General features: G+C 73.8%; 44 protein-coding genes and 2 pseudogenes (1 of these 46 cut by a window edge). 21 read left to right on the top strand and 25 right to left on the bottom strand.

Features of this window, described 5'->3' with window-relative positions:
• The 4 genes from E4U92_RS09070 to E4U92_RS09085 form a co-directional block, all read left to right on the top strand.
• Window positions 1–561, top strand: partial view of an Rv1733c family protein gene (locus E4U92_RS09070; protein ID WP_137299784.1) — the 3' portion only. The gene continues 27 nt to the left of window position 1, outside the view; the window shows 561 of its 588 coding nt (coding positions 28–588); its start codon lies beyond the left edge, outside the window; it ends in the stop codon at window positions 559–561.
• Window positions 562–660: 99 nt separating this feature from the next.
• On the top strand, window positions 661–1,629 hold the full coding sequence (locus tag E4U92_RS09075) for an acetylxylan esterase (RefSeq protein ID WP_137299785.1): 969 nt from the start codon (window positions 661–663) through the stop codon (window positions 1,627–1,629).
• 463 nt (window positions 1,630–2,092) lie between these two features.
• Window positions 2,093–2,785, top strand: a complete 693-nt coding sequence (locus E4U92_RS09080; protein ID WP_137299786.1) for a TNT domain-containing protein — start codon at window positions 2,093–2,095, stop codon at window positions 2,783–2,785.
• A gap of 14 nt (window positions 2,786–2,799) precedes the next feature.
• The gene (locus E4U92_RS09085; protein WP_137299787.1) at window positions 2,800–3,048 is read left to right on the top strand and encodes a hypothetical protein; all 249 of its coding nucleotides are present in this window, start codon (window positions 2,800–2,802) and stop codon (window positions 3,046–3,048) included.
• A 50-nt stretch (window positions 3,049–3,098) separates the two neighbouring features.
• Here E4U92_RS09085 and E4U92_RS09090 read toward each other — a convergent pair whose 3' ends face one another.
• Window positions 3,099–4,553, bottom strand: a complete 1,455-nt coding sequence (locus E4U92_RS09090) for a hypothetical protein (protein ID WP_373311500.1) — start codon at window positions 4,551–4,553, stop codon at window positions 3,099–3,101.
• A gap of 292 nt (window positions 4,554–4,845) precedes the next feature.
• Here E4U92_RS09090 and E4U92_RS09100 point away from each other — a divergent pair, with 292 nt between their 5' ends.
• On the top strand, window positions 4,846–5,946 hold the full coding sequence (locus tag E4U92_RS09100; protein ID WP_229862433.1) for a serine hydrolase domain-containing protein: 1,101 nt from the start codon (window positions 4,846–4,848) through the stop codon (window positions 5,944–5,946).
• Window positions 5,947–5,958: 12 nt separating this feature from the next.
• Here the strand turns inward: E4U92_RS09100 and E4U92_RS09105 are convergent, their stop codons facing one another.
• Window positions 5,959–7,368 carry an MFS transporter gene (locus tag E4U92_RS09105; RefSeq protein WP_229862431.1) on the bottom strand — a complete coding sequence of 470 codons (1,410 nt, stop codon included), beginning with the start codon at window positions 7,366–7,368 and terminating at the stop codon, window positions 5,959–5,961.
• Window positions 7,369–7,462: 94 nt separating this feature from the next.
• On the opposite strand from E4U92_RS09105, the gene E4U92_RS09110 reads away from it, so the two are divergent.
• Window positions 7,463–8,098: a helix-turn-helix domain-containing protein gene (locus E4U92_RS09110; protein ID WP_137299791.1), complete on the top strand. Its 636-nt coding sequence runs from the start codon at window positions 7,463–7,465 to the stop codon at window positions 8,096–8,098.
• Window positions 8,099–8,153: 55 nt separating this feature from the next.
• On the opposite strand, the gene E4U92_RS09115 is transcribed toward E4U92_RS09110, so the two are convergent.
• Window positions 8,154–10,838 (bottom strand): tetratricopeptide repeat protein, encoded by a 2,685-nt coding sequence (locus tag E4U92_RS09115; protein WP_137299792.1) that lies wholly within the window; start codon window positions 10,836–10,838, stop codon window positions 8,154–8,156.
• Between the two features lie 275 nt (window positions 10,839–11,113).
• Here E4U92_RS09115 and E4U92_RS35845 point away from each other — a divergent pair, with 275 nt between their 5' ends.
• Both E4U92_RS35845 and E4U92_RS09125 read left to right on the top strand, forming a co-directional pair.
• Entirely contained in the window at window positions 11,114–11,356 is a 243-nt protein-coding gene (locus tag E4U92_RS35845; RefSeq protein WP_168725073.1) for a hypothetical protein, read from the top strand.
• A gap of 473 nt (window positions 11,357–11,829) precedes the next feature.
• Window positions 11,830–12,573: a GntR family transcriptional regulator gene (locus E4U92_RS09125; protein WP_137299793.1), complete on the top strand. Its 744-nt coding sequence runs from the start codon at window positions 11,830–11,832 to the stop codon at window positions 12,571–12,573.
• Between the two features lie 50 nt (window positions 12,574–12,623).
• Here the strand turns inward: E4U92_RS09125 and E4U92_RS09130 are convergent, their stop codons facing one another.
• Together E4U92_RS09130 and E4U92_RS09135 are read right to left on the bottom strand one after the other, a co-directional pair.
• Window positions 12,624–13,349: a class I SAM-dependent methyltransferase gene (locus E4U92_RS09130; protein ID WP_137299794.1), complete on the bottom strand. Its 726-nt coding sequence runs from the start codon at window positions 13,347–13,349 to the stop codon at window positions 12,624–12,626.
• Window positions 13,350–13,358: 9 nt separating this feature from the next.
• Window positions 13,359–13,922: a PadR family transcriptional regulator gene (locus E4U92_RS09135; RefSeq protein ID WP_137299795.1), complete on the bottom strand. Its 564-nt coding sequence runs from the start codon at window positions 13,920–13,922 to the stop codon at window positions 13,359–13,361.
• An 80-nt stretch (window positions 13,923–14,002) separates the two neighbouring features.
• Here E4U92_RS09135 and E4U92_RS09140 point away from each other — a divergent pair, with 80 nt between their 5' ends.
• From E4U92_RS09140 to E4U92_RS37145, 4 genes and pseudogenes are all read left to right on the top strand, one after another.
• On the top strand, window positions 14,003–14,401 hold the full coding sequence (locus tag E4U92_RS09140; RefSeq protein ID WP_137299796.1) for a nuclear transport factor 2 family protein: 399 nt from the start codon (window positions 14,003–14,005) through the stop codon (window positions 14,399–14,401).
• 41 nt (window positions 14,402–14,442) lie between these two features.
• Window positions 14,443–14,979 carry a kinase gene (locus E4U92_RS09145; protein ID WP_174863767.1) on the top strand — a complete coding sequence of 179 codons (537 nt, stop codon included), beginning with the start codon at window positions 14,443–14,445 and terminating at the stop codon, window positions 14,977–14,979.
• A gap of 386 nt (window positions 14,980–15,365) precedes the next feature.
• Entirely contained in the window at window positions 15,366–16,508 is a 1,143-nt protein-coding gene (gene rho / locus E4U92_RS09150) for a transcription termination factor Rho (RefSeq protein WP_137299798.1), read from the top strand.
• 267 nt (window positions 16,509–16,775) lie between these two features.
• Window positions 16,776–17,447, top strand: a pseudogene (locus E4U92_RS37145) (D-alanyl-D-alanine carboxypeptidase family protein); the annotation flags it as partial.
• Window positions 17,448–17,530: 83 nt separating this feature from the next.
• On the opposite strand, the gene E4U92_RS37150 reads toward E4U92_RS37145, so the two are convergent.
• From E4U92_RS37150 to E4U92_RS09215, 12 genes are all read right to left on the bottom strand, one after another.
• The gene (locus E4U92_RS37150) at window positions 17,531–18,904 is read right to left on the bottom strand and encodes a glycosyltransferase family 87 protein (RefSeq protein WP_137299800.1); all 1,374 of its coding nucleotides are present in this window, start codon (window positions 18,902–18,904) and stop codon (window positions 17,531–17,533) included.
• Window positions 18,901–20,295 (bottom strand): polyprenol phosphomannose-dependent alpha 1,6 mannosyltransferase MptB, encoded by a 1,395-nt coding sequence (mptB, locus tag E4U92_RS09165; protein WP_137300135.1) that lies wholly within the window; start codon window positions 20,293–20,295, stop codon window positions 18,901–18,903. Before mptB ends, E4U92_RS37150 begins: the two co-directional genes overlap by 4 nt.
• A 111-nt stretch (window positions 20,296–20,406) precedes the next feature.
• A complete protein-coding gene (locus E4U92_RS09170; protein ID WP_168725074.1) occupies window positions 20,407–21,345 on the bottom strand; it encodes a glutaminase in 939 nt (312 codons plus the stop codon).
• A gap of 48 nt (window positions 21,346–21,393) precedes the next feature.
• Complete coding sequence (gene aspA / locus E4U92_RS09175; RefSeq protein ID WP_229862429.1) at window positions 21,394–22,872, bottom strand: aspartate ammonia-lyase; 1,479 nt, start codon at window positions 22,870–22,872, stop codon at window positions 21,394–21,396.
• A gap of 62 nt (window positions 22,873–22,934) precedes the next feature.
• Window positions 22,935–23,981, bottom strand: a complete 1,047-nt coding sequence (locus E4U92_RS09180) for an asparaginase (RefSeq protein WP_137299802.1) — start codon at window positions 23,979–23,981, stop codon at window positions 22,935–22,937.
• 136 nt (window positions 23,982–24,117) lie between these two features.
• Entirely contained in the window at window positions 24,118–24,849 is a 732-nt protein-coding gene (locus E4U92_RS09185; protein WP_137299803.1) for a FadR/GntR family transcriptional regulator, read from the bottom strand.
• A gap of 128 nt (window positions 24,850–24,977) precedes the next feature.
• Window positions 24,978–25,814: an undecaprenyl-diphosphate phosphatase gene (locus tag E4U92_RS09190; protein ID WP_137299804.1), complete on the bottom strand. Its 837-nt coding sequence runs from the start codon at window positions 25,812–25,814 to the stop codon at window positions 24,978–24,980.
• 77 nt (window positions 25,815–25,891) lie between these two features.
• On the bottom strand, window positions 25,892–26,248 hold the full coding sequence (gene crcB / locus E4U92_RS09195) for a fluoride efflux transporter CrcB (RefSeq protein ID WP_137299805.1): 357 nt from the start codon (window positions 26,246–26,248) through the stop codon (window positions 25,892–25,894).
• Window positions 26,245–26,667 (bottom strand): DUF190 domain-containing protein, encoded by a 423-nt coding sequence (locus E4U92_RS09200; RefSeq protein ID WP_137299806.1) that lies wholly within the window; start codon window positions 26,665–26,667, stop codon window positions 26,245–26,247. The genes crcB and E4U92_RS09200 overlap by 4 nt, the downstream gene beginning before the upstream one ends.
• Complete coding sequence (locus E4U92_RS09205) at window positions 26,664–27,116, bottom strand: fluoride efflux transporter FluC (RefSeq protein WP_137299807.1); 453 nt, start codon at window positions 27,114–27,116, stop codon at window positions 26,664–26,666. Before E4U92_RS09205 ends, E4U92_RS09200 begins: the two co-directional genes overlap by 4 nt.
• Before the next feature lie 198 nt (window positions 27,117–27,314).
• Complete coding sequence (locus E4U92_RS09210) at window positions 27,315–28,274, bottom strand: SMP-30/gluconolactonase/LRE family protein (protein ID WP_137299808.1); 960 nt, start codon at window positions 28,272–28,274, stop codon at window positions 27,315–27,317.
• 63 nt (window positions 28,275–28,337) lie between these two features.
• A complete protein-coding gene (locus E4U92_RS09215; protein ID WP_137299809.1) occupies window positions 28,338–28,625 on the bottom strand; it encodes an ArsR family transcriptional regulator in 288 nt (95 codons plus the stop codon).
• Between the two features lie 241 nt (window positions 28,626–28,866).
• Between E4U92_RS09215 and E4U92_RS09220 the strand changes: the two are divergent.
• From E4U92_RS09220 to E4U92_RS09230, 3 genes and pseudogenes are all read left to right on the top strand, one after another.
• Window positions 28,867–29,043: pseudogene (locus E4U92_RS09220) on the top strand (substrate-binding domain-containing protein); the annotation flags it as partial.
• A 147-nt stretch (window positions 29,044–29,190) separates the two neighbouring features.
• On the top strand, window positions 29,191–29,544 hold the full coding sequence (locus tag E4U92_RS09225; protein WP_137299810.1) for a VOC family protein: 354 nt from the start codon (window positions 29,191–29,193) through the stop codon (window positions 29,542–29,544).
• An 87-nt stretch (window positions 29,545–29,631) separates the two neighbouring features.
• The gene (locus E4U92_RS09230; protein WP_137299811.1) at window positions 29,632–30,036 is read left to right on the top strand and encodes a MarR family winged helix-turn-helix transcriptional regulator; all 405 of its coding nucleotides are present in this window, start codon (window positions 29,632–29,634) and stop codon (window positions 30,034–30,036) included.
• 20 nt (window positions 30,037–30,056) lie between these two features.
• On the opposite strand, the gene E4U92_RS09235 is transcribed toward E4U92_RS09230, so the two are convergent.
• The 6 genes from E4U92_RS09235 to E4U92_RS09260 all read right to left on the bottom strand — a co-directional run bounded on the left by E4U92_RS09235 (window position 30,057) and on the right by E4U92_RS09260 (window position 38,271).
• A complete protein-coding gene (locus E4U92_RS09235; RefSeq protein WP_137299812.1) occupies window positions 30,057–30,449 on the bottom strand; it encodes an SseB family protein in 393 nt (130 codons plus the stop codon).
• 173 nt (window positions 30,450–30,622) lie between these two features.
• On the bottom strand, window positions 30,623–32,671 hold the full coding sequence (locus E4U92_RS09240; RefSeq protein WP_137299813.1) for an RICIN domain-containing protein: 2,049 nt from the start codon (window positions 32,669–32,671) through the stop codon (window positions 30,623–30,625).
• A 119-nt stretch (window positions 32,672–32,790) separates the two neighbouring features.
• Window positions 32,791–34,833, bottom strand: a complete 2,043-nt coding sequence (locus E4U92_RS09245; RefSeq protein ID WP_137299814.1) for a beta-galactosidase — start codon at window positions 34,831–34,833, stop codon at window positions 32,791–32,793.
• 93 nt (window positions 34,834–34,926) lie between these two features.
• Window positions 34,927–36,273 (bottom strand): ABC transporter substrate-binding protein, encoded by a 1,347-nt coding sequence (locus E4U92_RS09250; RefSeq protein ID WP_137299815.1) that lies wholly within the window; start codon window positions 36,271–36,273, stop codon window positions 34,927–34,929.
• Window positions 36,274–36,386: 113 nt separating this feature from the next.
• On the bottom strand, window positions 36,387–37,337 hold the full coding sequence (locus E4U92_RS09255; protein WP_137299816.1) for a carbohydrate ABC transporter permease: 951 nt from the start codon (window positions 37,335–37,337) through the stop codon (window positions 36,387–36,389).
• A gap of 7 nt (window positions 37,338–37,344) precedes the next feature.
• Entirely contained in the window at window positions 37,345–38,271 is a 927-nt protein-coding gene (locus tag E4U92_RS09260) for a carbohydrate ABC transporter permease (protein ID WP_137299817.1), read from the bottom strand.
• 560 nt (window positions 38,272–38,831) lie between these two features.
• Here E4U92_RS09260 and E4U92_RS09265 point away from each other — a divergent pair.
• Window positions 38,832–39,830 carry a LacI family DNA-binding transcriptional regulator gene (locus E4U92_RS09265; protein WP_168725087.1) on the top strand — a complete coding sequence of 333 codons (999 nt, stop codon included), beginning with the start codon at window positions 38,832–38,834 and terminating at the stop codon, window positions 39,828–39,830.
• A 58-nt stretch (window positions 39,831–39,888) separates the two neighbouring features.
• On the opposite strand, the gene E4U92_RS09270 is transcribed toward E4U92_RS09265, so the two are convergent.
• Window positions 39,889–41,463, bottom strand: a complete 1,575-nt coding sequence (locus E4U92_RS09270; RefSeq protein ID WP_137299819.1) for a purine-cytosine permease family protein — start codon at window positions 41,461–41,463, stop codon at window positions 39,889–39,891.
• Window positions 41,464–41,590: 127 nt separating this feature from the next.
• Between E4U92_RS09270 and E4U92_RS09275 the strand changes: the two genes are divergently transcribed.
• Window positions 41,591–41,905, top strand: a complete 315-nt coding sequence (locus E4U92_RS09275; protein ID WP_137299820.1) for a hypothetical protein — start codon at window positions 41,591–41,593, stop codon at window positions 41,903–41,905.
• 37 nt (window positions 41,906–41,942) lie between these two features.
• On the opposite strand, the gene E4U92_RS09280 is transcribed toward E4U92_RS09275, so the two are convergent.
• Entirely contained in the window at window positions 41,943–42,731 is a 789-nt protein-coding gene (locus E4U92_RS09280; protein ID WP_137299821.1) for an IclR family transcriptional regulator, read from the bottom strand.
• A gap of 215 nt (window positions 42,732–42,946) precedes the next feature.
• Here E4U92_RS09280 and E4U92_RS09285 point away from each other — a divergent pair, with 215 nt between their 5' ends.
• The 4 genes from E4U92_RS09285 to E4U92_RS09300 all read left to right on the top strand — a co-directional run.
• Window positions 42,947–43,765 carry an AraC family transcriptional regulator gene (locus E4U92_RS09285; RefSeq protein ID WP_229862425.1) on the top strand — a complete coding sequence of 273 codons (819 nt, stop codon included), beginning with the start codon at window positions 42,947–42,949 and terminating at the stop codon, window positions 43,763–43,765.
• Between the two features lie 523 nt (window positions 43,766–44,288).
• On the top strand, window positions 44,289–44,555 hold the full coding sequence (locus E4U92_RS09290) for an acyl carrier protein (RefSeq protein ID WP_137299823.1): 267 nt from the start codon (window positions 44,289–44,291) through the stop codon (window positions 44,553–44,555).
• Window positions 44,539–45,396, top strand: a complete 858-nt coding sequence (locus E4U92_RS09295) for a thioesterase domain-containing protein (RefSeq protein ID WP_137299824.1) — start codon at window positions 44,539–44,541, stop codon at window positions 45,394–45,396. The genes E4U92_RS09290 and E4U92_RS09295 overlap by 17 nt, the downstream gene beginning before the upstream one ends.
• Before the next feature lie 365 nt (window positions 45,397–45,761).
• The coding region (locus tag E4U92_RS09300; protein WP_137300136.1) for a type I polyketide synthase at window positions 45,762–49,896 on the top strand (4,135 nt) is incomplete at its 3' end.

A 49,896-nucleotide genomic window follows, 5' to 3' on the forward strand; every position in this document is an offset into this window, starting at 1 on the left:
TGGCGGAGCAATCCGCTGCGGCGCCGGTCGGATGTCGTGGAGGCGTGGACGGCGCTGGTGGTCGCCGTGCTGCTGCTGGTGGGCGCGCCCCTGGCCGGGTCCCTCGCGGGCCGCTGGGCGCACGACGAGGCCCGCGCCGTGGCGCTGGCCCAGCGGGCCGACCGTCACCGGGTGCGCGCCGAGGTGGTGGGCGACCTCCCGGACACCCTGCCGGTGATGGAGGACGGGCGTCGGCGGAGCTACCTGGTGACCGTGCGCTGGACCCCGCCCGGCGAACGGCCACGGCTGACGGCGGCGCGGGTGCCGGCGGGCACGCGCACCGGCGACACGGTGGCCGTGTGGCTGGACTCCCGGGGGCGTGGTGTCACCGCGCCGCCCGACGACACGGCGGTGTGGCAGCACACGCTGACCATCGGCACCTGCGTCGCCCTGGGCAGCGGGACCGCGGTGCTGCTGGGGCACGCGCTGGTGCGCCGGGCGGCACTGCACCGGCGGCTGGCCGAGTGGGAGCGGGACTGGGCCCGCACCGAACCGCGGTGGACGCGGCGGCACAACGCCTGAGCCGCGGTCCCCGTTCGCGCGTCACGGGTCTGGTGAGCGCTGTCCCGGGCACGTACGGTGTGCTGGTTCGTTCAGTCCGTTGACAAAAGGCGGTCCTGCATGGCCCTGTTCGACCTCTCCCTCGACGAACTGCGCGCGTACCGCAGCGCGTCCACCGAGCCGGAGGATTTCGAGGCGTTCTGGTCCAAGACGCTCCAAGAGGCGCGCGCGCACGACCTCGGCGCCCGCTTCGAGCCGGTCGACACGGGCCTGTCGACGGTCGAGGTGTTCGACGTGACGTTCGCCGGATTCGGCGGGCACCCGGTCAAGGGCTGGCTGACGCTGCCCGCCGGCGCCACCGGACCGCTGCCGCTCGTCGTGGAGTTCGTCGGCTACGGCGGCGGGCGCGGGCTGCCCCACGAGCACCTGCTGTGGGCGTCGACGGGCCGGGCCCACTTCGTCATGGACACCCGCGGCCAGGGCAGCACCTGGGGCGGGGGCGGCGCCACGGCGGACCCGGTGGGCGGCGCCCCCGCGTACCCGGGCTTCATGACCCGGGGCCTGGACGCGCCCGAGAACTACTACTACCGGCGGGTGTTCACGGACGCGGTGCGTGCGGTGGAGGCGGCCCGGTCGCACCCGCTGACCGACGCCTCGCGCACGGTGGCGGTGGGCGCCAGCCAGGGCGGCGGCATCGCGATCGCCGTGGGCGGCCTGGTGCCCGACCTGGTGGCGGTCGCGCCGGACGTGCCGTTCCTGTGCGACTTCCCGCGGGCCGCGGTCCTGACGGACCGTCACCCGTACCGGGAGATCGGCCTGTTCCTCAAGACGCACCGGGGCCGCACCGAGGACGCGCTGCGCACGCTGTCCTACTTCGACGGGGTCCACTTCGCGGCGCGCGGCTCGGCGCCCGCGCTGTTCTCGGCGGCCCTGGAGGACCAGACCTGCCCGCCCTCGACGGTGTTCGCCGCCTTCCACGCGTGGGCGCACGAGGACAAGGCGATCGAGGTCTACGACTTCAACGACCACGAGGGCGGCGGCCCCTACCAGGAGGCGGCGAAGCTGCGCTGGCTGCGGTCCTACGCCTGACCCGTCCCGGCGCGGCGGCCGCGACCGCCGCGCGGGCGTGACCTTCCCGGCGGTCCGTTCCTCACGGCTCGTCGAAGGCATCGAGTCTCCACCTGGGCACGGCGACGGCATGCCCTGCGGTCGAGCCCTGTGACCGCCTGTGCCGGGCAGCCACAGCCGCTCGCCGAGCCGGCTCTCGCTCCAGTCGACCCGTTCCCCCTGCCGTCCGGGCATGGGTGTCGTGCCTCATCGGCTGCACACGAGCGGCGCGGAGGAACAAGTGTCCTGCCGGTCCCCCGATCGTTGATCTCCGTCTCGGCGGGTCCGGCCCGTCTGCATCCTGGGATCGGATCACGGCGACCTCACGTCTCGCCGTCCTCGGCCCCGGCCGGGCCACTCCTCCGGCCTCCTGGCGGACCAGCCTGTTCCAGCCACGCACGCCTGGGCCGGCTTCGCCTTCGACCGAGCCACCGGAGTACGACACGTGAACCACCGCACTCGCAGCACTCTGTCCGCCCTGGCCCTGACCGCGGCTGCCGCTCTGGCACCGACCGCGGCCACCGCCGCCGAGGACGCCGGCCTCCGCGCGGCACCGACTGAGTCCCTGCCCGCCCCCTGCACCGGCGAGTACCGGGGAGACGCGCGACTGGGACCGCGGAACCTGCCCCGCTCGTGGCAAGCGCCGGTCGGGCCGCTGCTGAGGAACTACCAGCGCACGGGCGGACTGTCCCCCCGGGCTTTCCTGGCCAAGTACTGGAAGGACGACACCCCGCAGGGACCGGGCGGGTGGAAGTACCCGCCGAACGACGGGTTCGCCGAGACCAACACCGGCGAGGTCGACAAGCACGTCGAGGTCCTCGAGCCCGGTGAGGACCTCGACCGCTTCGGCTCCGAGTACGGCTCCTACCTCGCTCCCGCCGGCGACCCCTACGCCAAGCGGGCCCTGCCCCCGCAGAACCTCAACACCCGCGACCCGAAGTACCCCTGCGACTACCACCGTTACACCGTGAAACAGCCCTTCCTCGTCTGGCAGGGCCGCATCGCTCCCTGGTTCGAACAGCCCGGCGGCGGCCGGCAGATCAAGCTCGACCCGGCCCTCCTCGCCCCTGGCACGGGTGAGCGGCTGAACGTGAAGTGGCTGCTCGACCACGGCTACCTCGCCCCTGCCGCCGGCTGAACCCGGGCCGGCCGGTGGACCGCAGAAGTCTGCTCACCGTCCTGCGCGCCCGGGGCGTGCAGGACGGCCACTACTACATCGAGGACGTCCACCAACCCTCCCCGCTGCCCACCGACTTCCTGTATCTGCGCCGGTCACCTGCCCTTTCCGGCAGGTGGGAGACGGGAGCCTACGAGCGAGGCACCTGGGAGACCATCGCCCGGCACACGCGCGAGGAGGACGCCTGCATCCATCTGCTGCGGCTGCTGACCGCAGACGACTGAGGTGCCGGGCCCGCGGCCAGGCACCGGACGGATGGGGTCCTCGAGGGCGCTCAGGGCGCGATGCCCACCATGGGCAGGCGGCTCCACTTCTTCTCCTGCCGTGCCGTCAGGGCGGGCCAGTCCAGGCCGCCGGGGCGGGCGTTCACGCGCGTCGCGTACGGCTGGGAGGCGTAGGACGGACGGTAGAAGCACCCGGTGCCGTAGCGGGCGTCGAGAGCGGGGCAGGAGGCCGCGATCGAGGCCGCGGTGGGCTTCTTGCCGCTGCGCACCCACGCGTCGAGGGCCGAGAGGGAGTTGGCGTACTCGGACGTGCTCAGCCCGCTGTGCTCGTGCTCATCGGTGAAGGTCTGCACGAGGTACTTGTCGCGCTTGGCGCCGTACAGGGTGGCGCGGTAGGCGGCCTCGTGCTCCACGAACGCCGTCGGGTCGTCGATGGCGTGGAGCGTGAGGACCGGGATCGACACCTTGCCGGTGAGGTCGCTGTCGTAGGACAGGTCCCGGACCGCGGTCGGGTCAGCCGAGAAGCGCTCGACGCCCGCGTTGAGGGCGGCGTCGTCGTGGGAGCCGGAGTAGACGACTCCCACGTCGGAGAACGGGTTCCGGTCACCGAGCCGGTTGTGCACCATGTCCCGGAAGGTGAACGTGGCGAACCTCAGGTGCGACTCCAGTGTGCGCTCGGGGATCCTGGTGACGGCGAGGATGTCGTCGAGATTGCGCTGTTGCGCCGCTGTGCGCTCCCCGGGGGGCGAGGAGAATCCGGTGCACTCCTCGAGCCGTGCGCGCAGACCGGCCGTCGTCATCGTCGAGCCCGGGCGCAGGCCCTGCCACAGCGGGTACGGCACTTCGTCCGGCCGCGGGTGGTTGTGGCAGTAGTACTGGTAGACCACGCGCAGGTCCACCCGGTAGTCGTATCCGCGCGAGCCGCCGCCGAGGACGCCGTTGGTGAGCAGCACCCCGTCGTACGGCCCGTTCTTCTTCGCGCCGTACACCTCGGCGGTCTTGGCGGCGACGTCGCCGCCCCAGGACTGCCCGTGGAGATACGTCCTGCGCGGCTGACGAAAGTTCTCCACGAAGAGCCGTCGCACACCTTCCGTGTCGGCGGCTGCCATCCGCGTTCCGTAACCACCGCGGCGGTACGAGGAACCGGCCCATGCGTAGCCCTGCTTCACCATGACCGACCACCGCCCGAGGTCCCCGACGCTGCGCTCGGGGTCGGACTCCTCGCCCAGGTCCGGCCCGCCGTGGGCGTGCACGACCAGGGAACCGTTCCACTCCTTCGGAACGGCGATCGCGTAGAAGGCGCCGTCCGCGCTCCGCCCGGTGTAGCAGGTCGCCGCATCCGCGAGATCCGCCGGACAGGGCGCGGTCACCGGTACACCGGCGGCGGTGGGCGCGGAGAACGCGGGAACGGCCAGCGTCGCGATGAGGGCGAGGGTGAGCCCGCCCGTGAGGGGCACACTTCGGCGGACGGCCGGGGCGGACGTGGAATTCCTGCCCCAGGGCATGTTCGACGACACGGTCTGTTCGTGCCCTCCGGCTCACTGCCCGGCCAGCTCCGCGCGACGCCGGCCCCCCTCGCGCCGGCGCTCGACGCCGCCGAGCGACACACGCAGCCGTGACGACCGGCACACCCGTCGGACCGACCCGGGTACCCCGGGTCCCTACGGGGGCCAGCCGGAGGCCAGGAGGGAGGACAACAGGATGGGCACGCTCTCCCGGCGCTGGTGGGATGGAGGAGACCGAAGGGGGATCATCATGCGTACACCCGTGTCACGCCGGGCCGTTCTCACCGCCGGTATGGCATCGGCCCTGGCGGGCTCGGCCAAGGGGCAGGCGGCGGCTTCCGCACCCGCCTCCCGGAACCCGGTCACGCCCGCGTCCACGTCGGCGGACGGCGATCTTCAGCGGCAGGTGGACGCGATCCTGGCCACCGGCGTCGCGGGAGTGGGCGCGGAGGTGATGTCGCCGTGCGGCAGACGCCACGCGTTCGCCGGGACACCGCACGACGGCCGGTTCCGGATCGGAAGCCTCACCAAGACGTTCACGGCGGTGGTCGCACTCCAGCTCCCCGACCTGGCGGTGGACACTCCCGTACGACACTGGCTGCCGGAGGTGACGCGGGACATCACCGTACGCGACCTGCTGCGCCACACCAGCCGCCTGCTCGATCCCGGGATCCCGGCGCTGACCAGCGCGCAGGGCTACCGGGCGCAGCGGCTGCGCGGTTACGCGCCTCAGGAGCTGGCGAGGGCGGCTCTGCGGCTCGGGACAGCGCCCGAGGCGTGGTCGTACGCCAACACCAACTACCTGCTCACCGCAATGATCATCGAGCGGATCACCGGCCGGAGCTGGGCCGAGGAGATCACCGACCGGATCATCCGCCCCCTCGGCCTCGACGCCACCCGTGCCCCCGGTGAGTCACCCTTCGTCACCGGCCCGCACGCACGGGGCTGGGCGTCGTTCGGCACCGGGACGCCGATCGACGTCACCCTCCTCAACCCCAGCATGGCTGTCGGCTCCGGCGCTCTCCTCAGCAGCGTCCGCGACCTCGGCTCCTTCTACTCCGCCCTGCTCGGCGGCGAACTGCTGACTCCCCCGCGGCTCTCCGAGATGACCGCCACCGTCCCGGCGCCCGGGATCGGCATCGACGGCGCACGGTACGGCCTCGGCCTCGCCGAACTGCCGCTCCCCGGCGGCGGCAGCTTCTACTCCCACTTCGGCGAACTCCTCGGCTACCACGCCTGGGCCGGCGCCACCGCGGACGGCTCACGGACGGCGATCGTCTACGTCACCGGGGATGTCACGCGGGCGACCATGAGCGCGATGTCCGCGCTGATCGAGGACGGTGTACGTAGCGCCGGCAGCGCGGCGGCCGGCAGGGCCTGCCACGCGAACTGAGCGGCAGGAGCGTCAACGACGGCGACGCGCAGCGGAGGCTGTCCTCCGCCCTGCTGTGCGGGCCAGGAGGACGAGCAGGCCGCCGCAGGCGGCGACCAGCATCCATCCGGGGCGTGACGCGTGAGCGAGCCCCGTCGGGGCGGTGGTCGTGACCAGACCGCCGGCGGTGGCGATGCCGAGGGCCGCACCGACTTGTCGTGCGGTGGACGTGATCGCCCCGGCCACGCCGGCCTGGGCGGGCGGCAGTCCGTTGACCGCCGTGTTGGTGATCGGAGCGTTGGCGAAGCCGAACCCGATACCGATGAACGCATAGGAGGCCAGCAGCAGGAGCAGGCTCGTGTGCGGAGTGAGCCGGACCAGGCAGAGAGCACCGGCCGTGATGAAGGCACCGGCCAGGAGCAGCGGCAGCCGCGGTCCCGTGGTGCCGACCAGGCGGCCGGACCAGGGGGCGCAGACGGTCGCCCCGACGGCCAGGGGAAGGGTCGCCAGGCCGGTGGCCAGCGGCGTCCATTGACGGGTGTGCTGCAGGTAGAGGGTGTTCAGCAGCAGCGTCATGTTCAGCGCCACGAACACGGCGACCGCGCCGACGACGGCGCCGCTGAACGCCGGGCGGGTGAAGAGGCTCAGATCCATGAGCGGTTCGGACCGGCGGGACTCGGCCCTCAGGAAACCGGCGGTCGCCACAGCGGCCACCGCGTACCCGGTGAAGGCCGCGGGTGACGTCCAGCCGATGTGTGGCCCTTCGATCAGGACGCCGACCACGGCGGTGAGGACGAGCGTCAGCAGGATCTGGCCGGGCAGGTCGAGCCGCCGGGTCCGCGGTGCCCGGGACTCCGGTACGAACACCGCGCTGAGCAGCAGGGCGGCCGTGATGACGGGGGCGTTGATCCAGAACAGTGCGCGCCAGTCGAGCCAGGCGAGCAGTGCGCCGCCCGTGAGGGGGCCTGCGGCCATGCTCAGCCCGAACACCGAGGCCCAGATGCCGATCGCCTGCGCCCGTTCCTTGGGGTCGGGCATGGTGTTCACCACGATGGCGAGCGCCACCGGGCTGAGCATCGAGGCGCCGACGCCCTGCAGGGCACGGGCCGCGACGAGCACGCCGACCGACGGGGCGAGGGCGCAGAGCAGTGAGGCGGTGCCGAACACGGCCAGTCCGCACTGGAACACCCGACGGCGTCCGAAGCGGTCCGCCAGTGCGCCCGAGGAGATCAGACAACTGGCCAGGACCAGGGTGTAGGCGTCCACGACCCATTCGAGACCGCGCGTGCCGACCTCCAGGCCGCGCCCGATGGCCGGCAGGCCCACGTTGACGATGGTGGTGTCCAGGCCCACCAGGAACATGCTCAGGCAGCAGACGGCCAGGACCGTCCAGCGTCCGCGCGCGCTGAGCCGGGAGGGAAGGGGGTGTGTCGTCGCAGTCACGTTTGCCTCCGGGGTGCGGGAACAGTGCCCGGCAAGGCTGTGACCGGACCGGGGCGGTCGCCCAGCGATTTCGCGGAGACTGCAAAATGGGTCCATGAACACGAGGTCCGGGGACCCGGAGCTGGAGCAGATCCTCGACGGCATCGGACCGCGGCTGCGCGTGCTCCGCCGGGACCGGGGTCTCACCCTCGAGGCACTCGCCACCGTGACCGGACTTTCCGTGAGCACGCTGTCCCGGGTGGAGTCGGGCAAGCGCCGTCCCACTCTGGACCTGCTCATTCCGCTGGCGCGGGCCCACCGCATCGCGCTCGATCAATTGGTGGCGGCACCGGCCAGCGGTGACCCCCGGGTGCACCTGCGGCCCGTACGCAAGGGGCGCGGCAGCGTCCTGGTGCCCCTGACGCAGTACCCGGGCCGGGTGCAGGTGTTCAAGCAGGTGCTGGCGCACCGCGAGCCGGAACTGGTCACGCACGAGGGCTACGAATGGCTCTACGTCCTCGCCGGCCGGCTGCGCCTCGTCCTCGGGACGCGGGACCTCGTGCTGCGACCCGGCGAAGTGGCCGAGTTCGACACCACCGAGCCCCACTGGTTCGGCCCGGCGGACCCCGGCGCCGTGGAGATCCTGCACCTGTTCGGTCCCCGAGGTGACCAACCCACCGTCCGCACCAGGCCGCCCAGCACCGATCTTCCTCCGCCCGGCGCCCCGGACCCGCCGGCGACGACAGGCTGACCCGCACCCGCCTGTTCCCAGCCGCAGCCCCCGACCGCTGTCCCGGCGTCGCGTGTCAGCGCCCTGCGCCGATGAGTGCGAGCCAGACGGGATCCACGATGACGAGGCTGGTCGCCGGGGTATCGCCGCGTGCGATTCCTTCGACGAGGTCGACCAGCCTGTCCGTCTCCTGTGCGGGCGCTTCGGCGCAGAGCAGAGGGCTCTTGGGCTTGCCCAGATGCGCCAGGACGGAGCGGGCCGCGCGGGCGAGTCGCGCGAGCTCCGGGTCGCCGTCCCCCACGGCACGGACGGCCGCGGTCCGCTCCAGTTGTGCACGGGCACCGGTGCGGTCGCCCGAGCGCGCGAGCAGGGAACCGAGTCGGAACGTGCTCTGGGCCTTGAGCCGGTCATCGGTGCCCGTCTCGGCCAGCGCCGCACCGTCTCGTGTCCACCTGATGGCCTTGGCGCCGTAGCAGGCGGGGCACAGCTGCCAGTAGGCAGCGCCGAGTTCGATGGACGCCACGGCCACTTTGGCCTGCGCGCCGGCCTGCCTGAAGGTGTGCACCGCCCACCCGCAGAGCGCCGCCGCGCAGAGCGGTGCCCGCAGGTCGCGCAACGCGGTGCGTGCGTGGCGCAGAGCCACCATGCCGCTTCCCCGCCGGTCCCCCACGTCGTGGAACAGGTGCGCGGCCCTGACCAGTTCCGTGGTGACGGCCTCGGGCCCGCCACGCTCGTGCAGTACGTCCGCGAGGGCGACGAGCGCCATGGCCTCGCCCCGCCGGTCGCCGTGGCGCCGTGACAGATCGATGTCGCAGCGGTGAGCCGCCTCCGCTGCGGGCAGGTCTCCCCGCAGGACGTGGGCGAGGCCGAGGTTGTGGAGTGCCGCACTGACTGTCCGCGGGCGCCCGGCTGCCGCCGCGGCCTCGGCCGCCTCGGAGAGCCGTTCCACCGCCTCGTCCAGTCGCCCGGTCAGACGGCAGGCGTTCCCGAGGGTGGCCAGTGCCGTTGCGTGGTCCGCCGGCGGCAGGTTCCGGGCCGCCGCCTCCGCGTGCGTCCCGCAGAGGTACGCGTCGGCTCCCTGCCAGTGGTCCTCCTGGTAGCGCTGGAGGTTGAGCGTGAGGGTGAGGACCGTTCGGTGCCGGTCCGCCCTGCGCGCGGCACCGACCAGGGCGACCAGGTTGGCCCGTTCGGCGTCCAGCCAGGCGAGTGCCTCCGCGGCCCCGCCGAACGGCGCGGGGACGGCGCCCGCAGTGCTCCTGCCGTCCAGGAGGGCGTCCGCCGCCGCAGTCAGGGCTGTGCAGTGGTCGTCGAGCCGCTGTGCGGCCGCCGCCACCTCGTCCTCCGCGGGGCCGGCGTCCGGCCCGGGACCGGGCCGGTGCCGCTCGGCCTGCTCGGTGCCGTACAGCCGCACGAGGTCGTGCAGGGCCCAGCGCTCGGCATCCTCGATCGGCCGGGGAGCGTGCGCCTGCCCCGTCGGCAGGCTGGTGCGGCCGATCAGGTGGTGGCGGGCCAGCACGGCGAGGTGGCGGCGGCCGAGGGGACGGGGAAGGCCCAGCACAACGGCAGCGGTGGACGTCGAGATGTCGGGGCCCGGGCAGGTGGCCAGCAGGCGCAGGGCGCGGGCCGCTGCCGCGGGCAGGTGGTGGTACGACAGGTCGAGACTGGCCCTGACGGCCAGCGGACGGCCCTCCGTGTCCTCCTCTTCCAGCGACAGGGCGTCCAACCGGTCACGAGCGTCGCGCAGTTCCTCGGCATGGGCGCTCAACGGCCGGTCCGGGTCCGTCCGCAGCAGTGCGGCCGTGATGCGCAGCGCGAGCGGTAGTCCGCCGCACAGCCCTGCCAGCTCCTCCGCGCCGGCCGGGTCGTCGGAACATCGCGGATCCTGCGTCTCTCCGGCCCGCAGTGCTGTGTCCAGCACCATGACCGCCTCGTCCGTCGGCAGGGGGGCGACGTCGACGCGGTGGACGGGCAGGGAGCCGAGGGCCTGGCGTGACGTGATCAGCGCGCGGTGCGGGGGCTCCGGCAGCAGCGCTCCGACCTGGCTCGGATCGCGGACGTTGTCCAGCACCACCAGCAGCGACGCGTTCCGCCCCGCCATGTCGTGCAGCAGACGTCGCCAGGCATCCAGCGCTCCGCTCTCCGTACCGGGCAGTTGCCGGACGGGCACGCCCATGGCCCGCAGCAACCTGTCCGCCACGGCCCCGGCAGGCACGGGGTCAAGGGCGCTGTAACCGCGCAGGTCCGCGAAGAGGGCTCCGCCGGGGAACCATCCACGCTGTTGCGCCTCGTGCGCCGCATGCAGGGCCAGTGCGGTCTTGCCGACCCCGCCCATACCCGTGATCGCCGACACGACGACGGCGGACGCGGTCTCCACACCGGCAGCCCCGGGCCGCAACCACCGCAGCACTTCTGCGACTTCGGCCGTTCGCCCCGCGAAGTCCGGTGGTGGGGGCGGCAGTGTGACGGGTCCAGCCGGTCGGGCGCCCGGCGTCCGGTTCCGGGGGCGGCCCCCCGGCGACTCCTCGCCGCGCTCCCTGCGCGCGGCACGCACCAGGCGCAGCCAGCGCTCCTGTTCGCCGGGGGCCGACGCCGGACTTCCCGTGCTCCCGGCCTCGAGACGACAGGCTTCCCGGCGGAGGTAGCCGACCAGGTGCAGCAGGAAGGACTCGCTCTTCTTCCCGGGCACTGAGCGGCCGTTGAGCCAGTCGTCGACGGTGGAGGCGCCGACCCGTGGCGCGGACGCGCCTCCCAGACGCACCATGCGCTGCAGTGTGGGGTCGCCCGCTGCCCGGCGGGCTCTCACCAACTCGCCGACGAACCGCTCGATGTGACGCCCCACGTCCCCCACGCCCTCCGGCCCCGCTTGGCTTCCGGTCCCGTAACCCGCCGGAAAACCGGTCGCACCCCTCCCCGCCAGGCTAGCGGTGACCTGGTGCGGCCACCCCGCCGTCGCCGTAAACCCCCCGGACGCCTTTGCCTCGGTTGCACCAGCCGCACACCACGGCCCGGTCCACGACTCATGAGGAGCAGTACGCCATGGCCTTCACGCCCCGGGCACGGACCCGCACCTGCCTGCCGCCCCGCCCGGCACCCGACGACACGCCGGCCCCGGCCCGGAAACCGTCCGGTTGCCCGTTGCCGACCGTCACCGCGCCGCACCGGCCCGGGCGCAGTGCCTGGACCGCCGCGGCCCAGCCGTTCGCCCTCGCCGCGATCACCGGGGCCGCCGATGCCCTGACGACGGTGCTGCTCCACCTGGTGCACCTGGCGCCGCTCTGAGCCCCGCCCACGGCAGCCGCACCCTTCGACTCCCGAGCGGGAAGCGGGCCCGTAAGCCCGCCGCCACGTTCCTGCCGTCCGCACGGGGACTCGCAGCCGCAGCGAAGGGGACCTGGAGTTCTGCCTGGGCCGCTGGCTCAGGCAGACCGCACGGCTCGTACGGGCCGAACCCGAGGGCTTTCGGACACGGCCGCTTCGGCGGCTCCTGCGGCCTGGCGGACCCCGAGGAGGGGGTGGCGCTGGCTACGTCATGAACCGCACGGGGCCCCGGATCGCCGACGAGCCCCCGGAAGACGGCCCTGGTGGACACCGCACACCGGGCGCTGTGACGACGCCGGGACGCATCCGGCGACGGGGCCGCTTTCGGCCGTTCGGGCCGTCCGCTCTTCCCTAGTGGTTTAGACCAATGGTAGATGTGGTGGCGCACCGAGCCCGCACGGCTACGAAACGTCACCACAGGAGGCGCGCGGCACATGGCCCGCAGCATCCCCCCTCAGTACCCGCACATCGAGGAACGGCCGCTGTACTGGCGGATCGCCATGGAACTGCTGGGCGCCCTGCGCGACGGCAGCTTCCCGCCGGGCCGGCGACTGCCCGGTGAACGGCGGCTGGCGCAGCAGTACGGCGTCAGCCGGGAGACCGTACGACAGGCGCTGGACGTGCTGCGCCGGGACGGCCTGGTCGAGACCGACCGGCGCGGCAGCCACGCCGCCCTGCCGGGAACGCCGGTGTCCACTCCCACCTGCCTCGCCTTCCCGCTGGGCGCCGGGGCGGCCGAGCCCGGCACGGTGAACTCGGCCAGCGTGAGCTGGGAGCCGCCCCCGCCGGAGCACGCCGAGGCGCTCGGCCTCGCCCCGCACCGGCCGACCCTGGTCCACCGCTACGAGGCCGCCGGGGCGGACGGGGGCGGCCGGCGGACGGCCGTGACGTCGTTCTCGGCGGTCGCGCTCGCCGAGGTCGCGGAACTGGCCCGCTACCGCGAGCGGGTCGGCGCACCCGGCACGCCCCAACTGCGGCGCGCCTACGACTGGATGCGGCGGGCGGGCCTGACGCTGCACCACCACGACGCGATCACCCGCCTGCCCGACGCCCCGTCGATGCGGGTGACGCGCCGGGTGCACGACCAGTACGCGCGCCCGCTGGAGATCACCGACCTGCTGGTCGACACCCGCCGGGGCGCGCTCGTCTACGAGTTCACGCTGCCCGCGGCCGGGTGAGGGCCCCTGGCGGCCCGCCGGGACCGCCCGAGCCCCGCCTCGGGGCGGCGTCAGGAGGTCCGGCGGGCCGCCACCATGCGGACGCGGGGACTGCCGTCGTCACGGCGGCCGAACTCCGGCAGGGCGTACAGCTCCACCGCGAAACCGGCGCGCTCCAGTGCACGGCGGACGTCGCCGAGCCGGAAGGCCCGGTAGTACATCACGAACGGCGGCCGCCACAGGGCGTTGCGCACCCGCATCACGGCGTCGAAGCCCAGCAGCATCCAGAACGCCGGGTGACGGGGTCGGGGCGGCGCGAGGACCGGGAAGGCGAAGGTGCCACCGGGCCGCAGCACCCGGTGCACCTGCCGGAACAGGCCCGGGAGTTCACGGGGCAGGAAGTGGCCGAACGCGCCGAAGCTGACCACCAGGTCGAAGGCGGACGCGAAGGGCAGGGCGCGGGCGTCCGCGCGGACCCAGGAGACGCGCGGGCCGGCGACGTCCGTGCGCCGGCGGGCCTGCGCCAGCATCCCGGCACTGAAGTCGGCCCCGGTGACGCCCGAGCGGCACACCGCGGCGAGGACGCGCATGCCCGCGCCGGTGCCGCAGCACAGGTCCAGGCCCTCCTCGTACGGGCCGGTGCGCCGCAGGGCGGCGGCGACCGCGTCGAGGACCGTGTCGGGGGTGCGGAAGGGGGTGCGGTCGAACTTCGGCGCGAGCAGGTCGTAGCCGCGCTCGACGGACGACAGCGCCTGGACGGCGAGTTCGCGCAGGGTCGGGCCCTCGGGGCTGAACATCCCGGCAGCCTAGGGCAGCGCGGCGCGCTGGGCGACGACGGACAGGACCCGCTCGCACCAGCGCAGGTTCTCCTCCTCGAACCCGATCCCGGCGAGCAGGGTGAGGTACGGGCCGACGCGGTCGGCCTCGCGCAGGTACTCCTCCTCCGTGCGGCCGGCCAGCAGCCTCTCCCGGACCCGCTGGTACCGGCCGAGCTTGCCGCGCGCCCAGCTCATGCGCTCCTCGACCAGCTCCCGGACGGTGGCCGGATCGACGCCGTCGCCCGCCTGGATCTTGATGAGCAGCTCGTCGCGGATCGCGGTCGGCCGGCGCGGCGGTGTGGCCGAGAAGGCCCGCAGGTCCGCGCGGCCGGCCTCGGTGAGCGTGAACATCCGCTTGTTGGGCCGCCGTTCCTGCTGCACCACGCGGGCCTGGATCAGCCCGTCCTCGGCCAGCCGCTCCAGCTCCCGGTAGAGCTGCTGCGGGGTGGAGGGCCAGAAGTTCGCCAGCGAGACGTCGAAGACCTTGGACAACTCGTAGCCCGAGGCCTCGCCCTCCAGGAGGGCGGCCAGGACGGCGTACTTGAGAGACATGTGGACACGGTAACAGCGGGTGATTATTGTCAGGCACACCTATTCAAGAAGTTGACTGACAGAGAGTCGCAGGTGATCCGATGCGCGCCTTCCGCGAGGCCGTCGAGGCACGGGACATGGACGCCGTGGAGGCGCTGCTGGCCGAGGACGTCGTCTTCACCAGCCCGGTGGCGTTCAAGCCGTACGAGGGCAAGGCACTGACCGCGGCCGTCCTGCGCGGGGTGCTGCGCGTCTTCGAGGACTTCCGCTACGAGCGCGAGCTGTCCGGCCCCGACGGCCGCGACCACGCGCTGGTGTTCACCACCCGGGTGGACGGCCGCGAGCTGACCGGCTGCGACTTCCTCCACGTGGACGACGACGGGCTGATCGACCGGTTCATGGTGATGGTGCGTCCGCTGTCGGGCGCCCAGGCCCTCGCGGCCGCCATGGGCGCCCAGTTCGAGCGGATCGCGCGGGAGGCGTCGGGCGCGGCGGGGTGAACGCGCTTACGTAGTCCTCGGGGCGCACTAGCCTGCCGCCCATGAAGGTGGGCAGTGCCGACACCCGGCTGATCGTCCTGCGGGGGAACTCCGCGTCCGGCAAGTCGTCCGTGGCGGCCGCCCTCCGCGACCGCTTCGGCCGGGGCCTCGCGCTCGTCGGGCAGGACCACCTGCGCCGGACCGTGCTGCGCGAACGGGACCGGCCGGGCGGGGCGAACATCGGGCTCCTCGACACCGTCGCGCGCTACGCCCTCGACGCCGGCTACCACGTCGTCGTCGAGGGCGTCCTCGACGCCTCCCGCTACGGCGCGATGCTCGGACGCCTGTGCGCCGACCACCGGGGGCCCACGCACTGCTACTACCTGGACGTGCCGTTCGAGGAGACCCTCCTGCGGCACGCCACCAAGCCGGACATGCCGGGTGTCGGCGAGGAGCAGCTCCGGGAGTGGTACCGGCCGCTGGACCTGCTGCCGGGCGGCCGGGAGACCGTGATCGGGGCCGGCAGCGCGCTGGCCGACACGGTGGAGCTGATCCTGCGGGAGACGGGCCTGGCGGGGCTGCCGGCGCGGGAGCACTGAGCGGGACACGCGACACCGGCCGCCCCGGCCGTCCGGACGGTCCCGGAATACGGCGGCTCCCCGCCGTGTTCCGCCCACAGCACGGTCAGCGAGTGCTACGCTGCCGTCAGCACCTGTGCACGCCCCGTCGTGGGCGTCGGTGCGGATCTTCTCCCCGTCGCACTTCTCCTCTGCGCGACGCTCTTGGTTTTCCGTCCGCATCCCGGGCTCACGCCCGTCGCGCACCCGGGTGCCGTTCCCGCCGCCCGGAGGCCCTTCCGTCACGCCAGGCAGTCGCCCTCTTCGCGCACGCCGGCCGGCCTCCGCCCTCCGCGGCTCCTCCCCTTTCCGCGCAACTCCCTCAGCGCAGCTTCCCCCGTCCGTCGTCCTCGAAAGGACCGACCACCATGACCACCACACTCGAACGTCCCCCCGTCCAGCAGCGGCCCCCGGCCCGGACCGTCACCGGCGTCCTCGACGTCGACGGCGACGGCAAGGGGCACCTGCGCGGCCCGGACTGCCTGCCCTCCCCCGCCGACCCCACGGTGCCCGCCGCCCTGATCCGCCGTCACGGGCTGCGCAAGGGCGACCTGGTGGAGGGCGTGCGCGGCGACCAGCGCGCGCTGACCGACGTCACCCGCGTCGACGGCCGTACCCCGCAGGCGCTGCGCGACCGCCGTCACTTCCGTGACCTGACGCCCCTGCACCCGAGCGAGCGGCTGCGGCTGGAACACCCGGCCGCCGGGCTCGCCGGGCGCGTCACCGATCTGCTCGCGCCCGTCGGCAAGGGCCAGCGCGGACTGCTCGTGGCCCCGCCCAAGACCGGCAAGACCGTGCTGATCCAGCAGCTCGCCGCCGCCGTCGCCGGGAACCACCCCGAGTGCCGGCTGATGGTCGTGCTGCTCGACGAACGGCCCGAGGAGGTCACCGACATGCGCCGCTCGGTGCGCGGCGAGGTGTACGCCTCGACCTTCGACCGGTCCGCGCGGCAGCACATCGCGCTCGCCGACCTCGTGATCGAGCGGGCCAAGCGGCTGGTGGAGGCCGGGGAGGACGTCGTGATCCTCCTGGACTCCCTGACCCGGCTGTGCCGGGCCCACAACAACGCGGCCGCCTCCGGGGGCCGGACGCTCAGCGGCGGCGTCGACGCGGGCGCGCTGCTCGGGCCGAAGCGGTTCTTCGGGGCCGCGCGCGCCGCCGAGGAGGGCGGCTCGCTCACCGTCCTCGCCACGGCGCTCGTGGAGACCGGCTCACGCGCCGACGACTTCTTCTTCGAGGAGCTCAAGGGCACCGGCAACATGGAGCTGCGCCTGGACCGCGAACCGGCCTCCCGGCGCGTCTTCCCGGCCGTCGACATCGACGCCTCCGGCACCCGTCGCGAGGAACTCCTCCTGTCCCCCGCCGAGTTGACCGCGGTGCGGGGCCTGCGACGGGCGCTGCGCACCCGTGACGGCCACGCCCACCTGGAGACCCTGCTGGAGCGGATGCGCCAGAGCCCGGACAACGCGACGTTCCTGCGACGCATCCAGCCGACCCTGCCGGCGGCATAGCGTCCCCGCCCGGCCCGTGGTGCGTGCGGCATCCGGGTGCTCGCCGGGCGCGTACGGCACGGGGAGCGCCGGGATGAGGGCGCCGGTTTCTACGTTGCTCATATGAAGATCGGATTCTCTTCTCGGTCGTTCGTGTCCCGGACCACCGTGTCGGCCTGCGCGCTCTGCACGGCCGGGGTCCTCGCCCTCGGCCCGGCCGCGGTCGCCACCCCCCGCGCGGCGGACCCCGGCGGACCCGGGGCGGCGCCCGCGCCGGGACTGCTCCACATGCCCGGCGTGCAGGTCCGGCCCCGGCCGGGCGCGCCCGCGGTCCCGGCGCTGTCCGCGCTGTCGTGGCTGGTGGCCGACGCCGACAGCGGTGACGTGCTCGCCGCCTCCGACGCGCACCGCCCGCTGCCGCCCGCCAGCACCCTCAAGACGCTCTTCGCGCTCACCGTGCTGCCGTCGCTGCCCGCCGGGATCCGGCACCGGGTCAGCGAGCAGGAGCTGGCCGGGATCGGCGCGGGCAGCAGCCTGGTCGGGGTCGCGCCGGGACGCACGTACGAGGTCGCCGACCTGTGGCGCGGGGTGTTCCTCAACTCCGGCAACGACGCCGTGCACGTGCTCGCCGCGCTCAGCGGCGGCTGGCAGGCGGCGGCCGAGCGGATGCAGGCCACAGCACGGGAACTCGGCGCGCTCGACACCCACGTGCTGTCGCCCGACGGGTACGACACGCCCGGACAGGTCTCGTCGGCGTACGACCTGGCGGTGTTCGGGCGCGCCGGGCTGCGCAACGCGGACTTCGCCCGGTACTGCGCGACCGCGCAGGCGCAGTTCCCCGGCGCCGGCGGGGGCTCGTACGCGATCGCCAACACCAACCGGCTGCTGACCGGGAACGGGGTCGCGCCCTACCCGGGCCTGATCGGCATCAAGAACGGCTACACCAGCCAGGCCGGGAACACCCTGGTGGCCGCCGCCCGCCGGGACGGGCGCACGCTGGTGGTGACGGTGATGAACCCCCGGTCGGGCGGCGGCCTCGCGGTCTACGAGGAGGCGCGGGCGCTGCTGGACTGGGGGTTCGCCGCCGCCGGGCGCGTCGATCCGGTGGGGTCGCTGGACGCCTCCCGCCCCGCCCCGCCCAGACCGGGGCCCGGGCCCGCCGCGGTGCCGGCGACCCCGGTCGTCGCCCCCGCCGCGGCGGAGGAGGACGGCCGTCCGGGGTGGCCGGACGCGGTGGCCGTCGTGGGGGCCGCCTGTCTGGGGGCCGCCGCCGTCGCGCTGGGGCTGCGGTGGCGGCTGCGCCGCTCCGCCGGCACCTGATCGACCGGCAGGAGGAGCAGCAGTCCGAGGGTGATCCAGGTGTAGGTGTTGGCGCCGATAAAGCCGTCGACGCCGGAGGCGTCCTCGCCCCACAGCCACACCACGCTGGTGCACATCACGGCGTACAGGGCGCCCGCCACGCGCGGGTGCCCGGCGCGGAGCAGGACGGCGAAGGACGGCAGCAGCCACACCAGGTGGTGCACCCAGGTGACGGGGCTGACCAGACAGGCCGCCAGGCCGGTCAGCGCGAACGCCGCCGGCCAGTCGCCCGCGGCCGCCGCCCGGCGCGAGCGGCGGGCCCACACGACCAGCACGGCCAGCGCGCACACCACCCACACGGTGTGGCCCGCCACGCCGAGACGGGCCAGGACGCCCTGGAGCGACTGGTTGGAGACGTAGTCCGGGCGCCCCACCCGGCCGGTGTCCCACAGCGCCTCGGTCCAGTAGGAGCGCGAGGCGGCCGGGGCGAGCAGCGCGGCGGACGCGGTGGCCGCGGCGGCGACCGCGGTGGCCAGGGCGGCCGCGCGCGGGCGGCGGGCGAGGAGCAGCAGCCCGATGAACAGGGCCGGGGTCAGCTTGACCGCCGCGGCGAGGCCGATGCCGACGCCCGCCCACCGGGTGCGGCCGGTCGTCAGCAGCCAGGCGTCGGTCAGCACCAGGGCCAGCAGCAGGACGTTCACCTGCCCGAAGCTCACGGTGTCGCGCAACGGCTCGTACAGGGCGAGGGCGCAGGCGGCCAGGGCGGCCCCGTACCAGCCGTGCCGACGCCAGGACGGCCCGGCCAGCACCCGCAGCACCCACACGAGGGCCGCCGCGTCGAGCAGCAGGCACAGGACGACGGCGGCCCCCAGGCCGAGCAGGGCCATGGGCAGCATGACGAGCGCCGCGAACGGCGGATAGGTGAAGCCGTACGGGGTGCCCGGGACCCGGTAGTCGTAGAGGCGGCCGCCGTGGACCCAGGCGTCGACGGCGCCGTCGTAGACGCGCAGGTCGAACCAGTCGCGCAGCAGCGGCACGGTCGCCGTGAAGGCGGTGACGGCGGCGGCGAGGACGGCGACCAGCACGAGCCGGCCGCGCACGGTGCGGGGCGCTCTCATGCCGGCCGCGCCGCCACCGCGGGCCCCGCGGCCGGCCGGGCCTGCCACAGCACCACCACGGCGAGCGCCCCGCCCGAGACGGCCAGGACCAGTTGGTCGGCGCCGGCCGGACCGCCGTCGGGCAGCACGGCCAGGGCCAGGACGCCGGCCACGGCCGCCGTGCGGTGGCGGACGGAGGTGCTGGGCGCGGCGGCGGCGACGAGGAACAGCCCCCACAGGGCGTACCAGGGGCGGATCGCCGGGCCGAACGCGGCGACCGCGGCCAGGCTCAGGCCGAGCGCGTACACCGGGCGCGGACGCAGCCGCCACCAGATGACGGCCAGCAGACCGGCGGTGACGACGAGGCCGAGGGCGTGCCAGGCGGGCACGGCCAGCGGGGCGAGGTCGCTGCCGAGGTGTTCCAGCAGGGCCCGGGTGGCGCGACCGAGGAGGCCGGTGAGGGCCCAGTTCTGCGCGGACACGGGGGTGCCGAGCGCGCCGATCCAGCCGTAGCCCGTGCCCGCGACCGCCGTCGCCGCGACCGTGGTGGCGGCGGCCGCCCCGACGGTCGTCAGCACGGCCGGGACCGGACGGTGGCCGGTCCGCAGCTGCACGACGAGGACCGCGGCGAGACCGAGGACCGCGGGCGCCTTGACCAGGGCGGCGAGCGTGACGAGGACGGTGCCGAGGGCCGGGCGGCGGCCGAGCGCGGCCACCAGGCCGACGCCGAGCAGGCCCAGCATCAGGGCGTCGTTGTGGGCGCCTGCCACCAGGTGCAGCAGGACCAGGGGGTTCAGGACGCCCAGCCACAGCGCGGCGGACGGGTCCGCGCCGCACTGCCGCGCCAGGCGGGGCAGCGCCGCGGCCATCAGGGCCACCCCGAGCAGGGCGACGAGGCGCATGCCGAGCAGTCCGGCGGGGAGCTCGCCCCCGGTGAGGCCCGACAGGGCGGCCGCGAGCGCGAGGAACACCGGGCCGTAGGGGGCGCCGGTGTGCTGCCACAGCGGGGCGACCTCGTCCGCGAGGGGCCCGCCGAGCCGGGCGGGACCGTGGGCGTACACGTCCAGGTGGGCGTCGACCATGGCGCCCTGCGCCAGGTAGCTGTAGACGTCGCGGCTGAACAGCGGCGGCGCGAGGAGAAGCGGCGCCGCCCAGACCGCGAGGACCAGCGTCAGCGCCCGGGGGGACGGCCGGTCGGCACCGCCCACCAGACGGCCGAGCAGCGCCCAGGCCGCGGTCAGCAGGACCAGGCCGCAGTAGACGCCGACCAGGCCGAGGGCGGCCCGGGGCGAGGAGGGGGCCAGGAGCTCGCGGGCGGGCAGGGCACCGGCCGTCTCGCCGCCCAGTGCGAGACACGCGGTGCCGCCCAGGCCGAGGACCTGGCAGCGGCGGAGAGCGACGGGACGCATCATGGCCGGCACGCGGCCAGTGTGACGAGGGCGGGTGGCCGGAGAGCGACGTCTCCCCAGCGGTCCGACGGCCGGTGCGTGACCGCGGCGTGCCCGCCCGGCGGGCCGGGCGGCTCAGAACACGCTCAGGCCGGTGAGCGTGGTGAAGCGGTCCAGGGCCGCGACGCCGGCGACCGAGTTGCCGCGCTCGTCCAGGCCCGGGCTCCACACGCACAGGGTGCAGCGGCCGGGTACGACGGCGATGACGCCGCCGCCGACGCCGCTCTTGCCGGGCAGCCCGACGCGGTAGGCGAAGTCGCCGGCCGCGTCGTAGGTACCGCAGGTCAGCATGATCGCGTTGACCTGCTTGGCCTGGCTGCGGCTCAGGAGCCGGGAGCCGTCGGAGCGGATGCCGTGCCGGGCCAGGAACGTGGTCGCCAGCGCGAGGTCGGCGCAGGAGGCCGCGACGGAGCACTGGCGGAAGTACTGGTCGAGCAGCACCGGCACGGGGGTGGTGATGTTGCCGTAGGAGGCCATGAAATGGGCGAGGGCGGCGTTGCGGGCGCCGTGCGCCGACTCGGAGGCGGCCACCTCCTGGTCGAAGCCGAGCGCGGGGTTGCCGCTCTCGGAGCGCAGGAACGCCAGCAGTTCGCCGGCCGCGTCGCCGGTACGGCTGTGCAGGCGGTCGGTGACGACCAGGGCGCCCGCGTTGATGAACGGGTTGCGCGGGATGCCGTTCTCGTACTCCAGCTGCACCAGAGAGTTGAACGGGTTGCCGGAGGGCTCGCGGCCCACGTGCTCCCACAGGGAGTCGCCCTCGCGGGCCAGGTCCAGGGCCAGCGTGAAGACCTTGGTGATGGACTGCGCCGAGAACGGCTGCCGCCAGTCGCCCACGCCGTACACCGTGCCGTCGAGTTCCGCGACGGCCATGCCGAAGCGGCGCGGGTCGCAGGCGGCGAGCGCCGGGATGTAGTCGGCGGGGCGGCCGCGGCCGGGGGTGCGCTCGATCTCCTCGGCGATGCGCTCCAGGACCGGCTGGAAGGCGAGGGACGACGTCGTGGTCATGATCGCCATTGTGCCTCCGGGCCGGTCCCGGCGCGCGGGTGCGGCGGGGGCGACGGGTCAGCGGCGGCCGGTGGCGGGGGCGCCGCCGGGAGCGGACGAGGCGCTGCCCGGGAAGGGTGAGCCGGTACCGGGGAGCGGTGAGCCGGTGCCCGCCAGCACCTCGGGGCGCAGCAGGTCCGCCAGCCGGTCGGCGGGCAGCAGGCCCTTCTCCAGGACGAGTTCGGCGACCCCGCGGCCGGTGGCGAGGGCCTCCTTGGCGATCTCGGTGGCCGCCTCGTAGCCGATGTGCGGGTTGAGGGCGGTGACCAGGCCTATGGAGTTCTCCACCGACGCCCGAAGTGCCCGGGTGTTGGCGGTGATGCCGGACACGCAGCGCTCGGCGAGCGTGAGGCAGGCGGCGCGCAGATGGGTGAGGGACTCCGACAGGGAGTGCAGGATGATCGGCTCGAAGGCGTTGAGCTGGAGCTGGCCCGCCTCCGCGGCCATCGTGATGGTGACGTCGTTGCCGATGACCTCGAAGGCGACCTGGTTGACGACCTCCGGGATCACCGGGTTGACCTTGCCCGGCATGATGGACGAACCGGCCTGCACCGGCGGCAGGTTGATCTCGCCCAGGCCGGCGCGCGGGCCGGAGGACAGCAGGCGCAGGTCGTTGCAGCTCTTGGACAGCTTGACCGCGATCCGCTTGAGCACGCCGGACATCTGCACGAACGCGCCGCAGTCCTGGGTGGCTTCGACGAGGTTGGCCGCGGTGACCAGGGGCAGCCCGGTGATCGCGGCGAGGTGGCGGCGGGCCGCCTCGGCGTAACCGGCGGGGGCGTTGAGGCCGGTGCCGATGGCGGTGGCGCCGAGGTTGATCTCGTGGATCAGCTCGACGGCCTCGGCGAGCCGCAGCCGGTCCTCGTCCAGCATGACGGCGTACGCGGAGAACTCCTGGCCGAGCGTCATGGGCACCGCGTCCTGGAGCTGCGTGCGGCCCATCTTGAGCACGTCGCGGAACTCGACGGCCTTGCGGGCGAAGGCGTCCTGCAGCACGGCCATCGCCTTGAGCAGCCCGCGCACCGCGAACACCGTCGCGACCTTGACGGCCGTGGGGTACACGTCGTTGGTGGACTGGCCGAGGTTGACGTCCTCGTTGGGGTGCAGGTGGCGGTACTCGCCCTTGCGGTGGCCCAGCAGCTCCAGCGCCCGGTTGGCGACGACCTCGTTGGCGTTCATGTTGGTGGAGGTGCCGGCGCCGCCCTGGACGACGTCCACGACGAACTGGTCGTGCAGCTTGCCCGCCCGGATCTCCCGGCACGCCTCGACGATGGCCGCGGCCTTGCGCGGCTCCAGCAGCCCGAGTTCCTCGTTGGCGAGCGCCGCGGCCTCCTTCACGGCGGCGAGGGCGTCGATCAGGTGCGGGTACGCGGAGATCGGGGTGCCGGTGATGGGGAAGTTCTCGGTGGCGCGCAGGGTGTGGACACCCCAGTACGCCTCGGCGGGGACGTCACGGTGGCCCAGCAGGTCGTGTTCGCTGCGGGTGAGCGCGCTCATGGGGGAACGGTCCTCTTTCTGAGGTGCGGAGGGGCCGGGCGGCCCGACAGGAGGGTGGGGCGCTACGCGCGGGCGGCGGCCGGGGCGGGGCCGTCTGCGACAGGGGCGGGGCCGTCGGGGTCGAGGGCGGCCACCGGCCGTACGGAGCCCACCGGCCGGCCGCCGCCGAGCAGCGGCATCCCGGCGAAGGCGGTGAGCAGGGCCGGGTCGACGCCGGCGCGGGCCAGGGCGGCGGCGGCCACCGGGACGCGGGCCCGGTCCGCCCCGTCGGAGATCTTCACGGCGACGGCCCGTCCGTCGGGCAGCGCGGCCACCTCGACGCCCTCGAAGCCGTCCTTGGCGAGCAGTCCGGGCACGGCCCGCATCAGCGCGGCGACGTCGCGCCCGGCGCCGGAGGCCATCTCGGCGTGCTCGCGCACGGCGTCGGCGACGCGGGCCTCGGGGGTGCCGGGGGCGCCGGTGGTGATGCGGGCGGCGGCCCGGGCCAGGCCGTGCAGGGACACGGCGAACAGGGGCGCGCCGCAGCCGTCGACGCTCACCCGGGCGATCCGCTGGCCGGTGAGGTCCTCGACGATCTCGGCGATCGCCTGCTGCAGCGGGTGGCCGGGGTCGAGGTAGCCCTCCAGCGGCCAGCCGTTCAGCGCGCAGGTGTACAGCATGGCGGCGTGCTTGCCGGAGCAGTTCTGCGCGAGGCGGGAGGGCGGCCGGCCCTCGCGCAGCCAGGTGTCGCGGACGCCCTGGCCGTACGGCAGGTCGGGCACGTTGCGCAGGTGGTCCTCGGTGAGTCCGGCCAGGGCGAGGATGCGGCGGGCGCCGGCGAGGTGGCGTTCCTCGCCGGAGTGGCTGGCGGCGGCGAGCGAGAGCAGCTCGCCCTCCAGGGGCAGCCCGGCCCGCACCATGGCGACGGCCTGGACGGGCTTGAGGGCGGACCGCGGGTAGAAGGCGGCCTCGATGTCGCCGAGCTGGAGGGCGACCCGGCCGTCGGCGTCGAGGACGACGACGGAACCGTGGTGGAGGCCCTCGGTCACCCCGCCGCGGACGAGCCGGGCGACGGGCACGTGCAGGGGTTCGCGGATGACGGGGGCGTCGGCGAGGGAGCTGGTGTACATCACTGCCTGGATCACTGGTGGGCGGACGGAAGGGGGCGCGGCGCGGGGGTGGCGCGCCGGCCCGGGCGGGCAGGTGCCGTGGACGGCATCGGCGTGGGGGCGCCGGGGGCGGGTCTCGTCCCGGGGTGTCGCTCGCTCACGTCGTGGGACCGCCGTCCGGGGCGGGGGTCGCGCGCGGGGAGCGCACGATGTCGGTGAGGGTCGTCTCGACCCGGTCGAGGTGGTGGCTCATCGCCTGGACGGCGTCGTGCTCGGAGCCGTCGACCAGGGCCTCCACGATGGCCCGGTGCTCCCGGTTGGACTGCTCGCGCCGGCCGCCCAGCTCGTTGAGGAAGGCCGACTGGCGCGCCAGGGCGTCGCGGATCTCCTCGATGACGCGGCGGAAGACCGGGTTCTGGGCGGCCTCGGCGACGGCGAGGTGGAAGAGGGTGTCCATCGCGACCCACGCGGTGGTGTCGGTCTCGCGCTCCATGCGGTCCAGGAGGTGGGCCAGGTGGTCCAGGTTCTCCGGGGTGCGGCGCAGGGCGGCGTACCCGGCGACCGGGATCTCCACGTGGCGGCGCACCTCCAGCAGGTCGCTGGCGGCGTAGTCGCCGAAGGTGGGGTCCTCGACGGCCTGGGCGACCACGAAGGTGCCCTTGCCGGTCCGGGAGACGGTCAGACCCATGGTCTGCAGGGCGCGCAGGGCCTCGCGCAGCACGGGCCGCGACACCTCGAGGGTGCGGCACAGCTCGGCCTCGGAGGGGAGCTTGTCCCCCACGGCGTACTGGCCGCGCTCGATGGCACCGCGCAGGTGGGTGAGGACGGCTTCCATGGCGCTGACGCGCCGCGGCCCGGACCCACCTGTCTGGCTGTCTGACAGGTTCACGGGAGAGATGGTCCGTGGCGGCGGCCGGTGCTGTCAAGCGGCGGGACGACAGCGCGGCACGGGACGCGTGAGGGGCGTGCCACCGGCAAGGCGGTGGCACGCCCCTGGGAGACGAGGGACCGGGCGGGTCAGCCGTCGAGGACGCCCGCGCCCAGCAGACCGAAGAGCAGGGCGCCGACCACCAGGCGGTAGATCACGAAGGCGTTGAAGGAGTGCTTGGCGACGAACTTCAGCAGCCAGGCGATGGACGCGTAGGCGACCACGAAGGAGACGACCGTGCCGACGGCCAGCGGGGCCGCGCCCACGCCCGTGCCGAGGGCGTCCTTCAGCTCGTACAGGCCGGCCCCGGTCAGGGCGGGGATGCCGAGGAAGAACGACAGCCGGGTGGCGGCCACCCGGTCCAGGTCGAGGACGAGCGCGGTGGACATGGTGGCGCCGGAGCGGGAGAAGCCCGGGAAGAGCAGCGCGAGGATCTGGGAGCTGCCGACCAGCATCGCGTCCTTGAACGAGGTGTCGTCCTCACCGCGCTTGTGGCGGCCCATCTGGTCGGCGGCCCACATCACGCCGGACCCCACGATCAGCGAGCCCGCCACCACCCACAGCGAGGCGAGCGGACCCTCGATGAGGGGCTTGGCGGCCAGGCCCACCACGACGATCGGGACGGTCGCGGCGATCACCCACCAGGCGAACTTGTAGTCGTGGTGGTAGCGCTCCTCCTTGTGCCTGAGGCCCCGGCCCCAGGCGGAGACGATCCGCACGATGTCCTTGAAGAAGTACACGAGCACGGCGGCGATCGCGCCGACCTGGATGACGGCCGAGAACCCGACGACGGCGTCGTCGTCGACCGGGATGCCCATCAGACCTTCGGTGATCTTCAGATGGCCGGTGGAGGAGACGGGGAGGAACTCGGTCACTCCCTCGACGGCTCCCAGGATGACGGCTTGGCCGACGGAGATGGCGCTCATGGGGTCCAGTTCTGCGGGTCGACGACAGTGCAGTAGACAGTCCTACCAGGCGCGGGTGCGTGCCGACGCCCCCGCGTTCAGGCCGCCTGTCCGAGCCAGACCCCCGCGAACGCCGCGCCGAGACCGACGGTCACGCTCGCCACGACGTTGACGGCGGCGGCCAGGCCCGCGCCGGTCTCGGCCAGCCGCAGGGTCTCGTAGGAGAACGTCGAGTACGTCGTCAGCGCCCCGCACAGCCCGGTGCCCAGGAACAGCCGCAGGTCGGGGCCCGGGGCGGCGCCGGTCAGCACGCCCAGCACCAGGCAGCCGACGGCGTTGACCACGAAGGTGCCCCAGGGGAAGACCGAGTCGTGGCGGGACTGCACCGCGCGGTCGGTGAGATAGCGCAGCGGGGCGCCGATCATGCCCCCGGCGACGACCACCAGCCAGTTCACAACGAGTTCTTACCCTTCGTGTCCGTTCCGTCCGCTTCGTCACCGCGGTGGCCGGCGGCGGGAGTGGCACGCCCGGGTGCCCGGCGGGAGGTGCGGTGCAGGACGACCTCGCACTCCTCGACGGTCACCAGACCGTCCGTGAGCAGTTCGTCGAGCTGGGGCAGGAAGGCGCGGACGCGCTCCTCGGTGTCGACGACGACCACCGCGACCGGCAGGTCCTCGGCGAGCGACAGCAGCCGCGAGGTGTGGATCCGCGAAGAGGCGCCGAAGCCCTCGATGCCCCGGAAGACGCTCGCCCCGGCGAGCCCCGCCGCGTGGGCGCGGTGCACGACCTCCGCGTACAGGGGCCGGCGGTGCACGGTGTCGTTCTCCCCGACGAGGACCGTCAGCCGCAGGGCCCGGCCGGTGAGTGCGCTCATCGTGGCCTCCGGAGCAGGACGCGGCGGGTCGCCGTGGCCGCGAGCCACACCGCCGTGAGCGCCGCGAGCGGGGTCGCGGCGAGGTAGGCCAGGGCGGTGCGCGGGTGACCCGTGTCGAACAGCCGCTGGAGGTCGACGGCGTACGTCGAGAAGGTGGTGAACCCGCCGAGCACCCCCGTGCCGAAGAACGGGCGCACCAGGCGGTGGGCGGTCAGCACCTCGGTGATCAGCACCAGGAACACCCCGATGACGGCGCAGCCGACGACGTTCACCCAGAAGGTGGTCCAGGGGAATCCGCCCTGCGCCGTGGGCCACCCCTGGGCGGCGGCATGACGGGCGAGCGCGCCGAGGCCTCCCCCGACGGCCACCACACCGACCACGGGGAGCTGCCCCCTGCCGGGGCGCCGGGGCACGGCGGTACGCACACCCTCGGCTTCCTGCGCTGTCATGCGGTACGTCTCCTGCCCGGCCGGTTCCGCCCACCTGACGGAGGTGATCGCGGCCGGGCACCAGCCTAGGCCGTGTCCGCAAAGTCCCGCCTGCCCCCCGACGCCCGGCACGCCGAGAGCACGCACCGGACGCCGCAGGGCCCGCCCTCCGGGCGGACGACGCGACTTTGCGGACACGACCTAAGGCCTGGCCGCCGGTCAGGGGGTGGGCGGCAGCTCGCAGACCGCGACGCCGGGTTCCGTGAGGCTGCCGAGGACCAGGTGGCCGGCGGCCTCGCAGACGCTGGTGACCATGCGGTAGCCGGAGCGGCGGCGGCGCAGGTGGCGGACGGTCCGGCCCTCGTCGTCGACCGCGAGGACGGCGACCGTGCCGGAGGGGCGGTAGGGGGCGCGCAGGGCGGCGGCGGCGGCGCGGCGCCGGGCCGAGGGGCCCGCGCGGTGCAGCAGGTCCAGCGGCGGCACCCGGGGACCGGCCAGCGCCACCCAGACGGGGCCACCGGAGGCGCGCCACAGGTTGTCGGGGTAGCCGGGGAGGTCCTCGACCAGGGGTTCGGCACGCCCGGCCCCGGGTCCGGTGAGACGGAAGCGGGTCAGGCGGCGGGCGCCGGTCTCGGCGACGACCAGGGCGCGGCCGTCGCCGCTGACCGCGAGCCCGTTGGCGAACTGCAGCCCGTCCAGGGCGACTTCCGGCTCCTTGTCGTCGGGGCCGAGGCGCAGCAGGCGCCCGGTGCCGGTGTGCTCGACGAGGTCGCCGATCCAGTCCCGCAGGGGGTGCGCGCGGCTGGAGACGGTGACGTACACGGTGCCGTCGGGCAGGGCGACGGCGTTGCTGCAGAACCGCAGCGGCTCCCCCGCCGCCTCCTCGGCGAGCACCCGGGTCCGGCCCGTACGCGGGTCCAGGCGCAGCAGGGCGCCGTAGGAGTCGCACACCAGCAGGTCGCCGTCGGGCAGGAGTTCCAGGCCCAGGGGGCGGCCGCCCGTCTGCCCGACGCGCACCACCCGGGCCGTGGCCGGGTCGTCCAGGCCGTCGATCCGCAGGACGCGTCCGTCCGCCACGCCGGTGAACACCCGCCCCTCGGGGTCGGCGACGACGTCCTCGGGGCCGGTGCCGCCGAGGGCCACGTAGCGGAGCGGGACGAGGGGCGTGGGACGGTCCATGGGTGTCGGGCCTTCCTGTCGGGGGTGGTCGTCGTCGCGGACGGGGTGTTTTCCGCCCGGGCCCTACCAGCCCTTCTCGAACATGCGGGCCACCTCGGCGATGCGGACCTCGTCGCGCCGGTAGTGGGTGCGGCAGCGGATGCGCTTGGTGCGCAGCAGGCCGAGGGCCGCGAGGAGGGAGAGGTGGGCGTCGGCGACCGCGCGGTCCACGCCCAGCCGGGCGGCGACGGCGGCCGCGGTGACCCCGTCCGCCGCGGGGTCGGCGTGCCGCCGCGGCGGGAAGTGCCGGGCCGGGTCCTTCAGCAACTCCAGGATGAGCAGGCGTCGTCGCCCGACGGGAGTGCTCAGCATCGTGGTCCCTCCGTCCCGTACGACGGGTCGCTGCTGCCGCGTCGCTCCCACTCTGGCGCAGCGGACGCCACGGTGTCCGGTACTCGCACCGCCTTGGCCGGGACAGGACGGGCGGGGCGGGACGGCGAGGGGCGGCGGAGACACCCGGGGCCCGGCCGCCGGTGCGGTCGGGCCCCGGGTGCCGGGCCGGCTGTGCGGCGCCGGCCGTGCGGCGCCGGTCGCGCCGTGCTGACGTGTCCGTGGCGGCTTCGACGACTCCACGGCGGCGACGGAGGCGACCCCCGCCCTGACGACGGTCCGCCAGCCCTACGACCGCATCAGCGCGGAGATGGTGCGGCTGCTGCTGGCGCAGATCGCGGGCGAGGAGCCGGCGGCGGTGATCCTGCCGACGGAGCTGGTCCTGCGCGACTCGACCTGAGCCGCGGCCGCCGGAGCCAAGGAGCCGGTGCCCATGCCCGTGCCGGGCGAGCGGTCAGGATCGGAGAAGCGGGCTCGGGGGTGCTCTGCCTAGCGTGGGGACCACCGGCCGCCGCGGCCGGTTCCCGCAGGGACGAAGGAGCAGGCGATGACCACCACCGGCGTTCAGACGATCATCTACCCCGTCAAGGACCGCGACCGCGCCCGGGAGCTGTTCCGCGCGCTGCTCGGTGTCGAGCCGTACGCGGACGAGCCGTACTACGTCGGTTTCAAGGCTGCCGGGCAGGACGTGGGCCTCGACCCCAACGGGCACGCCAAGGGCATGACGGGGCCGGTCCCCTACTGGCACGTCACCGACCTCAGGGACCGGCTGGCGGCGCTGCTGGAGGGCGGCGCGGAGCTGCTGCAGGACGCCCAGGACGTGGGCAACGGCCGGCTGATCGCGTCGGTGAAGGACACCGACGGCAACCTGGTCGGGCTGCTCCAGGACCCGGTCGCCTGAGCCGGGCGGAACCGGTCCCTCAGTTCTCTTGCACCCGCACTAGTTGCACACTCAACAAGTGTGGGGAACGGTGTTACCGTCGGGTGTATGGGAGCAACGACGGCCGGGGCGGGCCTCGAGGATCAGTGGCGGGACATCCTGTCGGTGCACGCGCGCACCATGTGCGAGATCGACCGTGTGCTGCACCCGCACGGCCTCGGGGCGAGCGACTTCGAGGTGCTCGACATCCTCGCCTCCGAGACGCCCCGCGAGGGCGACCAGTGCCGGGTGCAGAACCTGGTCGGGCGGGTGCACCTCAGCCAGAGCGCGCTGTCGCGGCTGATCGGCCGCCTGGAGAAGGAGGGCCTGGTGCAGCGCTCGGTGTGCGCGGAGGACCGGCGCGGGGTGTGGGTCGCCCTCACCCGCAGGGGCCGCGAACTGCACGACGAGGTGCTGCCCCTGCAGCGCGGCGTCCTGGAGCGCACGCTGCGGGACCGGCCCCCGGCGCCCTGACCGGCCGGTCCTGGCGGAGGTCAGCGCACCAGGAGGGTCCGCACTCCCTCCGAGGTGAGGGTCAGCCCGTGGTCGCCGGCCGCGTCGATGGTGAGCGACAGCTCGCCCTCCGGCCACTGCTCGGCGAGGGCGCCCAGTGGGATCAGCCGGTAGCGGGAGACGTACGGCAGCAGCTCGGTCATCTCCCCCTCGGAGGTGAAGACCGGCACGACGGGCGCGCTGCCGGGCTGCTCCAGCACCGGCAGCGCGACCGCCGTCGGGTCCGAGGCGTCCTCGTCGGTGGTGTCGTCGGGCACCGGTACGAGCACCTCGCTGTGGGCGAGTGTGTCCAGTGCGGCGGGGTCCTCGGCGTCCCTGGCCAGCGCGTCCAGCGCCCGCCGGGCGGGGGAGAAGTTGTTGGCGGGTGTGTCCATGGCGGGTCTTCCCTGGTGGAGGCGGTCCGGCGGCCGGGTCCGGAACCAGGCCGTCCGGATGTCATCCGGCCTCGCGTACCCGGCACGGCACGGATCATTCCGCCGGACCGCCGCCGGTCCCCCGCTCGCTCACCCCGTACGGTCAGCGCCTGACGGGCCGGGTGCGGCAGGGGCTAGCTACCGGCGGCGGACGCGGTCACGTCCCTGATCGCCCAGCGCTGGTTGGCGCCGGAGTTGGGCGGCCAGGTGGTGACCGCCGCTCCCTCGCCGGTCGCTTGTCCCCCGACCTCCAGCAGCCGCCCGCTCGCGGCGTTGATCAGCGTCCAAGTGCCGTCGCCCGTGGTCGAGGCGATCCATTCGGCCGCCGCGTCGCGCCGGCCGGTGTCGGGTTCGGCGACCGGGACGTCGTCGCGGACCGCCAGGCGCTTGCCGTCCACGGCGCTGGTGAGGACGTACCGGGCCTCGCTGCCGCGGCCGGGGCCCACCCGGCTCAGCCGCCACTGCTGGGCCGTCGAGCCGCTGGGCGTGCCGATGACGAGGCCGGTGCCGTCGCCGGCCACGGTGACCGCCTTGCCGCTCTGCACGCCGGTGAGGGTGTAGGTGTGGCCGGTACGCAGCAGCGGGGCGTCCTGCGCGACGCCGGACACGCCCTTGACGACGAAGGAGGTCACGGACCGGGCGGGCACGGTGACCGTGGCCCGGCCGTCCTCGACCTTCACCGCGTCCCGCACGGCGAGCTTGCCGTCGGCGCTGGTGACGACGGGCGTCACGGTGGCACCCCGGCTGATGCTGCGGAACTTCGTCAGGTCGAGGGTGACGCTGCGCGGGCTCGTGGTGCTGTTGACGTGCACCAGGGAGGCGCCCTTGCCGTCCTTGGACACGGCGGCCGCGCTGGAGGTGTCGTCGACCTTGATCAGGCGGTCACCGGGCTTGATGAAGTGGGTGAAGTTGCGTGCCGTGTCGAACTTGGTGTTGGTGCGGACCGGGCAGGTGGCGAGGGTGTCCGCGGCGGTGCAGCTGAAGGGGACCTGGATCTCTCCCCAGTTGCCGCCCTTGGCGGACTCGCCGCCGGGCTTCATGTTGTCCTCGTCCTCGACCGGCTGCCAGAACACCCAGGCCCGCGGCTCCAGTTCGCGCAGGTCGTCGACGATGTGCTGGGCGAGTCCGAGGCCGGGGCGCATGTCCGTGAAGCTCTGTCCGTCGCCCCAGTCGCCCTCGACCTCGCTCATCCACAGCTTCTTGTCCGCGGCCTTGGCGAGGTCGCGGACGGTGGTGCGCTGTCCGGTGCCGTAGGTGTGGACGTTCATCTGGCCGACGAGGGCGCGGTCCTGGGCGGTGTAGGCGCTCCAGTTCTGCGCGAAGGTCGAGGGGTTGGTCTCGTCCATCGCCGAGATCTGCGCCTTGGTCTTCGCCGTGCGCAGGGCAGGTGCGAGTGCCTGGAGCACCTTGCGCTGCAGCGCGGGGCTCATGTGGGCGCCCTCCTGGCGGCCGCCGACCGGTTGGCCGTCGGTGCCCAGGCGGGTGCTCCAGTAGGGGGTGTTGGGCTCGTTGAAGGGGTCGACGGTCTTCACCTTGATGCCGTGCGCCTGCTCCAGCCGCCGGGTGGCGCCGGCCAGGTAGGCGGCGTAGTCGTCGACCGACTCGGCCTTGAGCTGGTCGGCGGTGGCGTCGAAGCCGCCGGAGACGTAGCCGGAGACCGTCATGAACCAGGGCGGGGAGTTGCTGAAGGTCTCCCAGTGGGTGATGTCGTTCTTGATGCGGTCGACCCACCAGCGCTGGGTGGCGTCGGCCTTCTCGTTCCAGTCGGCGGGGTCGTCGGCGCTCCACCAGTCGGTGTCCGTCCGGGTGGTGCCGTCGGGGGCCTTCCACCAGCCCTGGACGGCCCCGCCGGCCCGCAGGTAGTCCTCGACGTCGGGGGCGTTGCCGCCGCCGATGTTGTAGCGGGCGATGTTCAGGCCGAGGCCGTCGTCGTCGAAGAGGAGGGAGGCGAGCTTCTCCCGGATCCGGGGCGGGTAGCCGCCGGTGACGTCGGCGAACCAGGCCAGGCTGGTGCCCCAGCCCTCGAACGGCTGCTGCCGGTAGGAGGGGTCGAGCCGGACCGTGACGGAGGGGACGTCCGCGGCCCGGGCGGGACCCGGTGCGGAGACCAGGGCGGCCGCGGTGGCCAGGGCGGTGAGGCCGGCGGAGGTGAGCAGTCGTCTGCTGCGGGTGCTGCGTGCCATCGGTGTGCTCCCGACTGGAGGGTGGTCGCGCTGAGATGGGCCCTCCCGCCCGCGTCGGGGCAGGAGGGCGGCGCCCGTGAGGAGGCCGTGCGTCCCCACGGGCGAGCGGGCGGGGTGGGTCAGGCGAGCGGCTGGCGCAGTACGGCGACGGCCCGCGGGGCGAGCGTGAGGGTGCCGTCGGCGGCGAGGGTGCCGAGCAGGGCGTCACCGGTGAGGCCGGGCACGGTGACCGTGTCGTCGGTGCGGTTGACGAGGAAGCGGAAGCGGGCGTCGGGGCCGCGGCGCACGGTCGTCTCGACGAGTCCGCGGGCCTCGGCGGGCAGGTCGCTGCGCACGCCGGCCGGCTCCAGCAGGCGCGGCAGGAGCGAGGTGAGGCCCCGCGTCCCGAGCCGGGTGGAGACGTAGGTGGCCGAACCGCCGCCCGTCGGGCGGCGGGTGACGGCGGGGCGTCCCCGATACGTGCCGGAGCGGTAGTGGGCGAGGACCTCGGTGTCGGGGGCCGTGACGGTGATCCGGTCGGTCCACAGCGTGCCGGTCGCCGGCCCGTCCAGGGTGACCTCGTCCCCGGCGACGAGGGGTCCGAACTCCTCGATGCGGATGCCGAGCAGGTCGCGCAGGGCTCCCGGGTAGCCGCCGAGCCACACGTGGTCGTTCTCGTCGACGATGCCCGAGAAGTAGGTGGTGACGAGGTGGCCGCCCTGGTCGGTGTAGCGGGTGAGGGCCTCGGCGAGGTCGGCCGGGACCACGTGCAGCACCGGGGCGACCAGCACCTGGTGGCGGTTGAGGTCGCCGTGCCGGGTGACGAGGTCCGCGCGGACGCCGAGGGCGAGGAAGGCGGAGTACCAGTCGAGTGCCTCCTGCCGGTAGTCGAGCAGGGAGGTGGGGTGGGAGTCCTGCTCGCTCGCCCACCACGACTGCCAGTCGTAGAGGATGCCGACGGGAGCGGCCTCGCGTTCGCTGCCGGCGAGGGGCGCGAGCGCCTTCAGGGTGGCGCCGAGGTCGCGGACCGCGCGGAACAGGTCGCTGTCCTCACCGGCGTGCGGCACCATCGCGGAGTGGTACTTCTCCGCGCCGGCCGCGGACTGCCGCCACTGGAAGAAGCAGACCGCGTCGGCCCCGTGCGCGACGTGCAGCAGCGAGTCGCGGGCCAGGTCGCCGGGCCGCTTGGCCACGTTGACGGGCTGCCAGTTGACGGCGCTGGTGGAGTGCTCCATCAGGAACCAGGGCCGGCCGGCGCTGATGCCGCTGGTGAGGTTGGCGGAGAAGGACAGCTCGTCGCGGTCCTGGGGGCCCGGGCGGACGTAGTGGTCGTTGGAGACGAAGTCGATCTCCGCGGCCCAGTCCGGGTAGTCCATGCCCTTCGTGCCGCCCATCACCATGAAGTTGGTGGTGACGGGGACGTCGGGGGTGATCTCCCGCAGGATCTCCCGCTCGGCGCGCAGGTGGTCCTTCAGCGCGTCGGAGGAGAAGCGCTTGAAGTCCAGTTGCTGGGTGGGGTTGGGGTGCGAGGCGGCCAGCCGCGGCGGGAGGATCTGCTCCCACTCGGTGTAGCGCTGCGACCAGAACGCGGTGCCCCAGGCGTGGTTGAGCGCCTCCAGGGTGCCGTAGCGGGCGCGCAGCCAGTCGCGGAAGGCGCGGGCGGCGTCGTCGGAGTAGTCGTAGACGTTGTGGCAGCCCAGCTCGTTGTTGACGTGCCAGGCGACCAGCGCCGGGTGGCCCGCGTACCGGGCGGCCAGCTCCCGCACCAGGCGCAGTGCGTGGCGGCGGAAGACGGGCGAGGTGGGGCGCCAGTGCTGGCGGGCTCCCGGCCACAGGGTCTCGCCGGTGGACGTGACCGGGAGGATCTCGGGGTGGGCGGTGGTGAGCCAGGGCGGCGGGGAGGCGGTGGCCGTGGCCAGGTCGACCCCGACGCCGCCCTCGTGGAGGAGGTCCATGACCTCGTCGAGCCAGCCGAAGTCCCATGCATCCGGGGCGGGTTGGAGGCTGGCCCAGGAGAAGATGCCCACGGACACGACGTTGACGCCGGCCTCGCGCATCAGGCGTACGTCGTCCTGCCAGACGGAGCGGGGCCACTGCTCGGGGTTGTAGTCGGCGCCGTAGAGGAGGCGGGGGGTGCGGTCACCGTCCGTCCCGTGCATCCGGGACAGGAGGGTGGAGATCATGGTGGTCCTTCCGGGAGGGGGCCGCGGGCGGCCCGGAGCCGGGCACGCCGCGCGGCGGTCACTTCTCGCGGTGGAGTCCTGCTCCGCCGGCGGTCACTTCTCGACGGTGAAGCCCTGCTCGGTGCCGTACTTGACGGAGGCGTCCTGCCAGGTCTTCAGGCCGTCGGCCAGCTTGGTGTGCGACACGTAGGCCTTGCCGACGGTGTCGTTGAAGATGGAGTTGGCGTAGACCTGGTAGGGCAGGTACGACCAGTCGTCGGCGACGTTCGCGGCGGACTCGGCGAAGATCTTGTTGGCCTGCTGTCCGCCGAAGTACGGGAAGGCGGTGTTCTGGAAGGCCGGGGAGTTCAGCTGCGCGACGGTCGCCGGGAAGGCCCCGCCCTGGACGCGGGTGGCGACGCCCTTGCCGGCGTTGGCGTACTCGACGAACGCGTAGGCCAGTGCCTCGTTCTTGCCGAGTTCGGGCAGGGTGAGGGCGCTGCCGCCGTTCTCCGCGCTCGCGTGGGCGCCGGCCGTCCACTGCGGCAGCGGGGCGACGCGCCAGTCACCGGCGGCGTTCTTGACGCCGGAGGCGAGGTTGGCGGGCATCCAGGCGCCGATGGCGAGGGTCGCGATGGTGCCGTCGCCGAGGCCCTTGTACCACTCGTCGGACCAGCTGGTGACGGGCGCGAGCAGCTTGTCGTCGAGGAGCTTCTGCCAGGTCCCGGTGTACTTCTCGGCGCCCGCGTCCGCGAAGTCGATCTTCACCTTGGTGCCGTCGACCTTGTAGGGGCGTGAACCGGCCTGCCACAGCATGCTGGTGGTGAAGCCCGCGTCGCCGGTGTCGTTGGTGATGTACGCCTTCGGGTCCGCGGTGTGCAGGGTGCGGGCCGCGGCCAGGTACTCGTCCCAGGTGGTGGGCACCTTGATCTTGTACTTGTCGAAGACCTTCTTGTTGTAGAACAGCGCCATGGGGCCGGAGTCCATGGGCAGGCCGTAGATGCCGTCGCCGCCGGCCTTCACGCCGTTCCAGGGGCCCGGGGAGAAGGACGCGGAGAGCTTGTCGGCGCCGAAGCCCTTGAGGTCGGTGAGCTGCTTGGTCAGCGCGTACTGCCCCATGGCGTAGTACTCGACCTGCGCGACGTCGGGCACGCCCTTCTTGGCGGACATGGCGTTCTGCAGCGCCTTGTACTGGTCGTTGCCGGTGCCCGCGTTGACCAGGTCGACCTTGACGCCGGGGTGCTCCTTCTCGAAATCGGCGGCCACCTGCTTGAGCGTGGGCTCCCACGCCCAGACCGTGAGGGTGCCGCCCTTCTTCAGGGCGGCCTGGACGTCGGCCGCGGAGACGGACTTCTTCGCGTCCGAACCGCCGTCGCCGGAGCCGCCGCAGGCGGTGGCGCCGAGGGCCAGGGCGGTCAGGAGGCCGATGCCGCCCAGCAGGCGGCGGGAGTGCTTGGGCATGGACGTACTTCCACTTCTTGCCGGAGCACCGGCGGGTGAGGGTCGAAGGACGGGAGGGTGAGAGGAGGAGGACGAGGAGGGGTCGAGCCGGGTGCGGGCGGGCCGGGTGCGGCTCATTCCTTGACGCTGCCCGCGGCCAGTCCCGACTGCCAGTACTTCTGGAGCAACAGGAACGCGGCGATCAGCGGGACGATGGTGATCAGAGAGCCGGTGATGACCAGGTTGAAGACGGGCTGGCCGCCGGCGGTCGCCGCCTGCGCGTTCCAGCTGTTGAGGCCGAGGGTGAGCGGGTACCAGTCGGGATCCTTGATCATGATCAGCGGCAGGAAGTAGTTGTTCCAGGTGGCGACCATGGTGAACAGCGAGACGGTGACGATGCCGGGTGCCAGCAGCGGCAGGGCCACCTGGAAGAAGACCCGGATCTCGCTCGCGCCGTCCATGCGGGCCGCCTCCAGCAGCTCCGCCGGGATGGCCTCGCCCGCGAACACCCACATCAGGTACAGGCCGAAGGGCGAGATCAAGGAGGGGATGATCACGGCCCACGGGGTGTTGGTGAGTCCCAGGTTGCTGAACATCAGGAAGGTCGGCACCGCCAGCGCGGTCCCCGGTACGGCGACGGCTCCGATGACCACGGCGAAGACGGCACGGCGCCCGGGGAAGGCGAACTTGGCCAGCGCGTACCCGCCGAGCACCGCGAGGAAGGTGGCGCCGCCGGCGCCCACCACCACGTAGAGCACGGTGTTGAGCAGCCAGCGGGTGAAGACGCCGTCGTGGTAGGTGAACGTCTCGGTGATGTTGCCCCACAGGGCGAAGTCGCCGTCGAACCAGAGACCGGAGGAACGGGACAGCCCCTCCTGGGTCTTGGTCGCGCTGATGACCAGCCAGAGCAGGGGCACCAGGCTGTAGAGCAGCACCAGGGAGGTGAGCACGGTCAGCAGGACACTGCGCCGGGGCCGGCCGGCCGCGGGGCGGCGCCGGGCGGAGCGCAGGCGCGGCACGGCCTTGACGGGACGCGTCCTGCGGGTCGCGGTGCCGGACGAGGCGCCGGTGGTGGTGACTGTCATGACTGCCTCACGCTCCCTTGCGCATGCCGCGCAGTTGGACGACGTAGGCGATGACCATGGTGATCACGCCCATGACCAGGGCGACCGTCGCGGAGTAGTTCTGCTGCTGGCCCGAGAACGACAGGGAGTACGTGTAGAAGTTCGGGGTGTAGTCCGTGGTGATGGCGTTGGGGGCGAGCTTCTGCAGCACGCTCGGCTCGTTGAAGAGCTGGAAGCTGCCGATGATGGAGAAGATCGTGGCGATGACGAGGGCGCCGCGGATGGCCGGCAGTTTGATGGCGGTGATGACGCGGATCTGCCCGGCGCCGTCGATCTCGGCCGCCTCGTAGAGGGACTGCGGGATCACCCGCAGCGCCGAGTAGAAGATCAGCATGTTGTAGCCGACGAACTCCCAGGTCACGATGTTGCCGATGGAGGCGAGGACGAGCCCCGGGGAGAGCGGGTCGGGCAGCGACAGGCCGAAGGCGTCGTCGATGTCGCCGACCAGGCCGAAGCGGGTGCCGTACATGAAGCCCCACATGAGGGTGGCGACCACGGCCGGCACCGCGTAGGGCAGGAAGATCGAGATCCGGAAGAAGCTCTTGCCGTAGAGGCGTCCGCTGTCGAGCGCGAGCGCCACGAGCAGGGCTATGCCGAGCATGACCGGCACCTGGACGCACAGGAAGAGGGAGACCCGGCCGAGCGACGCCCAGAAGTTCTCGTCCTGCAGGGCCGCCGTGTAGTTGTCGAGGCCGACGAACGTGGTGCCGCCGATGAGCCGGTCACGGAAGAGGCTCAGGTAGAGCGAATAGGCGATGGGCGCGAGGAAGACCAGGGCGAAGACGATCACGAACGGGGCGAGGAAGCCCCAGCCCGCCCAGGAGCGACGGTCCCGTCTGGTCGGGGGTGGTGCCAGCTGCGGCGCGGCAGCCGCCGGCGGGTGCAGCGTTGTCATGTCGTTCCTCGCACTTTCGGGGTGGTGGAGCAAGCGGCGGTGGACCGGCTCGGGTCCAGGGCCCGAGGCCCGCGGGGCCTACGTGAGCGTGACGTCGCGGCGCGACTCCGCGCTGTTATGTTTACGTAAACATCCGACGGCGGCATGTCTACCCCCGCCGGGTGACACCGGTCAAGGGTTCCGGTGTGCGCGAAGCGGCGGGGCGGACGGGAGGAGGCACTTGCCTGCGGTCGCCCGCTCACCCAACTCCCCCGCCGTCATGGGCCGTAGGGGCGGCAGGGGTCGTGACGCACTTGTCCCGCGAGATCCCGGCAGTGTTATGTTTACGTAAACATCCTCTGACGCCTGCAAGACTGCGGCATCAGTGGCGGTCGAGTGCTCCGCCATGGTGAACCGTCACTCGGACCACGACGGAAGGCGGCTGACGGCCAGTGGACATGGCTAGGACACGTTCGTCGGACCCATACGGCTCCGGTGCCGCCGCGGCCTCCGCCGGCACCGAGGGCACGACCACGGCCGACGGCCGCGGACGCTCCCGCCGCGGCCCGCGCACCGCCTCCATGGCGGACGTGGCCCGGCTCGCCGGTGTCTCCTCCCAGACGGTCTCCCGGGTGTCCAACGGCTACGCCGGGGTGAACGAGGAGACCCGCCGCGCGGTGCTCGCCGCGATGAAGGAACTCGGCTACCGCCCCAACAGCGCGGCCCGCGCACTCAAGCGCGGCGAGTTCCGCACCATCGGCGTCATCACGTTCACGCTCGCCACGACCGGCAACGTGCGCACCCTGGAAGCGATCGCCACCTCGGCGGCGCAGGAGGGGTACGCGGTCACGCTGCTGCCGGTCGCCGTGCCCACCCAGGACGAGGTGCGCGGCGCCTTCTCCCGGCTGGAGGAACTCGCCGTCGACGCGGTGATCGTCATCATGGAGGTCCACCTCCTCGACGCGGCGACGATCACCCTGCCCCCGCACGTGCAGGTGGTGGTCGTCGACTCCGACGCCGGCGACCGCTACACCGTGGTCGACACCGACCAGGCCGGCGGCACCCGCGCGGCGGTCCAGCACCTCCTCGACCTCGGGCACGACACCGTCTGGCACCTCGCCGGCCCCGAGGACTCTTTCGCCGCCCAGCGCCGCACCGACGCCTGGCGCGCGGTGCTCACCGAGGCCGGACGTGTCCCGCCGCCGCTGATCCAGGGCGACTGGTCGACGGAGTCCGGCTACCGGGCGGGACGGGAACTCGCGCGGCGCCAGGACTGCACCGCGGTCTTCGTGGCCAACGACCAGATGGCCCTCGGCCTGCAGCACGCCCTGCACGAACACGGCCGGCGCGTCCCCGAGGACGTCAGCGTGGTCGGCTTCGACGACATCCCCGAGGCCGCGCACTTCTCGCCCCCGCTGACGACCGTCCACCAGGACTTCGCGAAGGTGGGACGGCTCTGCGTCCGCGCCGCGCTGCGCAAGGTGCGGGGCGAGGGCGCGGAACGCGGCACCACGCTGGTGCCGACCCGGCTCGTGGTGCGCGCCAGCACGGCGCCGCCGCGCGGGGCAGGCGCCCGCTAGGTCAGCACCCGGCCGGGGCGTGCACGGAGGGACCACGCGACCCGGCCCTGGGCGCCGGTCAAGCGGGCGCCTGCCCCGCGCCGCGCGCCTCCTGGGCGCGCACCCGGTGCCGGCCGAGGGTGAGCGTGCCGAGGAAGGCGAGGGCCAGGGCGGTGAGGACGCCGAGGTTGGCGTGGGCCCAGGAGCCGTCCTTGCCGCCGAGGCCGAAGGGGCCGAGCAGGTAGCCCTGCCAGGTCAGCCAGTCGGCGGAGGCGTTGGTGACCAGTCCCCAGCCGAGGGCGGTGGCGGCGAGGGTGAGCAGCAGCGGCAGGGCGGGGACGTCGCCGTAGCGGCCGCGGGGCCGGTAGAGGTCGGCCTCGTCGTAGCCGCGGCGGCGCAGGAGGAGGTCGGCGAGGACGATGCCGCACCAGGCGGCGACGGGCACGCCGAGGGTGGTCAGGAAGCCGGTGAACGGGCCGAGGAAGTCGTCGGCGACGCACACGGTGTACACGGACCCGGCGATCATCAGCACGCCGTCGACGAGCGCGGCGAGCGGACGCGGGACGCGCAGCCCCGCGGAGAGCAGGGCGAGGCCGGACGAGTAGATGTCGAGGACCGCTCCGCCGACCAGGCCGAGCACCGCGACCCCCGCGAACGGCACCAGGAACCAGGTCGGCAGGATCGTCGTGAGCGCGCCCACCGGGTCGGCGGCGACGGCCGCGGAGAGCTGTGCGGAGGAGCCGGCGAGCAGCAGGCCGAACACCGTCAGCAGCACCGGAGCGACGCTCGCGCCGAAGGTCGTCCAGCCGATCACGCCGGCGGTGGAGGCGGAGCGCGGCAGGTAACGGGAGTAGTCCGCGGCCGCGTTGACCCAGCCGAGGCCGAAGCCGGTCATCAGGAACACCAGCGCGCCGACGAACTCCTGGGCGGAGCCGTCGGGGATCGCGGTGACCGCGTCGAGGTGGACGTGGCCGGCGGCGAGGGCGACGTAGACGAGCGTCAATACGCCGGTGATGACGGTGATGACGGTCTGCAGACGCATGATCAGGTCGAAGCCCATCACCCCGCCGACGACGGTGAGCGCGCCCACCACGACCAGCGCGACGATCTTCGTGCCGGTGCCGCCGCCCCAGCCGAGCCGGTCGAACACGGTGGCCGTGGCGAGCGAGGCGAGGGCGACGAGGACCGTCTCCCAGCCGACGGTGAGCATCCAGGAGAGCGCCGCGGGCAGCCGGTTGCCGCGCACGCCGTACGCGGCACGGCTGAGGACCATCGTCGGTGCGGAGCCGCGCTTGCCCGCGACGGCGACGAGGCCGCACAGCAGGAACGAGAAGACGATGCCGAGCACGGAGGCGAGCAGGGCCTGCCGGAAGGAGATGCCGAAGCCCAGGGCGAAGGCACCGTAACTGAGTCCGAACACCGAGACGTTGGCCCCGAACCAGGGCCAGAACAGCGTGCGCGGACTGCCCTTGCGCTCGCCCTCGGCGATGACGTCGAGCCCGTGGGTCTCCACCCGGAGCGCACCGGCCCGCGGCGGGGGGCCGGTGCGGCCGGCGGCCGGGTCCGGCAGTGCGGCGCCGGAGTCCCTGCTTCTTCCGCCGGGGTCCGCGGATGTGTCGTCGGGGTGCGCGGCTCTGTCGTCGGGGTCCGTCATCGTCGTCCGCCTGTCCTGTCCGGGTGATGAACGGGGCGCATGTGGTTACCCGGCTCACTCCTACCCGACCCGGTGTCCGGTGATCCGCGTGCGGACCGCCGGGCCCACGACGACAGGAGTGTGCGCCATGGTGCGCAGGACGACGGAGAGCGAACCGATGGACCCGGCGACGTTCGTGGCGCCGCCCGACGACACGGGCCGCGGACACTTCGACTGGACCGACCGGCACGAGCGGGTCCTCGGTGCGCTCACCGCCGCGGAGGAGGAACGGGGTGGCGAGGCACCCCACTTGGAGCAGATCGCCCGGCGGGCGGGTCTCGGTGAGGACGAGACCCGCCGGCTGCTGCACGACCTGGTCCGCGTGCACCGGATGGCCGCGGAACTCGCGGGCAGCGACCGCCCGGACCTAGGACCGCGCTACGAGACGACACCCCGGCTGTGACCGGGCGCGCCGCCGCGGCGCCCGGTCGCGGTGCCCGTCACGCGACCGGCTCCGCCAGGCGGGCGCCCTCCGTCCGTACGGCGCGGGAGATCATCGTGGCCGCCGCGTGCACGGGTCCGGCGACCTTGGCCGGCTGGACGAGCGGGACGGGGCCGATGACGCCGACCGCCGCGACCACCGTGCCCCGGGCGTCCCGCACGGGAACGGCGAAGCCGCCGCGGCCCGGGCGGAACGCGCCGTGCACCAGCGCGCTGCCCTCCCGCCGGACCTTGGCGAGGCACCGGGTGAGCGTGGGGCCGTCGGCGACCGTCTTCGGGGTGTGGGCCCGCAACGGGCCCGCGCACACCTCGTTCTGCACCAGGGTGCCGGCGTGGGCGAGCAGCACCTGGCCCAGCGCGGTGGCGTGCAGCGGTACCCGGCGGCCCGGGGCGTCGTAGGGGGCCGGGTCGGGTTCGCTGGAGACGAAGGTGAGGCACACGGCCTCCCGGCCGTCGCGGACGGCGACGGTCGTCACGCCACCGGTCTGCCGTTGCAGGCCGATGAGGTAGGGCTGGGCCGTCTCGGCGAGGGTGGAGGCGCGCGGCGCGAGGACCGCCGTCTCCCACAGGCGCAGCCCGATGCTGTAGCCGCCCTCCGCGGATCTCTCCAGGGCACCCCAGCCGTGGAGTTTGTTGACGATGCGGTGGACGGTCGCGACGGGCAGTCCCGAGCGCCTGCTGATGTCGCTGAGTGACAGGGTGCGGTTGTCCCGGTCGAAGGCGCCGAGGATGCTGAGCGTCCGGTCGACGACTGAGCGCTCCGGCGGGGCGGAGTGGGGAGTGGTCATCCCGTTCAGATTCCCTTCACCTTCACGTTCACTGTGGTGCTGTCAGGTGCGTGCTGCCTCCGGATTCGAGCTGTATTCGGGCGACCACCCCTATCATTGAAGCCTCAAGTGGCCAATGAAAGGTCGATTCCGGAACGCCCATGGTCGATTTCGCATCGTTACCCCTGCCCATGTTCCCCTACGTCCCGGTTTGGCGTTCCGGTCTCGACCTCGCGATGACGACCCTCCGGGAGTTGCGCGACCAGGGTTCGGTCCCCTCCCTCGCCTCGCCCCACCGCCTCGACTTCCACCAGATCCTCGTGGTCACCGCGGGGTCCGGCAGTTTCGCCGTCGACTCCACCCGCTTCGAGTGCCGCCCCGGCACCCTGGTCTGGACCCGGCCCAACCAGGTGATCGAGTTCTCTCCCCGGTCGGACATGGACGCCGACGTCATCATGTTCACCGAGACCTTCCCCCTGCACCTGAGCGCCCGCGTGGGCATGTTCGACGACGTGCTGCGCCCCACGCACTGGCAGCTCTACGGCTCCGAACTCCTCGCCTTCCGGCGGGTGGTGAGCCTGCTGCGGGAGGAGTTCCAGCGGCCCGACGAGGGCCTGGGCGAGGAACTGCTCAAGCACCTGCTGGCCGTCGCCATGCTGCACATCGACCAGATGTGCCGCCGCCGCCACAAGGAGCCGGGCGCCGCCGTCAGCGGTGAACAGGGCGAACTGTTCCTGAGGTTCCGCCGCGAGCTCGACCGCTCGTACGCGGTCACCCGGCTCGTGGAGGACTACGCCGCCGCCCTCAACTGCAGCACGCGCGCGCTGTCCCGGGCCTGTCGCGCCGTCGCCGGCACCTCGGCCAAGGACGTGATCGACTCCCGGGTCGCTCTGGAGGCACGCCGGCTGCTCGGGCACACCGACCTGCCCATCGGGGCGATAGCGCGGCGGCTGGGGTTCTCCGAGGTCACCAACTTCGGCAAGTTCTTCACCCGTCGGGTCAACATGACGCCGGGGGCCTTCCGGCGTGAGGCGCGGGCGGCCCAGGCACGGTAGGCGGGGGCGGGCCGGCCACCCCGGAGGGGCAGGGCGACGGACGAGTGGGGGTACGTCGCCTGCCCTTCATCCGGCGCCTCATGCGCGCCCACGGCCGTAACGCGGAATTCCTTTCCACTCTTCGGAAGGGCGGTTGTTCGGGATTCGGCGCGGTGGCAAGACTGTGGCCTGCGTGCTTCGGGCGACCACTCCGACGGCACAGCGAACTTGTGGGCCCACAAGTCCGGACCATCCACCGATCGACGAGGATCGACCGTACAGCGTATGACCTACTGACGAGTTGTTATTTCCGTCGGGGTGCGGCGATTCACCGGAAAGCGGAGTGTCACCGCGTTCCCCGCCCCTTTTCCCGGCCCGGAAACACGTATTCCGGGTCGCGCGCCGGTCCGGCCGAATGCCCTCGGCCGGGCTTCCCCCGGCGTGCCGTGACCCCCATCGCCGGCCCTGCCGCGCGGTGTGCGGGCGCCACCATTCGCACGGTTCGGGGCCGGCTCCGCCGCGCCCCCGGGAAGGACGACGCATCATGGCCGCAGTGACCCCCGACGAGGCCGAGACCTGGCTGATCGAGAAGATCGCCCACCGGCTCGGCGTGGACCCCTCCGAGGTCTCCCGCGAGGTGTACTTCGACGAGTTGGACCTGGACTCCACCGAAGCGCTCATCCTGGCGGGCGAGCTGGAGAACTGGCTCGGCTTCGAGCTGAGCACCACCACGCTCTGGTACCACCCGACCGTGAAGGACCTGGCCGGGTACCTGGCCGAGGAGAGCGCGCAGCGTGCGGCCGCCGCGTGAGCTGCGCCCCCCGGTGGTCCGGCGGTTCCGGGACGCCGCGCCCGGCGGGCACATGGTCTGGTTCGTCCACCCCGGCGCCCTGGCGCCCACGGTGTATCGGGCGCTCGCCGGGGCACTGCCGGAGGGCGACGGGCTGACCGTGCTCGACCTGGGCGCGGTCCCGGAGTACGCCGAGGCGGCGCTGACCGGGGGCCGCGCGGCGACGACCGTGGCGGGGCTGGCCGAGCGGCTGCTGGCGGCCATGGAGCCGCAGCCGGGTCCGTACACCCTCGCGGGCTGGTCGTTCGGCGGTGTGCTGGCCGTGGCGATGGCCGACGCGCTGCCGGCCGGGCGGCGTCCGGCGCGGCTCGTGCTGCTCGACAGCATCGCGCCCACCGAGGAGTACAAGCAGCCCGACGACGCCCTCGAACCGGGCCTGCTGCTCGGCTGGTTCAGCATGTACCTGGGCGCCAAGCGCGGCCGTCCGGTCCGGCTCGCCCCGGGCGCGCTGGACGGCCGGTCGGTCGACGACGGGCTCCCGGTCGTCCTGGACGCCGCGGTCGCTTCCGGCGCGCTGCTGCCCGACACCCCGCTGCCGGGGCTGCGCAAGCTCTACGACACCTATGTCGACGGGCTGTTGCGCAACAACCGGCTCACCGCGCCGCACCGGCCCGCCCCCGCTCCCCTGCCCGTGGTGCTGGTCAAGGCCGAGCGCAGTCTGATCCCGGGCGACGACACGCTCGGCTGGCTGCCGCTCGCGCCGCACGGTCTGACCGTGCACCTGTGCCCGGGCGACCACTACACGATGCTCGACCACCCCGACGCCGTGGACACGATCGCCCGTCTGCTGCGGGGCGCGTAGCCGTACGCGGGGGTGCCCGCCGACCGCCCTGCGGGGCGGGACGGAGGTGGGCCGGCACGGGTCATCGGCCCGGCGGAGAGCCGCCCCGGGCCCGGTGGGCCCGGCCGGACAGCACCCGACCGTCACGCCGGCCCGCGTGCCGGCACGCCGGCCCCGCCGGCGCCCCCAGGGCCGGTCCCCCGCGGGATCGCGCCCGTACAGATCGCCGTCCGTCACGGGCGGCGCCCGACCCCGGTACCGGTGCCGTGCAGGCACCGTCGGCCCGGGTGGGGCGCCGGCCCGACCACCCTTGCGCGTCACCCGCAGGGCCCCGAACCGACCAGGGGCCGTCACCGGTCCCGCCGTCCGACCAAGAGAGCCTCGCCGTGAACGCTTCGCACGCATCCGACCTCGACCGCCGGCTGGCCCGCGACCCGATCGCGATCGTCGGCCTGTCCGCCCTGTACCCCAAGTCCCGCGACCTGCGCGAGTTCTGGGCGAACGTGGTCTCCGCCGCCGACTGCATCGAGGACGTCCCCGCCACCCACTGGGACGTGTCGGAGCACTACGACTCCGACCCCTCCGCGCCCGACAAGACGTACTCCAAGCGCGGCGGCTTCATCCCCACCGTCCCGTTCAACCCGCTGGAGTTCGGGCTGCCGCCCAACACCCTGGAGGTCACCGACGTCCTGCAGCTCCTCAGCCTGGTCGTCGCCCGTGACCTGCTCAAGGACGCGGGCGCCGACCAGGACTGGTACGACGCCTCGCGCACCGGCGTCGTGCTCGGCGTGACCGGCGCCAACCAGCTCACCCAGCCGCTGTCGGCCCGGCTGCAGACCCCGGTCCTCAAGGAGGTCGTGCGCTCCTGCGGCCTGACCGAGCGGGACGCCGAGGAGATCGCGGAGAAGTTCAAGCTGGCCTTCGCGCCCTGGGAGGAGAACTCCTTCCCCGGCATGCTGGGCAACGTCGTGGCCGGCCGCATCGCCAACCGCCTCGACCTGGGCGGCACCAACATGACGATCGACGCGGCCTGCGCCAGCTCCCTGGGCGCGGTCAAGGCCGCCGTGAGCGACCTCCTGGAGCGCCGCGCGGACATGATGCTGGTGGGCGGCTGCGACGCCGAGAACACCATCTTCATGTACCTGTGCTTCAGCAAGACGCCCGCGTTCTCCAAGTCCGGGCTCATCCGCCCGTTCGACGCGGACGCCGACGGCACGCTCATCGGCGAGGGCATCGGCATGCTGGCGCTGCGCCGCCTGTCCGACGCGGAGCGGGACGGCAACCGGATCTACGCCGTGCTGCGCGGCATCGGCTCCTCCAGCGACGGCCGGTTCAAGTCGATCTACGCGCCCCGCAAGGAAGGCCAGATGACGGCCCTGCGCCGGGCCTACGAGGACGCCGACGTCTCCCCCGACTCCATCGAGCTGTTCGAGGCGCACGGCACGGGCACGGCGGTCGGCGAGGCGACCGAGCTGTCGGCGCTGTCCGCCGTGGTGTCCGAGAGCGGCGAGGAGAAGCAGTACGCCGCGGTCGGCAGCGTCAAGTCGCAGATCGGGCACACCAAGGCGGCCGCCGGCGCGGCCGGCATGATCAAGCTCGCCCTGGCCCTGCACCACAAGCTGCTGCCGCCGACCATCAACGTCGAGCGGCCCAACCCGGCGATCGACTGGGCGAACAGCCCCTTCTACGTCAGCTCCCGCACCAGACCCTGGATCCGCGACCCGCGCCGGCCGCGGCGCCGGGCGGCGGTGTCGTCGTTCGGCTTCGGCGGCACCAACTTCCACGTGGTCCTCGAGGAGCACGGCGACGGCGACGACCTGCGGGTGATGTTCCCGGTGAGCCGGGTGCACCTGTGGCACGAGCCCGACGTGGACGCGCTGGCCCGGGCCGTGGAGGGCGCCGAGCCGCGCACCACGCCCGCCCCGGCGGGACACCCGCGGCTCGCGCTCGTCGCCCGGTCCGACGCCGAGCTCGCCGAGCTGCGCACCCTGGCCGTGGCCCAGTTGCGCACCCGGCCGACGGCGGACGCCTGGTCGCACCCCAAGGGCATCCACTTCCGCGCCGCCGCCGCGTCCACCGGCAAGGTCGCCGCGCTGTTCGCCGGCCAGGGCAGCCAGTACGTCGAGCCCGGCCGCACCGCCGTCCTCGCGCTGCCCCCGCTGCGCGCCGCCTTCGACGCGGCCAACGCGGCCTTCGGGGAGGACGCACTCCCGTTGTCCCGGGTGGCGTTCCCGCCGCCCGCGTTCGACGAGGCGACGCGCACCGCGCAGGAGGGCGCGCTGCGCCGGACCGAGTACGCGCAGCCCGCGATCGGCGCGCTGGCCGCCGGCCACTACCGCTACCTGACGGAACTCGGCTTCGACGCCGACGGGTTCCTCGGGCACAGCTTCGGTGAGCTGGCCGCGCTGTGGGCGGCCGGCGCCCTCGACGACGCCACCTACTTCGCGCTGGCCCGGGCCCGGGGCGCGGCGATGGCCCCGCCCGCGCAGAGCGGCTTCGACCCGGGCGCCATGGCCGCGGTCATCGCCTCCCCCGAGCGGGTCGAGGAACTGCTCGCGGGCTTCGACGAGTTGGTGGTCTGCAACCGCAACGCCCCGGACCAGATCGTGGTCGGCGGCGCCACCGACGCCGTCGAGCGGTTCGTCGCCGCCGCCGGTGAGGCGGGCGTGCGCGCGCTGCGGCTGCCGGTCTCGGCGGCCTTCCACACGCCGTTCGTGGGACACGCCGTGGAGGCGTTCGGACGCGCCGTCGCGGACGCCGAGATCCGCGAGCCGCGCCGCCCGGTGTACGCCAACTCGCCCGGCGCCGCGTACGGTTCCGACGCCGAGGCCAACCGCCGGACCCTGGTGGACCAGCTGGTCAAGCCGGTGGAGTTCGCCGAGCGGGTCGAGGAGATGTACGCGGCGGGCTTCCGTACGTTCGTGGAGTTCGGCCCGAAAAACGTGCTGACCAAGCTGGTCGACCGCATCCTCGGCGAGCGCGAGCACTTCGCGGTCCGGCTGGACCCCGGCAGCGAGGGCGACGCCGACCTGACGCTGAAGCGCGCGGTGGCCGAACTGGCGGTGCTGGGCCTGCCGTTGGCGACCACCGACCGCTATGTCGCCGAGCCCCCGGCCGAGGAGCCCGTCAAGGGCATGACCGTGCCGCTCAACGGCATCAACCACGTGCCCGAGGCCCGCCGGGCCGCCTACCGGGACGCGCTGGAGAACGGCTACCGGATCGAGCGGCCCGTCACGGTGCCCGCGGCCGCCGCCGCCCCCGCCCCCGTCGGCACCTCCGGCCCGGGCAGCACCCCCGCTGTGACCGGCTCCGGGACCCCCGCGCCCGTCCCGCCCGCCCCCGCCGCCGCGCGGCCCGCGCCCTCGGCCGAGGTCGCCGCGGCCGCCCCGGCACCGGCCGGGAGCACCGCCCAGCCCCCGGCGACGGCCGCCGTCGCCCGGCGACCGGAGAGCGCGCCGGCCCCGGCCCCCGCGGCGCACGCCGCCTCCGCCGACGTACTGGAGAGCGAACTCGTGGAAGACGAACAGCCCACCCCCGCGCCCGATCGGCTCTCCTCGCTGATCGCCGACCACCTGGCGCTCCACGACGATTACCTGCACGGCCAGTTGGCCAGCGCCCAGCGGATGATGGGCCTGCTGGAGCGCGCCGACGAGCAGGGCCGCGTCGACGCGGTGCTCCCCGGTGTGGCCTCGGTGAAGGAGCACGGCCTGGCCATCGGGCGCACGCACCTGCGGGCCAACGAGATCCTGCGGGAGATGGCCGCGCTGGAGATCGGCGCGCTGACGGAGTCCGCGCCCGTGGCGCCGGCCGTCCAGGAGGCCCCCGCGGCGCCGGCGGCGCTGCCCGCGCCGGAGACTCCGGCCCTCGCCACCGCCCCGGCCGTTCCGCAGGCGCCGGTGGACCAGGCCGCCCCGGCGGCTCCGCCCGCCCCCGCGCCCGCCCCGGCGGTCCGCACCGAGGCCGTGGCCCCGCAGGCCCCGTCGGCGCCGGTCCCCCCGGCCGTCCCGCAGGGTGAGGGTCAGGGTCCGTCCGACGACGCGCACCACGACAACGCCCCGTCCGGGACGGGCGCCTCGGCCGACGAGGTCGCCGCCGCCCTGCTCGACGTCGTGTCGCAGAAGACCGGCTACCCGGCGGAAATGCTCGACCTCGGCATGGACGTGGAGGCGGACTTGGGCATCGACTCCATCAAGCGCGTCGAGATCATGGGCGTGCTGCAGGAACAGTTCCCCAGCCCCACCCCGGTCGGCCCCGAACAGCTCGGTGAGCTGCGCACGCTCGGTGAGATCGTGGACTTCGTGCTGAGCCTCGGCGGCTCGACCGCCCGGGCGCCCCACGCCGCCGCGGCCACGGTCACCGTCGGTGCCACCGCCACCGCGACGGCCGCCCCCGCGCGGGCCGGCTTCAGCACCGCCGACGTCGCCTCCGCGCTGCTCGGCATCGTGGCGCAGAAGACCGGCTACCCGGCCGACATGTTGGACCTCGGCATGGACGTCGAGGCCGACCTCGGCATCGACTCCA

This window comes from Streptomyces galbus (assembly GCF_005280195.1).
Taxonomy (GTDB): Bacteria; Actinomycetota; Actinomycetes; order Streptomycetales; family Streptomycetaceae; genus Streptomyces; species Streptomyces galbus.

Excerpts from the sequence above, each read along its gene's own strand:
- E4U92_RS09235 (WP_137299812.1), bottom strand. The coding sequence starts at position 30,449 with ATGGACACACCCGCCAACAACTTCTCCCCCGCCCGGCGGGCGCTGGAC.
- E4U92_RS09075 (WP_137299785.1), top strand. The coding sequence starts at position 661 with ATGGCCCTGTTCGACCTCTCCCTCGACGAACTGCGCGCGTACCGCAGC.
- E4U92_RS09100 (WP_229862433.1), top strand. The coding sequence starts at position 4,846 with ATGGCATCGGCCCTGGCGGGCTCGGCCAAGGGGCAGGCGGCGGCTTCC.
- E4U92_RS09210 (WP_137299808.1), bottom strand. The coding sequence starts at position 28,274 with ATGGACCGTCCCACGCCCCTCGTCCCGCTCCGCTACGTGGCCCTCGGC.
- E4U92_RS09225 (WP_137299810.1), top strand. The coding sequence starts at position 29,191 with ATGACCACCACCGGCGTTCAGACGATCATCTACCCCGTCAAGGACCGC.
- E4U92_RS09130 (WP_137299794.1), bottom strand. The coding sequence starts at position 13,349 with ATGTTCAGCCCCGAGGGCCCGACCCTGCGCGAACTCGCCGTCCAGGCG.
- E4U92_RS09170 (WP_168725074.1), bottom strand. The coding sequence starts at position 21,345 with ATGGCGATCATGACCACGACGTCGTCCCTCGCCTTCCAGCCGGTCCTG.
- E4U92_RS09190 (WP_137299804.1), bottom strand. The coding sequence starts at position 25,814 with ATGAGCGCCATCTCCGTCGGCCAAGCCGTCATCCTGGGAGCCGTCGAG.
- E4U92_RS37150 (WP_137299800.1), bottom strand. The coding sequence starts at position 18,904 with ATGAGAGCGCCCCGCACCGTGCGCGGCCGGCTCGTGCTGGTCGCCGTC.
- E4U92_RS09260 (WP_137299817.1), bottom strand. The coding sequence starts at position 38,271 with ATGACAACGCTGCACCCGCCGGCGGCTGCCGCGCCGCAGCTGGCACCA.
- E4U92_RS09115 (WP_137299792.1), bottom strand. The coding sequence starts at position 10,838 with ATGGTGCGTCTGGGAGGCGCGTCCGCGCCACGGGTCGGCGCCTCCACC.
- E4U92_RS09240 (WP_137299813.1), bottom strand. The coding sequence starts at position 32,671 with ATGGCACGCAGCACCCGCAGCAGACGACTGCTCACCTCCGCCGGCCTC.
- E4U92_RS09090 (WP_373311500.1), bottom strand. The coding sequence starts at position 4,553 with ATGCCCTGGGGCAGGAATTCCACGTCCGCCCCGGCCGTCCGCCGAAGT.
- mptB (WP_137300135.1), bottom strand. The coding sequence starts at position 20,295 with ATGATGCGTCCCGTCGCTCTCCGCCGCTGCCAGGTCCTCGGCCTGGGC.
- E4U92_RS09135 (WP_137299795.1), bottom strand. The coding sequence starts at position 13,922 with ATGTCTCTCAAGTACGCCGTCCTGGCCGCCCTCCTGGAGGGCGAGGCC.
- E4U92_RS09255 (WP_137299816.1), bottom strand. The coding sequence starts at position 37,337 with ATGACAGTCACCACCACCGGCGCCTCGTCCGGCACCGCGACCCGCAGG.
- aspA (WP_229862429.1), bottom strand. The coding sequence starts at position 22,872 with ATGAGCGCGCTCACCCGCAGCGAACACGACCTGCTGGGCCACCGTGAC.
- E4U92_RS09200 (WP_137299806.1), bottom strand. The coding sequence starts at position 26,667 with ATGAGCGCACTCACCGGCCGGGCCCTGCGGCTGACGGTCCTCGTCGGG.
- E4U92_RS35845 (WP_168725073.1), top strand. The coding sequence starts at position 11,114 with ATGGCCTTCACGCCCCGGGCACGGACCCGCACCTGCCTGCCGCCCCGC.
- E4U92_RS09145 (WP_174863767.1), top strand. The coding sequence starts at position 14,443 with ATGAAGGTGGGCAGTGCCGACACCCGGCTGATCGTCCTGCGGGGGAAC.
- E4U92_RS09140 (WP_137299796.1), top strand. The coding sequence starts at position 14,003 with ATGCGCGCCTTCCGCGAGGCCGTCGAGGCACGGGACATGGACGCCGTG.
- E4U92_RS09280 (WP_137299821.1), bottom strand. The coding sequence starts at position 42,731 with ATGACCACTCCCCACTCCGCCCCGCCGGAGCGCTCAGTCGTCGACCGG.
- rho (WP_137299798.1), top strand. The coding sequence starts at position 15,366 with ATGACCACCACACTCGAACGTCCCCCCGTCCAGCAGCGGCCCCCGGCC.
- E4U92_RS09275 (WP_137299820.1), top strand. The coding sequence starts at position 41,591 with ATGGTGCGCAGGACGACGGAGAGCGAACCGATGGACCCGGCGACGTTC.
- E4U92_RS09180 (WP_137299802.1), bottom strand. The coding sequence starts at position 23,981 with ATGTACACCAGCTCCCTCGCCGACGCCCCCGTCATCCGCGAACCCCTG.
- E4U92_RS09270 (WP_137299819.1), bottom strand. The coding sequence starts at position 41,463 with ATGACGGACCCCGACGACAGAGCCGCGCACCCCGACGACACATCCGCG.
- E4U92_RS09215 (WP_137299809.1), bottom strand. The coding sequence starts at position 28,625 with ATGCTGAGCACTCCCGTCGGGCGACGACGCCTGCTCATCCTGGAGTTG.
- E4U92_RS09250 (WP_137299815.1), bottom strand. The coding sequence starts at position 36,273 with ATGCCCAAGCACTCCCGCCGCCTGCTGGGCGGCATCGGCCTCCTGACC.
- E4U92_RS09265 (WP_168725087.1), top strand. The coding sequence starts at position 38,832 with ATGGCGGACGTGGCCCGGCTCGCCGGTGTCTCCTCCCAGACGGTCTCC.
- E4U92_RS09125 (WP_137299793.1), top strand. The coding sequence starts at position 11,830 with ATGGCCCGCAGCATCCCCCCTCAGTACCCGCACATCGAGGAACGGCCG.
- E4U92_RS09205 (WP_137299807.1), bottom strand. The coding sequence starts at position 27,116 with ATGACAGCGCAGGAAGCCGAGGGTGTGCGTACCGCCGTGCCCCGGCGC.
- E4U92_RS09110 (WP_137299791.1), top strand. The coding sequence starts at position 7,463 with ATGAACACGAGGTCCGGGGACCCGGAGCTGGAGCAGATCCTCGACGGC.
- E4U92_RS09245 (WP_137299814.1), bottom strand. The coding sequence starts at position 34,833 with ATGATCTCCACCCTCCTGTCCCGGATGCACGGGACGGACGGTGACCGC.
- E4U92_RS09285 (WP_229862425.1), top strand. The coding sequence starts at position 42,947 with ATGACGACCCTCCGGGAGTTGCGCGACCAGGGTTCGGTCCCCTCCCTC.
- E4U92_RS09230 (WP_137299811.1), top strand. The coding sequence starts at position 29,632 with ATGGGAGCAACGACGGCCGGGGCGGGCCTCGAGGATCAGTGGCGGGAC.
- E4U92_RS09290 (WP_137299823.1), top strand. The coding sequence starts at position 44,289 with ATGGCCGCAGTGACCCCCGACGAGGCCGAGACCTGGCTGATCGAGAAG.